Genomic DNA, 57,671 nt, shown 5'->3' with positions numbered 1-57,671 from the left:
TGTAAGACAACAAAATAAGATGAGACATAGCATCTGCATGATTTAATGACCAATACATTCCTCTATTTTTCATCCGATAACTGATTTTACGATGCTGACTTTCCATAATTCCTAAACTTGCTGTATCTAGGTTCCTCTGTTCAGGAGGTTGCGTATATTTAAAATTTCCAAGGATTCTATTCTTAAAAACCTTAAAAGTATCAATCTTCTTTTCGTTCTGATTAAGTAGGACGAGTGATTCTAGTGTATCAATAGCTGTGTTCAGTGTCTTCTTGCAATGGCTATCTATGGCTTTCATAAATTGCTCTAGTAGCTCTACAGAATACGGTTTGACCAACTTTTTTATTTCTTTGTTTAGATGGTATCGATCCCAAAAATGTTGATGATGCTTTATCCCTAGATCGTGTGATATTTCCTTAAATAAATGTGTAGTATATCCGTGACCCATATCTGAATTTGTCACAAGTAGAGTATCTGACGTAATTTTAAAATGATTATAAATATAATCTACTACTCTTTTTCTTGCTGTTCGATTACTGGATGACACAATTTCGACCTTATTTTTTAAAATTTTCCTCTTTCCGTACACCTCCGTTCCGGTATGGATGACAAAATGAGATAACTCTTTATTCTGTTGTTCCTTTTCACGTCCACTGACCTTTATCCAGACACCATCTCCTTCAAGATAAATAACAGGAGCCTCAATTTTTTTGACAGGTACTTCATCGCTATAGAATCGATAATCTTCTTTCTCATTTAACAACTGACTTGCTAGCTTTATTGCTTTTAACACCGTGTCTTTAGTGATATAAACCTGGTACATTAGTTCAATGACTTCCACTACTTTCCGATATGGTAACATTGTAGCTAGTTTAGTGATCTGATATAGCAATTCTTTGGAATAGGCAATACGTTTCTCTAGACCTAACTTCTCATCTACTGGAATTCTACATTTTCCATTCTTATACCAGCGCCTTCTTGAAAAAGTTACCTGGCCAAACGTAAAAGTAACGGTTCTCTCAGCATAGTTTACAAATTTGTACCCTCTAGCTCTCATTGTGGGTGCGATATAGTTGTCATAGTCACTTACAAATTTATGAAATTCTTGTAAATTTTTATCTTTAAATTTCTCTACAAATTCTCTTTCATCAATAATTTTTGTATCCAAAATAAAAACACTCCCAACTAAAATCATAATAAAAAAGTATAGAGATTTTAGTTCAGGAGTTCAAATATTTTTTGTCAGCAAAGATAAAAGCCTTCCCTTATTATTGGGAAGGTTTTTTGAACATAATTATAATTATAATTATATCGATAAACTTTCGATAAGTTTATCAAGGTAATCTGATGCAGATTTTGCGCCGGCTGCTTTAGCAATTTTATCTAATTTTTGGCGATTGCTTGGTTTCAAAGTAAACTGGAATTGCTTTTTGCGTTCAAAGCTTTCAAAGTTGGCTACATCTGAAATCTGCTCAGGTTGATGAGTTGCTTCGATAATCTGTGAAATCTCTTTTTCTTTTGGTGTGAATGCCATAACAATCTCCTTCTAATTATATTTATAATTGTATTTGTGTTTATAAATATAATTATATTGTATCATAAATTTTTGAAAAAGTCTGCTCCAGCTCAGTGAAAAACTTTTTGTGTTTTTGATAAAGCTCTGGATTTTCCTCCATATCTGCAATAGAGATTTTATCAATCGTGGAATGATTGAACAACTCTTTTGCTGGTACAATCCCTAGAAGGTTATCTGTTCCCTTTTCTTTTGCTTCAAGTCCCAAGGCTTCCAGTAATTCTCTTGATGAACCATAGTTTGGTCGGATCATATTTGCTAAGAAATATAACTCAGCAGTAATGTATGATTCTCTGGTACGATAGTCGATCACATCCTTTCTGAATGCTTCTAACCGAGTTGATAAATTGAATTTAGCATTATAACCAAACTCCGAAGGAGTCAAGGGACTAATAATAGCGTGACTGACCGCAACAGCATTTTTAGTAGCTGTCGCAAAATCTGGCCTACAATCAATCAAGATGTAGTCAAATTGCTCCAACTTCTTCTTTTCGTAGTTGTCCTCTAGCCAAAGATAAAGTAACATATTTTTCTTATCGCTGTTCTCAAGATCTCTTTCCACCGTGTCAAGCTGAACTGAACCAGGAATTAGACTAATATTTTCCTTGACTTGCTTAATATCCACATCGCCACCTTTAAAAGCATTAGCAATTGTATTCTTGCTCTCATAAATATTATAACACTGAGTCAAATTACACTGATGGTCTAAGTCTATAAAGAGAACCTTATGACCTTTCTTAGCCAACCATTCCCCATAATTAAAAGTTAAAGTCGTTTTCCCAACACCACCTTTTATAGCGGCAAATGTGATAATCTTCATTCTATTTCTCCATCCATTTTTCTATATTTCTATTATACCATTATAATTATATTTGTCAATATGTTTATAATTATATTTATAATTATTTTTTTACAATGAAGTTTCTCTATCCTTACGCTGCTCCACATTTTTCTCAATGTCTTGATGTAGCTTATAATCTTTTGTAATTGCTTCTACTCGTTGATACAAAGCCTGGCGTTCAAAGGTCGCCTCTTTAACAAGTTTATCAATCTCAGCTTTGCGAGTGCTAGGATCTACTCTCAAGTCTTTCATAATAGCAATAGCTAGTTTCACTTCCTGAGGATCGCTTGATTCCAATGCAAGAAATGCAGACTGAATTTTATTAAGTTCACCCAAGCGTTGATCTAGTTTATCAAGCAAGTTATCTACTTCTTCCAGTTCCTCTTCAAAACGATTTAACAATTCATCAAATTGCTGTCCTTCTGTCACTCCATGAGCAGATAGATAATTATATTCACGAACAAGCTGATCCAAACTGGAGATTTTCGGATTTTTCCGGACAATCATTTCTCCGTTATCATACGACAACTGAGAAGCGACTGTTTCTCCCTTCATATACCGATTCTTATCAGCGTGGTCAGGATTAACAAAATAGTAGAAGTCATTCTTTCTGATAAAAATTTCATAAGATCCATCTTCTGATTTTTCAATCTGATGAGCTGGAATAAGAATGGTTCCCTTATTTCTAATCCCAAATTCCATTTCAAGATAGATTCCATTTTTTGTTTCTTCCATCACCTGCCATTCTTCAACTGTGATTCTCATTTCAAAATCATCTTCTCGTTCTGCTACCATTTTTTCATATTCGGATTTAATTTCATCGACAGAAAAAGTCACCTCATTGGCAACCACTCTCTCAGAAATTTTCTCTAAAGAATAATTTCCTTTTTTTGACAATGTGCGATCCCTAACATTTCTTGTTTGTTCCTGGTCGGTTAAACGATATTTTATTTCCTTCCCTGAAGTATCAACTACAAGATTTAATGCTAGGGCCTTCGTTTTGAAATCTTCTAATGAGGTTGAATGTTTTAAAAGGAAATCTAAACGGGATTTGATCTCATAACGAAAAGAATTTTTTTTGCGATAGGCATGATAGGTTTTTCGATTAGTCCATAATCTTTCCTTAAGAATCTTAGCTCCAGCCAAATCCGCATACTTGTTTGAAATATTAAATAAACTTCTAGCAGTATTTTTCTGCCAACGAAATTTTTTCAATGTAACAGAATTAGTAGAATTGAAAATAATGTGATTGTGGATGTGCCCCTTATCCATGTGAGTTGCTATGACAAATTCATGTTGTCCACCAGTTAGTTCTAAAATTGTTTTACGACCAATCTCATGAATTTCTTGTGGAGTCAAATCATCTTCAGGAGAAAATGATTGAATGATGTGATGTGCTAAAACTCGATTCGGATTTTGAATATCATTTAATTCTTTTGTTCCTGCTCGTTGAGCCGCATTTTTTTTTGTCAAAAGAAATTCTTCTGTCGCTGTACTTGCATCTGTTATTCCATAAGTAGATACAAGTTGCTTGACTACTCGACCGTCTTTAACCACTGCTGGAAACTCTACTTCATCATTCTCCAGTAAACTTGTTTTTGAGGGATTCTCAATATAGCGCAAAGCATTTGTCAGACTTTTTAGGTCTGTCAGCTCGACCGTCTTTGCTTCGTCCTCAATATATTTTGTAGCTCTTCCTAAAGATGCCACTCCTTTTATCTGAAGAACTTTTGTTACAACCATCTCTCTTGTTCCTTTGTTTGATTTTCTTGTTTTTGGATAAACTGGCTGACTGTATCTTTCAAATGTTTTTGCAATTCAAGAATCTGACTCAATTCATTGAGGCTAGCTTGATCATCTTCGTTTACCTTTTTTGCGACCTGATTAATATTGACCCCTATCCGATTTATTTCCTTACGCAGTTCTCTCAATTCTTCAAAATTTAAGATTTTGACCTCGCCCATAATCAACATAATTCGGGCAAAGGCATTAAAATTTGTCATTCCAGATTCTGCAACTTTAGTTGAAATAAACCGTGCCTCTTCTTCCGTTAAACGAATTTTTTTCTGAATCATTCGTTTTCGTTTTTCTCCATTTTTCAAAAATCATCACCTCTGTTCTGCTATTTCTTGATTGAGGGGCTCAGCCCCCTTTTCTTCTGGCAAGATTAGCACTTGGGTACCCAAATGCTGTTTTTAAAAAGGTCAAAGATGGTCAGGGTATTATCCCTGACTATTCTTGACTTTTTAAATTTTTGGGGAAATCCCCAATCCCCTAATCCCTGCAAGCAGGAATTTAATTATTTCGAGGAGAAAAGTTTGATTAAACTTTTAACGTTTCCAACAGAAAATCCATCCCATCAATCAATTTTATTTTTAAAATTTCATCTCTAAGTTGCTCAAACCTTTCATCACTCATTTCTTCGATTTCTTTAAGTGCAATGGGATACATTTCTACTTCTTCTAGTTCATAGGTTGTTTTAATTCGCATATCTCTACGAAGAATGTAGAGACATTCTTTGCGTGAAATGTGCTGGTTAACTTCATTCACTTTTGGCGAATCTGTAGCCTCATCCTCAAAAAATATCTCCATTAAAAGATCAAAAGTTTCTTGGCTTAGATTTTCAATCATCTTCTGTTTCTCCTTTTTTGTTTTTCTTCCGACGGGTTAGTGCCTCCATTATTGAGGGCTGCTCAGAAACTTTTTTTCTTCCACCTGCTTTACAGCCTCCGCCTTTTGACTACCTAACTGCTCAGATTTTTCTTTTGCTTGTTGAAGTTTATCTGCAAATTTATCTTTCTTTACGCTTTTATTTTTCACCAGTTCTAACTTTGCATCCATCCGATCAATCAAACTTTTTGCTTCTTTCTGAACAATCTGCAGTTGTTCTACCATATCTTCAAAGCCATTTTTATCCTTCGCCCAGATAGCTAAATATCCAAAACTGTAACTACTAGTATCAAAACCAAAATGATTAGCTACGACATAGGCTACACTTTCAGCTTGTAATTCTTGCTTACGATATTGGTCGTCCCCATATTGTGCATTAGTTCCTCTGTGTAAATCTGAGTGAGCCATTTCATGAAAAATTGTTTTTAGAATATGTTCTTGTCCCTTTAATCCTTTTGAAATGACTATTCGATTTTCATTTGGAGAGTAATAACCATTTGCGCCCTCTCTTTTAATTTCTTCAAAATTGATAGAAACCTGATTATCCATCGAAACTGCTTTGGCTGCTCGATATAAATCTTCATAATCTTTGACAGAACCAGTCAATTCATTAATTGCTTTTGGTAATTCTTTTCCTTCTGTTTGAGAAACATCAAAGACATTCCCTAACTTGAATCGAGTAACTGTGACTTCCTTCTCTTCCATTTCATTCTCAGATGGAGAAAAACTCAACTCATTTTGATTAGCAGAAATTTTAGTTTTCACTTGATACGGAACCCAAATTTTCAGAGCCTTAGAACCCTTTTTGACTGTTCTTTCAAAATCCGTTTTCCATTTATTAAAACTTGCAACTTGGGAAACATTAGGATTCTGCATCTTCAGCAAATGAATATTGTTGAGTGAGTAGTTGTGAAACTTACTCATCGTATCCAAGAATGATCTAAACTGTTCTGAGTCCAAATAGTTCTTCATTCCCTCTTTCAAGTGTTCAGCTAAAGCTTTTGTATCTTTATTTGCGACCAGCTGGGAAATGGTTTGTTCTGAACTTTTAGTAGCAACTGCTTCGGTAATAATAGCCCCTGCAGCCACTTCAACATCTGCCCTTCTTTCTCGATCTTCCTGCTTTTTATGAAGGTTAGAAGCAGCATTGTAAGGATCTGTTCCTTGCAACATCTCATCGGAGTTGGAAATACCATCACCATCCAAATCACGATCCCTCTCATCTTTTCGGTTATACTGATAAATTTTTTCGTATGGATTATCTAGTGTATTTTGCGAATTATTGAGTTGTGTTTTTTCAAATTCATCTCGAACGTTGACAATGGTTTGTTCAACTTTTTCCGATAATTCTTTAATTTCATTTTGCCATTGTTCTACAAGAGCTACTTGTTCTTGAGGCGAATCTCTAACTCCCAACTTTTCAAACCAAGCAGATAAATTTTCGACCTCAACACTATCCATTCCATCAAAAGAGATAAATCCAAGACGACTATCATTACTACTATCTGTAAATCCAATTGGGCTATTTTCCAAATCTCCATAAGGGAGTCGGGATAAAAGTTGATCGGCATAAGGAGTATCTTCCAAAGCGTAACTGAACTGAGAAATATCTAGTTCACTCACCAATCTCTCCAGATGATATTGATTGAATAATGCCCCATCTATCTTCATTAGCTCTGGATGCTCTCTCATTTCTCGTGTACTAAGTCTTTCTTTATGAGCGATTGGGTTAATCTCCTCACCAATATTGTAACGGATGCTATCCTGAATAAGTTCACCATCAGGAGCATAGATACTAAACTGAATCTTAGTTGGAGAGATGTAGCCTTCTGGGTGACCACCAGTCACTTGTTTTAGCCCTTCCTGATGAATTGGATAGAGCTCCTGATTGGCCTTATATAACTCCCTAGCGAAATCTTGATAAGATATCAGCTCTGTCTCTTTAAACGGCAATTTCGGCCCATCTGGGCGTTCCTCAGACCATTGAAGACGAACATGGTAGTCATCTTTATAAATATGATCTTGTTGCCATTCTTTATAGAAGTCTGAATCTACATCCAGGAGATTATCTTCCCCAGCAGCTGCAACAATCTGATCAAATTTATCATTGTGCTTCTTCGCATAGTCAAGATATTGATTCCACGCTTGATGAAATTCCTTTGGAGTTTTCGAGATATCACCTGGCACACCTAAATTATAGACAGTATCTAAGACTTGAGTAAACGTAGCTGAATCAAGAATGGGTTTATTCAGTGTGTTCTCTGGAGTTGTTTGTTCAATTTCTTTAGTTATATCAGGCTTGATTTCTTCAAACAAGCCATCTTTCAAAATTGTTTGCAACTCATTGCCTCTATCCTTGACATAATTCTCATTGATAGATAACTGTTCAATATGACCATCACGTTCACGGAAAACACCAAGAATAACTTTTTCCTTCGTTTTCTCTACATCAACTCTTAGATCTCTCTTGATTTTCATGAGAGATGCAGGGACACGTTCTTCTCCTATATCTTTGAAAAGAAGCAAGAAATCCTCGTCTTTACTCTTAATAGCTTCTGAAAAGTTAAGTCGTTGTGCAATTCTTACTTCATCTAAGTTATCCAAAACAAACGATTTAGGATCAAGAATATCCTCTAACATAGGAATAACTTGTAATTTTTCTTTTAGACTATTACTAACCAGTATTTGATTATAGTCTCCCCTTCCCTCAGCAAAGTCGACTACAAAATCTCCAGCATTTTTACCTGGAACAACTGGCCTGATTCCTGTTAAGTGTAAAAAGTTTTCTCGTTTAAAATTGACATCTAGCAAACTCACCTCTCCATTATTGGAATAGAAATAATAGATTTTACTGTTAGCTAATTCCTCTAAATACCATTGAGATGATTTCTGAATAGAACCAGCGTACTGATTCATTCTTTTCAAATCATCAGGTGTGACTGGGTGGTATTTCGATTGTCTTCGTTGCACTTCCTCAAAATTTGTGCTAAAATGTAAGTAACGATAGGGTGATGTCGGGTGACTGGTAACAGTTTGCTCAAAGGTTGCTGATGATTCAGCTTCAGGTTCGGCACTGCCCACAGCATCAGGCTGTGAATAGCCCTCTCCACCACTGGCCCTATCATTCAATTGCCCTTGAGTTTTCTCAAGGGTTTTTTCTGTGTTCTGAATTTGTTTTTTTGGTTCCCTATCATCTCCAAGAGGATTGGAAGGTTTTTCAAAGATTACTGTTTTATCTGCATCAATGACCATCTGTCTTTTAGGTTCTACTGAGAAGCTAATATTGTTCCAATTTTTCTTCAGCCATTCCGCATCTTCTGGAGATAAATTGCTAGTATCTATGTTCAATTCAGAACTCTGATCATCTTCTAGAACTACTTCATCTTGCTTTTTTTGTTTGGACAGTAACTTGTTTACCACCTCTTTTTCCTCCTCCGTTTTAGGGAGATATTGAGATGATTGTTCAAATTTTCCTTCTTCTGTCAGTTCTAGAGCTACAAAACGTAGCCCTTTTACAAAGTAGATATTTGGATGTTTAGCCCATTGTTTGGCCTCTCCAGAATCAATTATATCTTGTGTTTCCGGTTGAATAAGGACTCTATCAGCTTGTTTATGACTGTTTACTAAATCATCTTCATGATCACTACTATTCCCATACAATTCTGACATAGTATTTTCTCTTCCTCTCTCTTGATTAATAATTGTTTGATATTCTTGACGGACTTCTTCCCTTGTCAATTGCCTATCTGACACAAAAGCTTTTACATTATCTGCAGTTAGCTCTTGCGCTTTTGTAAGAGCTATTTCCTTCTCAAAAAAGCCCTGGTAATGCCAGGACTTTTCATCTGCTGTGTAAACGTGCGCCAGCTCCGTAGGAGTTTCATTCCCCCTCTTCAGGAAATCATTCCAATCTTCCTTTTCCTGGTTAAGCTGAACGATAGGCGGAATCGCAATCTGTACTGGAATCCCCTTATCCTGCAATCGAGTGATAAAATTATGACCAGCTGCATCATTATCTACAGCCAAGGTAATCATATCTTGATTCTGACCATCTTTAAAATAATTCGTTGTTCTAGCGACAGTTTCAAGGGCTTTTCCAGCATTTTGATCCACTTGATAGGATTTACCGTTCATCTCGGCATATAATTCCATAAATCTTCGACTAATGATACCATCTTTGATCCCATCCATAGCTACTAAGCGGACATCCTGAAGCCTATCTTTATGAAGCTCATAGTAGCTCATGAGATCGATTGGAGCTTCCGCAAATACCAAACGTTTAGGGATACCAATATCAATTGAAAATCCTAGTTGTCCGTCTGAATTTCTCATAATTTGTTTTAAGCGACCACGTTCTGGATAGTGCACTCGATTCTCTACTATCCCTTGGAGACTAGCGCCAGCTAAAAAGCCCGTGTTGTCTTTATATTTAAAGACAATCACAGGCTCAAAATAGTCTCCTTTTTTTCGGGTTGCCTCAGCCATACTCCCCTGGCTAATAAAGAAATTAATCGTATCATCTGAAAGGCCTCTCTGTGCCTTTAAATAGCTTCTAGAGGCGCTAAAATCCTTATTCTCATATCTTTCCAAATTATAGTGAAATGGCTCTTTTAGAGCCATCTGAGCTTCTGAATTAACTTGTTTAAATTCTCCAGTTTCTAAAAAATGCATCGCCTCCTTGTAAGAAACACCTCGTATAGTTTGAACTAACTGAATGACATCTCCAAATTCAGTTCTTGAATTCCAGTGAAATTCATTTTTTCTTGCATCGATTACAAATGAATCGTGCTCTGTCCAGGTATAACTATAGCTTCCTGTACGCTTTAACTCTATGCCTAGTTGGTCTGCAACAGAAATAATAGATAATCTTTTGGCTTCTTCTTTGCTTAATGCCATCTGCTACCTCCCTACAATGAAAATTCTGGCCCTTCTTTTTCTGCTACTATATCTTGTGTCTGTTCTTTCTCAAGTTCTTCTGCTTTTACAAAACGATTTAAATCAGGAAAATGGAGTTGGGCTTGTTTTAGCTTATCATGAACTAACAAGTTCTCATCAATATGATAGACTGCTTCCTGATGGCCATTAAATCCTTTCTCTAGATCAATATCATCAAATCGGATAACAGCCAACTCTGTCAAACTTCCCTTATACCAAGCTCCAATCTCACTTTCAAGATAAAACTGAACGGATTCTCTATCTTCCGTCTTTGTATCCCGTAAATAAGCTAGTTCCCAGCTTTCACCCTGAGAATATCCAGTGACTTCTTGAACGATTAACTCCTGATTATTCTTGCCTAAAATCTGGTTAATATCTCCTAAACGTGATACTAGAATTTCCTGAGCTAGTGAGACGGCTTCTGTACGATAGTTGAAAAACTCATATTGTTCTCTATCTTCTACATAGTTCCTAACGAAATCTGAATAATGAGGGAAACGCTCCTGAAAACTAGGTGAAATCATCCCATAAATATAAGCTTGTTTTAATGTTTCAAACTGAGCTATTTGATAATATGAGGGATCAAGCTTGCCCTCTTGATTCAACAGTTCCTTTATATTTTCTGGAAGGTGAATTGGTTCTGAATCTGGCCAAGTTTTCTTAGAATAGTTGATTACTTCTTCATAGAGAATCATATCAATCTCTGGATTCTCCATTTCAAGCAAAGTATCTACAATTTGTGCTGATTCTGAAAGATTGGAACGATAATCGGAAATCAAGCCATCTTTACGAACCTCCCACTCCTCAACCTGAGCATTTTCTGGAGTTCGTAGTAACAATACCTCCTCAGCTTCCAGATCAACTCCAATGACCTGATCGCCATTCGGTAGCTGATCCATCTCCAATTCCTGGATTTTAGCATCTAATTGATCATTAACCTGAAGCAAGTCTTGTTTCAAGTGAAATAATTCTTCTGCATTGGCCTTTAATTCCTCAAAGTACTCTCTGGAGATCTTCACTGGTCGAACCAATAAATCTTTCTCTCGTTGCTCTCGAGGATATGAAAATAAATAGGGAGCAACTTCTTTGAAATCTTGATAATTCATCCATTTTATGGATTCTGTAACAATCATATTTTGGACATCAACGACATCTGTATGAGGTGTAATCCAGCCGGCTAAAGCCAATTCTTTTACTGCTTCAGATAGGGGGTAAGAAGGGATATGTTCTAAAATCCCCTCAAAATATCCAATCCCTCGTGCAGTCTCCTCCTCAACTTCACGCTTCATTCGTTTAAATTGTTTTTGTGGTAGTGTATTCATTCTTTATCCTTTCATTTTTGATGTAATATGTTTTAATGTTATAATAGTTGGTAGATAAACTCTAGAAGAGAGAACTTGATATTAGAAATAAGAGGTAAAATATGTCATATACATACCCCGAGGCATACAGCATTGAATTAGGATACAATATTGAACCAATGGTTGCTTACAATTTATCTTTAGATAAAATATTGAAAAACAAGCATAATTTCCAATGTGACAAAAATTGCCCATTTGGACTTACACTAATAAACTTTGGTAAGTCTCCTTATACAAAGGAACCACATTTCCGAACCAGTAACTTTGACCAAGTACATTCGGTCGACTGCCCCATAGTACAAAAACGATATGAGAAAAGGGCTCAAGAAACGACAATAGAAGAAAGTTATACATTTGAACGGGACAAAAATGAAGTTAAAGTAGATATTAATTTGGTTACAGCTACATTTACAGAAATAACTAATTCATTAAAAACAGAAGAGCAAGCCTCAACTGAAATAAAAACTAAAAAATCTACTACTTCTAATCACATAGGGAAAAAGTCCTTCAATAGTCATGTAAAATCTCTAAGTCGTCTGGTTCAACTTTATAAAGAGTTCAAATCCGGAGAAAAATATACCTTTTTGGATTCTTCAGGAAACAAATTAAATCTTGACTTGTACTTTCAAAATTTAGATAATAACTCACTCATCAACGAGCATGAAACAAAAGTTTACTATTCAAAAGCTACGGTACGATACTTCAAAGCTGCTAAAGAAAAAGATTCTTATTTTTTAATTAGAATCAAACAAGAATGTCAAATCGACAACTTAAGAATATCTCCAACATTCATAATTAATGAGAGCCAAGCTAATCAACAAGGAGTCAAACAAAGACTAGAAACTTTAAAAAAGGCTGCCAACAATTCAAAAGAACTCACTATTTATTATCTTGGGCCATTTAAAAAATACAAAAACAGTTATATAAATGCTTCCATTCCACATGAAAAAATACTAAGACACATTGTGCTATCTAGTTCTTAGTTTCTAAATACCCAAGTTCATCTGTAGAAAAACCAACAATCTTATAGAAACCTATGGCTCCAAAAGTTTCTAATAAATGAGTTTCTACTACCCTTTTAGCTGTATTAAAATCACGAAAAAAACCTGCATGAGCAAAATTTTCATGCCAGGTTATTTTTTCGCCTTCCTGATGCAGCCACACATACTGATCCCAATTTATAGCAATTAAAACACAATAAGAGTCATAAAATTCCATTAGATTTCCTTTCTTTCCTAACTCACTCTAAGAGGAACATCCTCAACTTCCTTAATCCCAATATGAATAACATTTTCTTCCCCAACCTGGTCTTTCCACTCATCAATATCACTCAGATAGCGCTTATATCGATACCAATTGTCATCGTTTGGGCCATTGCTTAGGAGATAGGCTCTTGGATGCGTATCCAGGTTAAATTTTTGATCTCGAAAAACATTTTGTTTGGATAAAAAGAGTAGGGCTTCTGTTGTTCCAATCGTGGCCACCTCATGCGGTGTCAACAGTTCTCGACCAATTTTGGAGTTCTGCTTAGAACTGCTGGCATTTCTTCCTCTGCTCTCACTATAATTCTGATCATTCAAAGTTTGCTTCCCTGATCGCTCAGATAGGTACTTAAGCGTGTCTAAGTCATTAGAACCTAAATAAAGAATAGCACCACAGTTATTAATAATCGTCTTCGTATTTTCTTTACCGTATAATACTTCGATCTGACTTTGAGATTGCACCATCATCTTGATAGAAATCTCTCGAGAACGAATAACAGAGATTATTGGTGGTAAATTAGGAATCTTCCCAATCTGCCCAAACTCATCTGCCCACACCTGTAGATGCAATAAGTCTTCTCTGGTCTTTGTTGGATGCTCACCTAATATAACTGCATCTGCGGTTTTTATTAGTACATCAAAAATGGTACTAAAAAGAAGGGCAGATAAGAACTGGTAAGCCGGATCCACTTCTGGAATATGAATAAAAACTGCTGTTTTCTCAATATTCCATTTTTCAATTTCCAGCGTATCTTTTTCAATAATCTTCCTCAGCTGTTCATGATCAAATACTGAGAATGTAGTCGCAAAAATAGCGTAGACAGAAGCACGTGTCTGTCCATCAAAGTTTTTATTGAATAGATCCCACTGCCTGCAGGCATAATTCCCTGGGCTCCTTCTCTCCAGATCTTCAAACATCAATTCAACAGGACTCTCCGCTTCTGGATGATTTCTTCTCAATTCTCGAATCATATCTGTAACCTGCCCTAAATTAGGCAGATAGTGATCGATCTGACCATCAAAATAAAGATAGCCAATTAGAGAACGCATCAAGAGTTTATTGGCTGCAGGCCAAAAAGGATCTCCCTCATGGCCGTTTTTATTAAGAGATTCCGTGATCGCTTCAGCTACCCGGTCTATATCCATTTCGTTATGAATATATTTAAAAACGTTGAAGCCATCTGAATTCAAAAATGTAATCAGATCAAAAATCTTCATCTTGTAACCTTTTTCTACAAGTGATTTCCCTGTCTCATGAATCAAAATCCCTTTAGTATCTGTGGTCACAAAACTAGAGTTTCCTTGTAAAATATTTGGTTTTACAGCACTACGTGTCTTTGAATCTCCTGTACCACCATACACCAAAATATTTTTATTAATCTGATTTTCAAAGCTCAATCGGTTATTAAATAGTCCCATCTGGCTATTTTGAGTGAAAATCATATTCTTTTCAGGATCTTCATCTCGGAATCTCATCAACTCTTCTTTCGTTGCAAAGCGAGCTGATCCATGTTCCTCTCCATACCTGTACGTACCTGTATCCGTTACTCTCAAATACAGCAAAAAAGCAATCAGAAATCCACTCATACCAATCAATAACGAAGTTGGTGTGAATTGAAAATCAAACCAGGATTTATCGCCCAGATGGTCGCTCATCCAGTTAAGCTTTCCAAGTCCAAATACATCTGTTACTGAATCGGTATCTGGTGCTAATAGCCACAGTTTAAAGAGCCAATGAAAGAGATAAAATAGGCCTAATCCTAACAACAAATATGGTCTAAGTTTCCGTTTCTTCTTTTCTGTAATCATTTCATTTTCCCTCCAATCTGTGGTTCGATATTTTCCGGAAGAACAAACTCCTTGGTATGAATGTTTACCTGGAGGGAATTGATTTTCTCTTGTTCAACAGCTTTGAAATGTCGAAATTTCTCCTCAAAAGAAGTCGTTTGCCCATGTTTAAGGTTTCGCTCATTGAATCCTTTAGGATCTCTTGTGATGCCTTCTAGGACATCCTTAAAGGCTTGTTCGACAACACCTTTATCTTTTGCATTGAAAGCAAGGGTTGTCTTTCCATCTGGATGAGTATAAAAAGAAAAGCCAATCCCGTATTGGCCTAGTTCTTTTCGAACTGCCTCGAGATTGACTTCATTATGTAGTAATTGCTGGACTTCTTTAGCATCTGCTGTTGCCATGAATTTATTCCAGTCTGTATCACCAGTAAAGACTACATTCTCTCCTCTGGCTTGATACATTTCAACTGCTTTAGAGCTCACCAGGAAGAGTCCTTTTAAGATTACTTCTCCTGTCACAAGAGTTGCCCGTCCTAACTGGGCTACAACTTGTTCTTGTTCCATTTTAGCTCACCTCTTCAATTTTGAAATAAAGATCTTTCAATTGAGTAGCTTGAGAGTCTTTCGCAAGAATCTGTTGTTGCAACTCATCGATCCTATTTTGGCACTGAGCAATTTCCGCATTTGCTTCCTTGATAAAATCTTCGTTAGATTTGATTTTATTTTTAATAGATTGCTTATAAGTAACCGTCTGAGCCTCAAAGCTATCAATAACCTCTGAAGGCATATTTACTGCAGCTGCATGAGAAAGAGAGAAGGAAGATTCAGCCTTTTGATTAGGAAGCGTTTTATTCTCTTTCTGACTAAATGTAGCAACAACTGGTGCTACTTCTTCTGTAGCTGCATCCTGTGTATTTTCATCTTGTGAAGGTTCTACTCGTTCTTCTTCATTTTCATCTAATCTACTGAAATGATCTGTAGTCCATTCACTAGAAGAATAGGTAATTTTATCTTCCAAAGGCACTTCCTCTCTAACCTCATCTTTAGGCTTCTGAGAAACTAGCTCAGCAATTCTTTGACGAGCCATATTCGCCTCTTTCTTTACCGTTAGATCTTCTAGTTCAGGATCTGGTTCTGGTTGGAACTCGGGTTGTGGTTGGGGTTCTGGTATGCCTTGTGAGGACTTTTTTTCTTTATGTTTTGCTAAAAAATGAAGAAAACCTTTCTTTTTCTTCCCAACACTCGTACCAAAATTTTCCAGCAACTGATCAATGATTCCAACAAAAGGTATTTCAAGACTTTCTTCTTGTAGGATTTCACCTTCAGAATTGAGAGAATAAAGTCGATAGATTCCATTTATTTTATTACTCTTCATTCGCTCATTGATGATTTCTAGCCTTGATAACAACTCATCTCGGTACTCAAAAGTTTCCTCTTGATTAGTCAGTTGATTGATAATTTTATACATGGTTCACTCCTTGGTTACTTGATTGTGATGGAAGAATGAGTTCCTTCATTTCCTGGTAGGATAAGCCACTTTCTTCTGATAGTGCCACAAAAAGCTGCGCTTCAAAATCTTTTTCTTGATTTATGTAATTCTTGATTTTTTCATCTGCTGCTTCTTTTTGTTGTTGCGCTTTTTTCTTATCTTTCCTAACTCTCTCAAGCTTAGCTTCAAGTTGTTCTATTTTTTTATTCATTCAATTCTCCTTATTGGTTACTACTGGTTGCGGTTGTTTGTTCAGAGGATGTAGGTGTTGTGGTTGATGTAGAGGATACTGGAGTCGAGCTTGAACTGCTAGTATCTGAATAGGTACCTATACTTTGCCCCTTTGCTTCAGTCAAGACGATAGGCTCAATTTTATTGACCAATAGTTTACCTGATTGTTCTACATAGGTCAATCGAATGGTAGCCTTAGTGATGCCAGTAAGCCCCTTAGAATCTCGATTATCTTTTTCTGCTAAGGTTGTGCTAGAATATTGAATCTGAGCCAACGCAACTTTATGTGTTTTATCAATGTAGATAGAGCCTGATTCATAAGATTGGTCAACCACATACCCCTTATAGGTCTGGTTAACTGGCTTTTGTTCTTCTTGAATGGTTTCCTGATACATAGAATCAGTCATAAAAGGCTTATAGCGTGGACGATTCTCTTCTAAATCCTTTTTGGTATAGTAAGCAATTAGAAAGTCCTCGACTTGCTGTTCAGTAAGAGATAGTTGTTCCTGTTGTTTCTCTTCTGGTTTTTGCTTCGCCTCTTCCTGAACTTGACTATTCTGTCTCAAATTCTGTTGTACTTGAGCAATAGAATAGCCCAGGATAATACATAAAACGACAGCGACTCCGATAAGTAGTCCCTTTACCATTTTGATTAACTTTTGATTATACATTCTTTTCCTTTCTTATTTAGGGGTAACAAAATAGATGCCTGATTGTGGTGTCAAGGTTCGCCAAGTCGTTAGGTATAAACCAGCAAAGTTCATTTCTGACATTAAGAAGCTACCATCACTATTGACATACTCACAGAATCCAACGTGACCATAGATTGGTGATGCTCCAGCTACACCATTCATGAATACAACTGCAGAACCTGGTTTAGGGGTTGTTGAAATTTCATATCCTTGAGCTTGACCACTATCAACCCATTGATTGGCATTTCCTAAATACGGATAAATTCCTGTTCCAATCTGAGCAAAACGGTTATAGACATACCAAGTACAATTTCCTAGTGCATAGGCATTACCTGGATAACCTTGACCCTCTAGAATTGCTTGATCGGTAGGGAGTCCATACGGAAGTTTGTCTTTATACTCTGCTGGAACCTGTTGGCTCGAAACTCCTGTCGAACCTCCTCCTTTATTTTTTAAGAAATTTAGCCATTGACGAGCTGCAGTTTGTCGCTCTAGAAGCTTATTACCTGGTACTCCCAACCAAGAATTCAAGAAGTCCTCCGCAAGAGCTTCTACGGAACCTGTTGAGGTTACAATTCTTTTAAAAGCTTCTCGTCTAAGTGGATCATCTGCTTCTAATAGGAATTTAGTTTGAACTTCCGCAGACCAAATATCTCCATTCATATCTTTTGCAAAATTCCACAATGCAAGAGCACGGGGGCCAGTAAATTGACCAATCCCAATCCCGATATAGTGTAAACCATTTACCATGTATCCTCCTTTATTTAAACGTAGATTCGGATACATAGCCTGGAAAGCATCCCAGTTACCAACTAGATTTTCTGCAGTTGGCTCTTTAGCAACTTTATCAAACTGATTATTGGTTAGATAGTCTGTTTCATAGCGTTTAAAAGTGATGGAACTCTCAATATCATATCCTCCCAAAACGGCTGCAATTCCTTCATCAGTTGCCTCCGGTATATTCTTTTTAATCGCATCTGCGAAAGCTCTCGCACGTTTTCCTTTCTCTCCAGATGTTTCAATGCTGCTAACGACAGACGTTGCTTGTGTATACTCTACACGCTGGAAGTAAAAACCGACATTGACATAAGTCCAACTCTTCTCAACATTACCATCTTTATCTTTCTTATTTGAACGATCAGGTTCTAGTTTTTGATAATAGACCGTTTGATTTCCTTCAGATGCGACCTTTCCAATGATATCTCCAGATTTAACATGATCTCCTGTTTTGTAACGAATCGTATCTACGTTCTTATACAGAAACTTGGAATTCTCATCACTGATTTCTAAATCATTACCATTTACTTCAACTTTCCCATCTAGAACTGCTAATAGAGTTTGCCCACCTGTGGCTTGCAAAACAGAACCATTAAAGATTTCCGTCTTAGTTTTATAACCAAAACGCTCAATAATCTGAAGAGGAGCTTCTGATTCAGGTTGATCTTCTGTATAAAATGGATTATCTAGCTCTTGTAGCAACATATATTTTCCGCTATCTCGAGCAATTTCTAAGAGTTCTTTATACTCTTCTAACTCATCCTCACTCAACTTGTAAAGGTCATTTTTAGTATAAAGATCTTCCATTGTTTTAAGATTATCTTTATCCCCATTCAAATTCTTCCATAAGGTATCTAAGTATAGTTTCCCACGAGTATTTTGAGAAAAATACTTGTTCCCATCTATACGAAGTTTATCTGAAATATCATCATACTTATAATTCAAGTACAAAAGCGGATCATCAATTTTTGTCCAATAATCTACCTTATCATTAGATTTTTCACGATCCAATTTTGAAAGATACAACCAGGTATCATTCATATCAAACTCATCTTGACGGGTAATTCCTGAACTACCAATACCAAGTATTGCCAGAAACAAAAGCAGACCAAAAGCAATCAGATAAGCCTTAAAACCAAACGGATTTTTGATAATAGCTTTAATCGGTTTAGATCCAAAACGATAGACCTTTCTAGCCTTCTTAGCAGCCTTCCCTGTCTTAGATGCAGCTAAGCGTTTTCTATAAGCCTGTATCTGTCGAGATAACTTCCCTTCCCAAGAAAATTCTCTTGGGGTTCGAGTGAAGCCTCTCCCTTTAGCCTTATTGTAGAATCTATTTCCTAGACCATAGCTTGATTTAACTACTCCTTGGCCAAGCTTACCGCTATACTTCCCAATCGTTTTAATACGTTTTCCTTGAATCTGTATATCTTGATACTGATTCTTAGTTCGTGCTATATCTGAAAGGGTATCATCCTGATGAGCTGTAGAACTAGCCTGTTGATTAGCAACTCGTTCTACAGATTGTTTGGCCGCACGAAGAAACTTCTTCTTCCGTGATCCACCGTTAGCCTCTTGAGCGACTTTAAAAGTTCTTTTAGAAGTTTTTTTCTCCAGTTTCGCCTTATCTAATTCCTGCTTAAGGAAGGCTTGTTTTTTATTGTTCTTATCCAATTCCTGCTTAAGAAAAGCCTGCTTCTTGATTTCTTCTGGACGAAGGGCCTTCCCTTCTTTCCGAAGCTCTCTTCCCTGTTTCTGGATATTCTTATACTCTTTTTGGATTTTTTTGACTTTGGCTCTTGAAGCTCTAAATTGTTTATGACTATTCTTAACGATGCGATTCGTAGAACGTGATTGTGACTTTAGTTCTTTCATTCGCATAGCACTATCTTGTTGAACAGTACGGTAATTCTTCCGGACTGTTTCCAGCTTCTGATCTATCTTATGACCGATTGTTTTTGGTCTGCCTTTCTCCTGATCCATAATGAGACTCCTAAGCGTCTGTTGCGACTAAGTTATATAACTTAGTATTCTTAGGTATTGGATTTTCAAATGGCACTACAACTGGCCCTGCTACGATTAAGCCGGTACCTTTAGCTTTAGGTCGAGCCAAGTAGCGAATCTGTTTGTCAGTCAAGTTAACAATCTCTTTTAAGATAGCCAAATCCTGGGGTTTTTGTTTAAGTAAAATCATGAACTCGCTGTTTGAGAGCAATTTTCGACCTTCTTCAACAGCAGCTAGAGTTTCTACGTTCTGGGTAATTCCTGTTGGAATCGCACCGTATTTCCGAATACGTGAATATAACGTAGTAAAGAAGTCTGCTTGAGCCTTATTTTTAAATAGAATCTGCATCTCATCAAAGTAAACCCATGTAGTACATTTTCCTTGATTCTCTACAATTTGATTCCAGATATAATCCTGAATAACCATCAAAGCGAACGGCTTCAATTTGTGCGACAACTTTTTCAAGTTAAAGATAACAAAGCGATGATTAAGATCCACGTTTGTATTGTGAGCAAAAATATCTTGAGAACCTTTTGTATAGGTTTCTACCGCCAAAGCTAAATCTTGAGCTTCTGGCTCTGGTTGTTCCATCAATACCTGGTGCCACTCTTTTAACGTAGGAGTAAAATCCTCTGTCAAATAGCGCTCATAAGTCACACCTGTTACCCGGTCAATAATCCCAATCTGTGCATCTGTCACCTCAGATAGAATCGATTCAAATAATCCCATCAACAAGTTTGCCTTATCTCCAATCGGATCGTCATCCTCATCGTCCAAACGATCTAGATCCGGTAGATCTAAGAGATTGATATGTGTTTTAGATCCAATCGAAATATCCACCATCTGAGCACCAAAAGCACGGCCAATATCAGAATATTCATCTTCGGGATCCACAATGATTACTCGATCTTCTGGATATTTCAGCAAAGTTGGAATAACCTCTCCACCCTTAATCGTAGTAGATTTACCAGATCCAGAGGAACCGAGCACAACACCTGAACCCGTATTCAGATCACGCTTTCGATCCAGTGTAATGATATTATTCGATAACTGATTTTGTCCATAGTAGCGAGCAAGTGAGCTGTCAGACTTCAAATCCACGTTAGTAAAAGGGACTTGTGTAGCTATATTAGCTGTAGTCATCTTTCTCATGAAATTCTTCTTCACATTTACGAAGCACTCACCGATAGGTAGAATCGTATTTAAAGCCTCTTCCTGGTAATAATAGAGGTCTTCAAATTCTACCCCTAGCTTCCGTCCAGCACGCTTAATCTTCTGCTCATTACGTTGTAGTTCTTCCTGGCTATCTGCCTTAAAATACACTGCAATTAAGCCAGAAAAGATTTTCTGATCATACTCAGTAATCTCATCTCGCCACTTCTTGGTAGCTTCTGAGATTTCTTGGTCACGACCAGCAACCACCGCATCATCGAAGATTCCAGATTGAGCAGCCTTACGTTTAGAACGTAGCTTCCCAATTTCAGCATCTGTTTCTGCATCGTCAATCTTCTCTAAGATTTCAACATTCTCATAGGGTTCTGCATGGATAGTAATGGCTAGTTCAAATCCCAGTGTCGTTAAATCACGAATGAGACGATCAGACATCCAGTTAGGATATCGGTGGGCATAGAGTACCTTGGCCCAACTATCATCGATAATCATCCGTTTTTCTTGAAACTCAATTCGGTTCGGAGCGATAAATGATTTCGTTGATAACCCAGATAGAGCAATTTCTCGATAATCAAAATTGACATACGGGTTTCCTCGTAATAGTTCTGAGAAGACCTTCAGACGATCCAGACCATTCATTTCCTTAAATGTAATATCGGATTCCTGAAATTGTGTTCCCAGGGAAACTCCAATATCTTGTAGTAACAACTGAGCCTGTTTTCGATCATCAGCGTTCGTTGAAATGGTCACATACTTATGTACCTCGAAGTTGTTAGCGTGTGTCGTAAATCGCTCCTTGATCATCTCATTTAGCTCTTCACGATAGTCATCGTAGCCATCGTTTGTTTCTTCAAACAAGATATTCTGTAAGGAGTTATCCGATACTCTACGGTTAATTACTAAGAGTTGATAGTTACTGCCCTCATCCAGTGAATTAAGAGCATCCATTGTTGTATCGATGATGCTCTCTTTTTCATCTTGTTGAGCAGTTGAGTAAGAAGCATCCCCCAGCATGAAACTACGAGAATACTTCTCACGTGCAATGTGCATTAATCCATCTTCATGGAGCAGCGTATAATTGATGGTATTTTGTGTCGTAGGTTTCATCTGACGACGCAAGCGCTCAATTCTTTTCTTTTCTGCGTTTTCTAGTTTTTCTCTTTTGCTTTTGAATAAACTCATCTTTCGTATAAATTCCTACCTTTCCAAACTCTGTCTCATAGCTTCTTTGTTGGATTCGGAAAAAGAAATTGATTTTTTCTTTAATCCGCATTCGCTTAGTCATACCCGTACCGTACATTGCCCCAGGAACTACAAATATAGCATCCCAAAGATAAATGTACCAATCAGGTAAACCAAAGAAATAAATAGTAATTGTCCCTGAGACAGCTATTACTAAACACACATATAGAACAATCATTCTAGTAGTTAAGCCAAATAGAATAGGCTTGTCCTCAGTTTCAAATTCTCTTAAAAATTCTGATCCAATTTTTTTCAATTATTTTCCTTTCATATAAAATAAGATCGATCAATTCTAATTATTCTAGACATGGATTACACTCCTAAAAGTTGCTTAGCTTTTCGACTAGATCCAACCATTACAAAGATATAGATAACCCCCTTAGCAATTGAAGCAAAGGCTGTTCCCCATGAATCACTGGAACCAGTCGTAACCTTAAGGATATCTGCTGCAATAATCGAATCATAAACAACAGAAACAATAATTAGGATGACACCAATAAGGGCAGAGGCCGCAAAGTATTTCAAGAAATTAATCGTAACAGATCGTAACGAGTCCATCATAAAGAACGCTACTAACAATGGAGCTATAGCTTTAAGCATATACAAATCCAGGTAACGTAGGAAAACAATAATCCCTAAAATTATGTTAGCCACTCCACTTACAGCTTTTCCGACTAAGGTAATGATAGTTTTTTCAATCATTCCTTTTCCACCAGAAATATTAGAATCAATGGTTGTTTTAACGGTAGGTGTTACATGAGCAATCACTTTCACAACAATATTAAGTAATTCCAGAATGGCATCACAAATCTGAGATGAAGCAGAGATCATAATGAAAGCAAATAAATATTTCATTAAAGCCTCTAACCAAATCTTCTGTGTTAATGCACCTCCCCTTGACTTGACCATTTGTGACCACGATGCCATTTCAAACCAGAAAAAAAGACCTAAAAGGATATACCCAATAGGTCTAACGGCATCAGCCATCATATTTACAGCTTGATTTGTAGCAGAGCTATAACTAGAAAGAGAGCTTGTTAGCTCTCTAATATCTAAATTCATAGGCTACTCCTAAAATTTTAGTTGGGATAGCGAAGCGACGACTGCTGCGGCAATTCCTGCAGAAGCCACGGCTAGAAATGCACCATTAATCATAGAATCAGAACCATCATCCTGTCTTTGCTTATCTTTATTCTTTCTTCCTTGGATATAGTCAACTGAACCATTCCAGATCCAAATAAGACCTGTAATTGTTCCAACTACGCCTAGACCAGTAATAATTTTTGTAATGATTTCCATTTTGTTTTACCTCTTTCAATTTCATTTTTTTATAACAAAAGGCACTGCAGAGATTTCTACAGTGCCAAACACAATACTATTTTTATAATTCTTCAAATTCTTCACGATAAATCGTCCGAACAGTAGCTACTAGAATACTGAGGCCAATAATAATTGGAACTTCAAAATTCGGATATGGGAAAAATAACCCTCCTCCTTTTGGTGCATCAACCACTTGACCAGCAGTAATAAGTGAATCATGGGACATTCCTAAAATATGCGGTGTATACCATCCAAAAATATTATCAATTATGTTTTCGCTTGGGAAATTGAATAGATGATGAATGATTGCCATTCCCCCAATCAATACGATTGTTATACATATTTTAGCTATAACCCACAGAATAAACATACCAATAGTGGATTTTACAACATTAATACACCAAAGAACGATATAAAAGGGAGCTGTAAAAATTCTAATGATAGCTACCCAAAACCAGGAAAAATCATTCCCAAATTTCATAATCCTACTCCTCCACGATTTACCGTTATTATACCATAAAAACAGCTTATTTCAAAGGTTCCTAGAGTATTCTAAGCCTCTTTTTTCTTGCGCTTGCTGTAGAGCAGGCCTGTAGCAACACTTCCCATTGCTAGAGCAGCCAATAGTAAATCTGCAGAATCCTTCTCCCCTGTTGAAGGTAAGCTTCGTTCTGGTTGAGTTACTGGTTGTTGCGGATGTTCTTCAGGAGTTTTTGGCTCTGGTTTTGGTTCCGGTTTTGGCTCTGGCTTTGGTTCTGGTTTTGGTTCTTCATTTTTCGGTTGTTCTGGTTTTGGTTCTTCTGGAGTATGAGTCACAACCGTATTGGAAACAACTTCCACACCATTAACCGTATGATAGTAAGTATTTTCTACTGTTCCTGACTGAATACGTGTCATTTGTAGATATACTTCTGCTTGAAACTCTGATGTCTCTAAAATTGACTTCAAGAAAGTATCATCAAAGCTAATATCTACTTTACCTTTAGCCTTGTCTACTACTTGACTTGTGAACTTAGTTAATTCATCACCAGCTTTGAATTTTTGGCCATCACTTGTTTCAAAATCTACAGCCGCAAACACTTGATAAACACTCTGATAATCATCATGTGTTTCATCGTAGTCATCGCTAAATTTATACTCAAACAACTGTTCTGAGCGATCTTTTGGAATCAAGGAACCAACTAGTTTATAATTAAATGTTTGATTCATCTTGACCTCTTTTCCATCTAAACTTTCCTTGCTTAAATGGTCGATCACTACATCTTTCTTCGGTTCAATCTTTGGAACATTATTGACTACTGTTTCAGTTACATAGGCCATACCAAAATCAATTTGGTAGGCTGTATTTTCATACTTACCACCTGTTTGACCCAATTCCTTCTTAACAGTCATTGGATTAGTAATCGTCAAAACTTCACCAGTTTGAACGTAGGTCTTGTAGAATTCCTCTGGATTCTCTGCCTCAAATACTTGAATCGCTCCTTTCGGAGTGAAATTGCTAGACTTCAAAGCTTCTTGTACACCTGATGGAGCTTTTTCTAGACTTTCATAAAGAGCCATTTTCAAACCTTTAACCACTTGACCTTTAGAATCAGTTACTTGAACACCATCTTGATTGATCGTAACAGCTCCTTCTGGATAATCATCAACGATGTAGAAGCCTTTACCAATACGATCTTTATCTACTTCAATACCCTTGTATTGGCTATAATCTGCAGTTACCTTGTAGTAGTTTACAGATCCTGCCAAGACTTGTTTCCCATCGATGTCGACACCCGCCTTGTTCAGATTCTTCTTGGTTGGTTTAACAGTAGGAACATTATTGACAACTGTATCAGTTTGATATCCGTTACCGAAATCAACTTGGTAAGCCGTATTCTCAAATGATTTTCCTGTATTTCGCAGTTCTTCCTTAGTTACCATTGGATCAATAATTGTAACGGATTTTCCTGTTTTGATATATTGGTTAAAATAGGCTTCTGGATCATCCACTAAAAATACTTGGAAAGCTCCCTTAGGCTTAATTTCAGAACTATCTAGAAAGGCTTTAACCTTATCATTATCAACAGATTCAATAGAATCGTACTGATACACTGAAATACCAGAAACTTCTTTTCCTTCACTATCAATATAACGAATATCTGATTGATTAATAGTCACTGCTTCTTCTGGATAATCATCAATTGCACCAAAGCCTTTTAGAATAGCATTTGGATCTGCCTTTATTCCCTTATACTGATCATAATCCAAGGTTATATGATAGTAATTTGTTGAACCAGCTAGAACTGTTTTTCCATCAATAATAACACCATCCTTATTATGATTGTGTTTGAGAGGCTTGATTAAGTTGTTATTTGGATTGTCTGGATCATTCGGTTTACCAGGTGTTGAAACCTGAACAATATTTGAATAACTTTCATACTTATTGTTGATCTTTAATTGGAAGTTATTCTTATAAGTTGCACCATCATTCGTTACTTTACCAACTAAAATTGGAGCTGGAACTAGCACTTCTTTACTTAAATCTTGATTAAGCTTAGATTTCAAACTTTCTAAGCCTTTCACGCGAACAACATGGCTCGATTCGTCATAAGTTAATTCAAAATCTGAGCTAGCCTTCTTTGAAGCTTCTACATCTAGTACAAAACCTGAAGGCAATGCATCTACAATTTCAAAGTCTGTAATAGCTTCACGATTAGCTGGAAGAGGCTTAGTTGTTAATTCCCACTGAACTGTTGAAAGCTTAGGTACATAGCTTTTATCGATAGATTCTCCTGCAGAATTCTTTACAAACTTTTCTAGGTTAGGTACTGCCTGTAAACGAGCATATCTAACTCTAACAGTTGGAGCTGGCAACGAAGACGGGAGCTCTTTTTCCTTTGGCTCCTCAGGTTTTGGTGGTAGTGCTTCCTCTACTTTCCCTTTTGGGGAACTTGGTAGAGGAGTTTCCTTCTCGTATGTTACGGCAGCAGGTTTTGGTAATAGAGAAATCTTTTTCAACTCTGTTCCTTCTCCCAGAATAGTAAAAACAACACTCTGATTATTTCCACTTGCATTCACCTGATCCCATTCGTATGGTGTTCTTCCCTCTGTTGAGCCCGGAGAAGAAGTATGGAGGTAGGTCATACTAGAGCCATATCCTACTGAAGCAAAAGATCCTCTTGGAATATCTGACGAAGCATCAACTGCATCTTCTACTCCTTTCATAACTCGACCATCAAAATTAAGCCCAGAATCTCTTGAATTAATGACTACCCCTCGACCAGATGAACCATAACTAAGATTTGAACCTTGTCCCCAATCTACATCTGTAATAACTGTTCCGATTAAGAGAGAAATCGGAGTTGATGTTCCCTCTACATAAAAATCATAAGTCAACCCCAGACGGGTATGATTGTTATATTTTACATAAAAACTGCCACCATCTCCACTCTTAAGGTAGATATTTGGATCTGTTACAGGAATACCATTTCGCACCTCACCTTGGTAATCGCCTAAATCAGAAACCCTAACTTTTGCCATAATTTTTCTACCATCTGTGAGTGTGCCGATATTATGAATATAAAATGTAGCTCCAACAGTAGGATTTTGGATCACATCAAACTCTCCTGCACCATCTTTAGTAACTCGAGTTCCAGTATCTCCTGTTACATAAGTATCTGCATGATATCCTAAAAATCCTTCCATATTTTCTACCCTGAGATCATCATCTGGTACTACTGTAAAGTCATTATAATATGCCAAGCTACCACGACCAGATGGGTTAAAGCCTCCATAGACTTTAAAACCTGTATCAGAACCGAATAAAGGTTTGCTTGATTGAATTGCCTCTTTCTCAGCTTTAACAGTTGCTAGCTTATTTTTATACTCTGTCAAAGAAGTTTCATAAGCTTCTTTCTTAGCTGTGTTTCGTTTTCGGATTTCTGCATTTTCTTTACTGATACGATCAATTTCTGCCTGATTAGCCTGCTGATTTTTTTCATTCTCTTCACGTATTTTCGAATTATTCTGATTGATACGCTCAACTTCAGATTGATAAGAAGCTAAATCCTTTTGATATTGATCTTTCTTTGCAGCATTTTCTTCTTGTATTTTCTTACGTTCCGCTTGATTCTGTTTTTTATCTTCGAGATATTTTTTAGTAGTTTCCGCAATACTATCCGCTTGTGTTCGATAATCGCTTTCAACTTCCTTTTGCTTTTGATCCAACTCAGAAGCCGAACTCGCTGTACCTTTATCTACTACAGAATCAAATTCTACATTCACCCCAGCTTCCTGTGCCTTTTTAACAGTTTCATCTAAACCTGAATGTGAAATAGAAACTTCTAATGAACCTGTTTTTTCTTCACTCTTTCCTTGGTTATCTGTAGAAATACTACTTGGATTCGTCTGTGCATAGGGAGCATTTGTGGCTGGATTTTCAGTTCGTTCATCTGCTCTAACCGGACTAGTCATCAAGCCCAAGGCAGCTAGACCAAGAATTACTCCACACGTTCCCCATCGTCTTGTTTTTCGGATTGAACCGATTGCTTGTGTCTCGTTATTAAATTTCATTCATTCTCCTTTTTTATTATCCATTCAATACATCCTTTACAGCACTAGTTTTAGGAAGTTTTTTAGGTTCTTCCTTCTTTGGTTCAGCAACTTTTTCTTCCGTTTTCTTTGGCTCAGCCGGTTTCTCTTTTTCTTTATAAACAAACTTAAGTGTTTGTTTATCCGCAGAAACCTTCCCTTCCAACTCTTCCGGAACTGCCTTCAAAACATAAGTTGTATCTTTAACTGTAATTTCTGTTTCAACATCACGATCAAATTTCCAGTCTTTACCTACAAGCTCTCCAGCTTTGGAAATAACTTCAGAATTCATGATTTCCTCGCCCTTTTCGTTGACAAAGATAGCTTTAACTTCCTCGCCTTTTTCATGTGCCAAGTAAGTCAGCAAAAGGTCATTTTCAGCAAACTTCCCTTTCTCTTCGCCTTCTTTAAGGGTAACTTCAAATCCATCAACAGTCGGAGCTTTGATATCATAATCATCCCCAGAGAATCCCTTAGCTACAAGAATATCCTGATCAATCTGCTCATTCGTTAAAGCATTCAGAACCTTGACTGTTAAAGAATAAACCTTTTTATCTGCTGGTTTCTTTTCATACAGATAATGTAGTTTAACAGTATCCTTAGTAACTTTTCCAGAAGATTCTTTAGGCTCACCAGTCAATACATAGGTTTCACCATCAACGGTCAATTCCTTCTTAACTTCAGTTGCCTTCCATTCACTACCAATCTCCTTACCAGCTTCGATAATTGTGATATCGCTTTGCCCAGGAATTTCTTTTCCGTCCGCTGTTCGGAAATCAGCAGTAACAGCTCCACCTTCGTTTTTGATAGAATCAGATTTCTTAGCCACTTCTTTTCCATCTAGTGACACTGTACCTGTTGCAGTACCTTCTCCAGTAAAGCTATAAACGATTGAGTAATCACCATCAGGTAGTTTTTCTGAAAAATCAACCTTCCCATCTTTGACCGGTAATTCTTTATTGACTTTACCACCTTTTAACAAAGCCTTAGTGATTTTTATTCCATCTCCACCGATGGCAACTTGAGCTGTTTGATCTGCGCCCTTAGAGGTTTGTACTTTAATAGTTGCAGTTTCCATGAACTGTTTAACCACTTCAGCATCTACAATTGACTTGTCTTTACCAGTCATATCGTAGATATTAGGATGACCCAATTCTTTCATTTGCTCAATTGAACGCATAGAGTTAGTGTCGTTGTCTGTAACCTGATTACGGTTTACAACTGACATAAAGGTCTTAGCCCGTCGTTTTGCCCACTCTGCGAAAGATTTGTCCATTTCTTCTGGTTTACCTTTATCCATCCAACCATCAGTGTATTGGATAACTGAGACTGTATCAGAAGATTTAGTGATTTTCTCTACAATTTCTTCAAAAGGAACAACCACATCTACAGATTCATCAATGTAACGATGTGCACCCATTGCATTTGCCAAGCCTTGGAAGTATTGACCATAGTTTTGGTAAGTAGGATCTTTTTCTGATGGTGCGTTAATTTTCAACAAGTTATCAATAATTTCAAGTGCTTCTTGTTTTGTTAGAAGAGCTGAAGAAATTCCTTTAGTGTCGTTCATAACCTTTTTAGTACTGGCATGATACGAACTTTGTCCGTAATTGTCAGGATATAATTGGATGATATGACGACTATCTGGGTTCTTATTGGCTTCGATAATCTTCTTACTCAAACGAAGTGAATCTTTTACTTTACCGGCATACGAACTAGAGTAGTCATATACATGGACAGTCGTAAGAGGAGCAATTTCATTTGTTGTGCTCGTATTTGTAGGAGCTTTTGTCTTAAACTGAAGCTCATTAGATCCTGCTTTATCTTCACCAGTTACTACTGTATTTTCAGTAGTTTTTTGTTCTGGAGAAAAATCAGGTTGTTTAGGATCAACTGGTTCTGGATTAGGATTTTTAACCTTAGGCGCATCTTTCTTGACCTTTTCAATTTCAATTTTGGTCTTTTCCAAATCCTTGAATTTGTCGGATTTATTATTGCTAACCTTTTTTTCGTCACCCCCAGAGGATTCTGTATCCTTCTGCTCTGTTTTTTCAGTCGTAGCTGATTTTACTGAAGATTCACTTTTGGATTCATCTGCTTGAGCTATTGCCGAACCGACAAGCCCAACTGCAACGAGTCCTAGTGCTACAGAACATAGACGTTTTCCATATTTTCTATAGCTAAATGTTTTTTTCATAGTATCGCCTTTCTAAATGTTCATTGGAATATTTTCTAACGGATATAATTGATGGATCTCTTGCTCTAAAATATACAATTATCATTTTTCCTCCAACCAAAAAGTCACCAAGAAACCTTGATGACTTTAATAAATTTAATTTTCCTTAGATTCTCGTTTGATTTTCAACAGACTTAAAAGTGAAACAGTTACCATTCCCAATAACCAGAGACTAGAAGATTTTTCTCCCGTCTTAGGTAATTCGTATGTTGCAACTGGTGCTTGATAAACTGGATCTTTGACTTTTGCCACTTGTTCATGTACATACTTCGCAGTCTTACCATTTTGAAGAACTGGAGTAGATTGGGTTCCTTCTTGTTCAATACTTGCTTTTTGAACAGTCAACTCTTTTTGATGCTCAATTTCTTGTTGTGTTTCTAGATAATCACGATAAGCCGACAACAACTCTTTATGAGCCTCTAATACCTTTCTTTGTTCTGCCTTTGCAATTTCTAGTTTTTCTAGTGCTAACTCAAGAACGGATTTCTTTTCTTTCAAAACTTCTTGAGCAGCTTCAAGATTAACTTTTGCCTTTTCTAAGAGTTGTGGGGCATTCTTCAAAACTTCCACTCGCTCTTTTGATGCTTTCAAGGATTCAGTTGATTCTGAAAGTAAAGCTTGACGATTGAGAACAAGTTCTTTAATTCGAGTAAGTTCACCTTGTTTAGCTAATAATGCCTCTTTCTCAGCAGTCAAAGCTTCATTCAGTGATTTCCATTCAGTTTGTTTTTCAGCTAGTTTATCTTTAGCTAACGCAAGTACTTCACGTTTATTTTGTACGTCCGCATTCAACTGTTCCAAAGCCTCTTGCGCTTGTTTATTTTCTAAACTAGCTTTTTTAAGGTTTGCTTCCGCCCTCTTTAACTTAGCTTCTGCTTCAGGAGTTTTTAAAGCAATATTCTGAATATCATTACGATTAGTCACTGCATTTTGCGTAGTAACTTCTGCTTGAGTATATTCTGTCTGTGCTTGTTCTTTTCTAGCTTGTGCATCCTTATGATTCGTTTTCGCAGTCTCATAAGTATCCTGAGCCTGTGCCACAGAATTTCTAGCTACTTGAATTCTTTCCTGAAGACTAGCTAGATTATTCTTAGTATCAACTTTAACATTTTGATGGAAACCATTTTTCAGCAAATCAATTGTTTTAGAATCTGTTCCAACATAGTGCATCGCAATCAAACTAAGATCTGTCTTTCGGGTTGCTACACCGATATACTGTAGCGTGACTGACTTACGATCAAGTCCTGCAAAGTTTAAAGCATGACCCCAATCAGCGTGCTTATCATAAAACAGCATCATAACCATGTTGTTGTATGCCTGTTGTTTCAGATCAGCTAATGTGACTACATCATCTGCATTTTGAAAGCCTATATTTTCAGCAAGCAGACCTTGATTCCCTTGATTCAAACCAACTTCTTTCGCAACTGTATTCAAAGCATCTAGATCATGGCCGTACTGATTAGTAGATAGTTGGCTTGCTTTCTGTGCCACTTTCTGCATATCTCGATTCACTAAGACTGGAAGATCATCTGTTCCCATCAATCGACGGAAATCATTAATCAAATGTGCATTGAAAATGGCAAGTTCATCTTGAACTTCAGCAGATAAATGATTGACATCAGCAATTACAGTCTTTTTATCTGCTTCACTCTGCTTAAATGGAGAAGTTGGATTGCCGTAATAAGTCTCACCACCATCTGGAGAACTAAATCCAGCAGCAGTCATTCCTTTCTTGGCAATTTCTTGTAACTTATTTGAATTTTCTTCAGTGGGGTTATTGAAGTAAGCCTTTAAAGCTTCTACATAGCCAGCAGGATAAGTGATAGAGGTCGTTGTCAAACTATCCAGGATACTTTGAGCCTTAGATAGATTCTCTTTAGCTACTCGATACTGATTTTCAGCATTAACAGCGTGAGTGGTTGCTTGAGCTAGTTCCTCCGCTTTCACTAATCTAGTTGCTTCTGTAGTCGTTACTTCTTCTTCTGCCTGTTTCAGTTTAGAAGCACGTTGATCATCTGCTTCTTTAGCAAGTTCCAACTCTTGTCGAGCTTGTGATTCAGCTTTTTCGCTCATTTCCAGGTTTCGCTCAGCAGCTTCAGCATTAGCAACAATGCCTGCAACTCCAGTTCCGTCTAAAATAGCTTGTTTTTCAGCTACAATTTGTTCGGAATCTGTAACTTCTTCTGTTTTGTCAGCAAGTTTTTTTGTAGCTTTTTTGACACTTGCTTCCTGATCAGTAACATTCTTTTCAGCTAGCTTTTGTTGTTCTTCAGCAGAGGACAGTTCTTCTTGAGCCTTCTTCTCAGCATCCTGTTTTTCAGCTACAATTTGTTCTGCATTCTGGATATTTTTAGGAGTAGCTTCCTGGACAAGTTTCTCCGCTTGAGTAACAGCTTCTGTAGCTTTTTCAACAACTCTCTCTGCATCGTTTACCTCGTTTTGATTAGAGTTTACAATCTCCTCCTGGTTTTGTACGACTGAGTTTGCCTGTTCCACATTTCCTTGGGAGATAGCAACATCAGTTTCTGTAACTGTTTTTTTAGTTACTGACTTCTGTTGGCCCCCTGAAATTGGCTCTGTAGGCTTTAATTCTTCAGCGGAAGCTTGAGTCGTTGCTCCAATCGCTGCTGTTGCGACTGCACTTGCCAATAAAACTTTCTTAACTTCTTTCATCATTTCCATTTGATTTCTCCTTTTTGATATTACTTAAAACAATGCTTATTTGAATAGTCTTTTAGTTCTCGTGAGATTTTATCAGACAATTTATTTGGGATAAAAGTCATATATACTAGAATCCCAGAGGCTAAAAGAATAACTGTAAATATTATCTGTATAATACTCATTTCTTCACCTTTTCATAACATCACCTATCTGCTTTCAGCAACAAAGAAACAGTTCCTTGCTCCTCAAAACAGATAGATGAGGACTCTATCTGTTAAATTTTACCGCTAGGTCGGTGATAACCTTTACCAGTTAGCTGTAAGATTGATTTATTTCCTTGTTTAATTCGTCTAGCAACTAAAATATCTCCACGTTTAATGGTGCGTATATCTCTATAGATTTTAGAGTATTCTGCAATCATTTCAACCGTTTGAAGTTTTCCTGCCACATATCCTTTTTTGGGAATAAGACCATACTTACTAGTTAATTTCATTTCTTCACCACTTGCAAGCCGTGCGGTTGCATCACCTTGCAAACCTAGTCGTCTTAAATCAGTGAGTGTAACCTCACTAGTTGATTTTATTTGATTCATGTTGTCCTCCTTTTTGAATCAAAGGCTGATTTACAGCCATGCCGAGTTGATGCCGTACATCTCTACTGTGTTTTTTACGCACGATTTATAGTTTAGAAATCGCAAACTCTTTCGTCTTACGGGACAAGTCAACCGTGACTTTACATAATGCAGTCGGCACTAGATATACTTTCTAGATACACACCGCCCCTATTCTTCTTTTTATGCCTAGACTGCGCTAATCGGGACAGTGGGGATATTCAATTTTCAAAGGTCATGAGTAGTTTTATGACTTGCTCAGGTCAGATATCACATATAAAAATTACTTTCTGAATAATTTTTTTAATGATTTTCAATACACTTTCGAGCGTTACTATTGTAAATCGCAAGTAACCCATTAAAAACATATTCAGCAATTACTTCTGATGAACGGGCAAATCGCATATTTTCTAAAGCATACTGATAGCGTTCTTCAAATGGCATCATGATATAGGCTGCCATCGTATCTGAGTAATTTTCTTCTAAAAGTTGAGAATAAACTAAATCATAAATATAATCCTTATCATACTTGCTAGCTTTATCAACTTTTCTGGAAAGTCTGTCTTGTTTATTATTTTGGGAATTTCTAGGGAACCTCTCCTCGTCCTCCTCATAAATAACTAATTCAGTGTCTTTATTATTAGTCTCACTATATTCAGTATCGTTAGAGTCTAAATTTGACACCAGGCCCGTATAAATCTGACACCCCCTGGTGTTTTTTTGACACCCCCCTGGTCTAAATCTGACACCCCCCTAGTATCAGATTTGGAATCACCTGATTTATCAACCATTCTAGCAACTGTGTCATCTTGCAAGAGACCAAGGTAAATTCGGTTAGCTAGATTTCCTGATTTACTTGTAGATTGTTGAACCTCATGAATTAATCCATACTCTGTTAGTTGCTTCTTAATTCTTAATAGGGTAGATTTCGAGCAACTTAGTATCTTCATCAAATTAGAGTTGGAATAAACCAGATAAATATTTCCATTCTCATCAATCCAATTATTCTTGAAAGAAAGATCTAGTCTATCTTTAAGCATGGCATAAGCGACTTTTGCATCTAACCTCATATCCTCATAAATAGGATTTTCAAACAAAACCTTTGGTAAGGCATAAAAGCGATCAGATGTCTGATAATGGCTAGCACTAATAAACTGAATTTGTTTCATAAATTACACCTCTTTCAGTCTAAAGTCACCATTCATGGTAAATCCTATCAACCCAAAGGCCTCAAGTTCTCCTATACTTGCTATTATTTCTTTTCGTGTTGAACCTGTTTCCTTCATCAAAAACTGGATTATCATCTCTCTTGAAATTCTCTCCTTACTTTTTCGTCTCATAATTTTTCCTCCCAAAATACAAAAAAGAACTAACGGATTTTCCGTTAGTTCAATATTTTCTATTTATCTCAAAACACTAGACACTTACATAGCAAAATTCCTAAAAAAATCGCTACTAAACCACCTAAGTAGGTTAAGAGAAAATATCTGTAAAAGATCTTCTTATCCGTTAAGAGTTTTTGGAGTTCATCATTTAAGGTTGAAAAAGTGGTTAGACCTCCACAGAAGCCTGTAGCAAGGATAGCATAGAGCTCTTTATCTTCTACATAATTGTAAAATAAACCAATTAAAAAACAACCTAAAAGATTTGCTAGAAGTGTTCCTAATGGTAAAACTCTCTTTTGATTGAGGGTAGAAAGGAAATAACGAACAAGCGCTCCAACGCCACAAGCAAGTACTAAATACATGATTACCATTTCTTCCTCCCTAAACAATAAGCCAATAAAAGTCCACCACCAATGCTCAGAACTAGATAGATTACTAGACTTAGGTAAGAACCTGTATCCAGCAATTTCACGCCATCTAACATGAGGCTTGAAAAAGTCGTTAAACCTCCACAAAAGCCAGTTCCAAGCGCTAAAATGACACCTTTACTGCTACCCTTATAAACTAGATAACCTTTTACAAGATAGACTAAGCAGAAAATTCCTAGATAGTTGACAAGAAGCGTCCCCCAAGGAAAATCTGGGCTAGCTGGCAACCATCTCGAAATCTGATATCGGACCAGTCCTCCTAGCATGGCAGCTAGAAAGATTCCTAGTGGGTAAAATTGTTCTTTTTTCATTTGATGTTTTTATCCTGATAATCGCGTGAACGTTTGAGAATGTCTGAAAAAGTCGCGACAATTGTCTCTTCGTATTTTTTATTGCTGACACGACTTCTGACTTTTTCAAAGATAGCTTCTTCTCTTTTGGTGTCCAAAATCGGTTTTCCTGAAGTCTTTTTATAAGCAACTACGCCTTCCACAAGATGCATTCTTTCTTCCAAGAGCTTCACGATTTGATCATCAATTTGATCGATTTCTTGTCTAATAATATCTAAATCCATAGAGTCTCCTTTTTATTTGGATGATTTTAGCAAAAATCTTCTAGATGAAATGGTACATTTTTAGGAACAACTAACAAAAACTGCACTGACAACTTTCATCAGTGCAACTTCATGCTTATCCTACTTTAGCAGCCAATTCTTCTGCGAATTGTTCCAAGCGTTCGATATCTTCTTCTTCTGCAGAGAGATCCACTTTGACGCACTCAGATCCCTTTTCAGCTCCTGTTGCCACAAATACACGATCAAAGTCATCAACAGCTTTACAGAACTCATCGTAGAAAGTATCGCCTGATCCTACCACACCGTAGATCTTGCCACTCAAATTAAGATCTGCTAGGTCTTCGTAGAAGTCCATCATCTCATCTGGTAACTCTCCATCACCATATGTGTAGGTTGCAACGATTGCTATATCTGCTTCAAGAAAGTCAGATGCGTCAACAGTTGTACACTCATCAACATCTACCTCTAAGCCCAATTCACGCAATTTATCTGCTACAATATCTGCAATTTCTTCGGTATTACCGGTCATACTGGCAAATACAATTTTTGCTAATGCCATATCGTCCTCCTCAATTTATCTTCCTCCATTATATCACATCTTTTTCATTTTAAAAATAAAAACTCTTGTGCTACAATGAAATAAGAAAGAATTGAGGTTACTTATGGAAATTTGCCATCAAATTTTAGAAAAAATTAAAGCATACGATACCATTGTCATTCACCGTCACATGAAACCCGATCCTGATGCCTTAGGAAGTCAGGTTGGACTCAAAGCACTTCTGGAACATCATTTCCCAGAAAAAAAAATCAAGGTAGTCGGTTATGATGAACCGACCCTAACATGGCTTACAAAGATGGATCAGGTAGAAGACAAAGATTATCAAGGAGCACTTGCTATCATTTGTGATACAGCAAATACTGCTCGTATCGATGATAAACGTTATATCAATGCTGAAACCATTATTAAAATTGACCATCATCCAAATGATGAAGTATACGGAGATCTTGTTTGGGTAGATACCAACTCAAGCAGTGCCAGTGAGATGATTGCTCTCTTTGCTGAAGCAACTAATCTTGAATTATCTGACTATGCAGCTAAAATGCTATGCGCTGGAATTATTGGCGATACCGGCCGTTTCCTTTATCCGTCTACTTCTGCTCGTACCCTTCGAATTGCTAGTAAACTAAGAGAACATAACTTTGACTATGCTGAATTAGCACGTAAAATGGACACCATGAGCTTTAAAATTGCTAAACTTCAAGGTTATGTCTATGATCACTTAGAAGTTGATGAAAACGGTGTTGCGCGTGTCATTCTGACTCAAAAAATTCTAAAAACATATCAAGTAACAGACGCAGAAACAGCAGCCATTGTTGGTGCTCCAGGACGTATTGATACTGTTAACCTTTGGGGAATATTTGTGGAACAAGCAGATGGCCACTATCGCGTTCGACTTCGCAGTAAATTCGTTCCAATCAATAGTGTTGCAAAAGAACATGATGGTGGAGGTCACCCACTTGCAAGTGGTGCTAACTCCTATAGCCTAGAGGAAAATGAAGTCATCTACCAAAAATTAAAAAACTTACTGAAAAAATAGATAAAAAGCTTGCCAAACTTAGCATAATCTGTTAGACTAGTATGGTAACAATCTATGGCTCGCAAAGAGACCATGGCAGAAAGGAAATATTGCAAAATGAAAAAAGATATCCATCCAGAATATCGCCCAGTTGTCTTCATGGACACAACTACTGGTTACCAATTCCTTAGCGGTTCAACAAAACGCTCTAACGAAACTGTTGAGTTCGAAGGCGAAACTTACCCATTGATCCGTGTGGAAATTTCATCAGACTCACACCCATTCTACACTGGACGTCAAAAGTTCACTCAAGCAGATGGACGCGTGGATCGTTTCAACAAAAAATACGGTCTCAAATAATCATAAAAAGAACAGTTCTAGCTGTTCTTTTTTGTTTCTTCAAATCAGGAGTCAACGACTACTGCTGTTCCACTACAAGTGACCATTAGCATACCATTTTCAGAACCTAAGGTTTCATAGTCCATTTTTATACCTATAATAGCATTTGCTCCACGTTCACTTGCACGCTCCATCATTTCTGCTATAGCTTCTTCTCTTGCTTGAGTCAACTCGCCTTCATAACTACTAGCTCGTCCTCCAAAAACATTACGAAAGCCAGCAGCCATATCTTTGAACATATTAACTCCAGCAACTACTTCACCAAAGACAATTCCTTTGTAGGCTAGGATTTTTTTCCCTTCAATTCCCGTTGTTGAAATAATCATCTTCCTTTCCTCCTAACTTCTTTTATATAATTGTAAACCCTTTCACTAACTCTGTCAAGAAATACTATAAGGGGCTCAATACTTGAAAGGAAACTCTTCTCACCATCCTTGTTTGCTATCCATTTAGTGCCAATTGTATGGATGGTGGCCTAAATCTTTTCTTTGCAAGCCTAACTTGAGATAGGCTTATCGGCTTCACCGTTCTTGCCAATAGTAGATCTTAGAATCTATGACTGGTTTAGAAGATACTGTTCTCTCTTGCCCCAAAAATACAAAAAAAGCCTATCGACCAAGCTAAAAAGCTTGATACAATAGACTTTTTCTAAATTCATTATTTAACAGCGTCTTTAAGAGCTTTACCAGCTTTGAATGCTGGAACTTTTGAAGCTGCGATAGTGATTTCTTTACCAGTTTGTGGGTTGCGACCTTTACGTGCTGCACGCTCACGAACTTCGAAATTACCAAAACCAATCAATTGAACTTTTTCACCAGCTGCAAGGTAATCAGCTACTGCTGCAAATACAGCATCAACTGCTGCTGCTGAGTCTTTCTTTGTCAATTCTGTAGCTTCTGCTACTTTAGCGATCAAATCTTGTTTGTTTGCCATGTTAATAATTCCTCCAAATATTTTCTAATTAACAATTACAATCATATCCTAAATTCTCTTGTAGGTCAAGTCAAAAACGCTATTTCTTGCTATTTTCTTTATTTTTTTAGGACTCATATCTGACTAAAATAGCCCAAGCATTTTCACCTGTATGGGTCTGAATAATAGAACCTGTTTCAAGTACAGAGATTGGTTTTTCAACGAATGGTTGTAGGATTTCTTTCATCTCTTCTGCCCAGTCCCGAGTTCCAGAATAGGAAATACCAATCTCAGAAACAGAACGCTCTGACAGTTTTAAAACTAGTTCATCCAACCATTTCTTAAAGGTTTTTGCTCCACGTCCTTTAACGATTGGTTGCAATTCATCATCTTTCATCTGCATGACTACGCGGATATTTAATAGAGAGCTTAAAAGACCTGTCACTCGGCCAATACGACCACCTTTAACAAGGTTTTCCAAGGTAGAAACACCAATATAGAGCTCTGTGTTCTTCTTTACTTCTTCAACATGAGCCACAATTGTTTCTATGTCTTGTCCTTCTTGAGCTAACTTAGCTGCTTCAACCACTTGAAATTTTAGGGCTTGATCTGTAAAAGAACTATCCAATACGGTCACATTAGCCGTTGATAAACTTGCACCTTGACGAGCTGCTTCGACAGTTCCTGATAAGGCATGAGACATATGAATGGCTAAAATTTGACTACCGTCTTTACTTAACTCATCAAAAATCTCAGCAAAGAGTCCAACTGGAGGTTGACTTGTTTTAGGCAGATTTTTACTCTCTTTCATCAAGCGAAGAAATTCCCCTTCTTCAAGATCAGCATCCGAATAAAGAACACTATCAATCATTACAGAGAGCGGAACGACGGTAATATTTAATTCTTTTACCACTTCTGGTTCAATGGTAACAGAAGAATCTGTTACGATTTTTACTTGTGTCATAATTCAAATCTTTCTATATTTCACTTTTTGAGTGAGTTTTTCAATTTAACTATAACAATTATATCAAAAAAAAGCTAAAAATTCATACTGTATTTATTCATTTTTATGATGGAATTTATAGATTTTTAAATCTTTCATTTTATCAAAATAGTCGCCTACTAAGACGACTACTGTTCATTTATCATAAACGTTCATACAAATCTTGCATTTGTATGTCATCAGGAACCAACTTGAGATAGTGTTGAATCTGTTCTTTTGCTTCTTCAAACCTTCCAAGTTCGCGTAATAGATGAATGTATTGCTCTAAAAACTCAGGATTTTCCTTGAGTTCTGGAACCAATGCCTGATAAGATTCATAGGCAGCATCCAAATCTTCAGTTTCTTGGTAACTCCGTGCAATCATCCACTTAGTCAAGAGATTTTCTGGCTCATATACTTCTAAGGCTAGAATATCCTCATACCTTTCTTGCTCCTGATACATGGTTGCTAGTCGCAAGAGGATTTCTTCTTGGTCTTCCGCATCTTCTTGGGCTTGAAGAAGATAAGCCTCCGCCTGTTCAGGTTGATGCAATTCGTAAGATAATTGTGAAGCAAGGAGTAGTAAACGTGTCTCGAATGGATTTTTTTCCAAACCTTGTTGAGCTATCAGTAAGGCTTGCTCAGTCTGGTGTTCCTTATGTAGAGCCTGACTATAACCATATTCATACCCTTCAAAATCTGGAGAAATAGTATCCAGCTGTTTAAAATATAAAACTGCCTTTTGATATTCCTCTTGATCAAAGTAAAGACTTGCTAATTCAAATGCAGTCTGATCTTCATACTCTAACTCTAAAGCTTTTTCTAAAAACTCTATGGCTGATTCAAACTTTCCAAGTCGAGCATAGGCAGTTCCAATTCGTTGATAGGTCGAAATCCCTGTCTGCTCATATATTTCACGATTATCCAGTTGAGCATAGCCCTTAATCGCTTCTAAATCATTTCCAAGTTCACTATCTAACTCTGCTAACCCAAAAATCAATAAAGGATCATCAGAGTATTTAAGGGCTTCTAAGAGCTTCTCACGAGCTACATCCGTCAATCCTTCCATTTGATAGAAATCAGCCTTTAAAACAAGCGCAGATACATAAGAATCGCTATTGGGTTGAATTTCTTCTAGATAGCCAAACGCTTCTTCAATTTGTCCGTCTTCGCTTGCGATACTAGCTAGATTGAGATTTACTTCTGGAAATATTGGAGCTAGTTTTTCATAGATTTGACGAGCTTGTGGATAAAAACCAATACCTTCTAGATAATAAGCCAGTTCCAGAAGAAGATCATCAGTGTCTTCTACCAATGCTTTTTGAAAATAGTGATCAGCTCTTGTTAAATCTTGCTGATCCAAAGCTTCAAGCATTTTTTGACTATTGCTCACCTTCAACCTCCTCTTCTAACTCATACAGACCACTGACCTTTTTATACCATTCAAAAATCGCTGAAATAACAACTTTTGCTGAAGCATAAACAGGAATTCCTAATAGGACTCCCCAAACACCAAACATAGATCCAGACGTCAACAAAACAAATAGAATCGTGATCGGATGAATGTTGAGTTGACTACCTAAGATCAATGGAGATACAAAACGACCTTCAATTGTCTGCTCTACGATAAAAACGATAATAACTTTCAAGAGCATAACTGGTCCAGCAATTAAACCTAAGACCAGAGCTGGTAGCATGGCAAGGAAACTTCCAAGATAAGGGATAAGATTTAAAACCCCAGCAGTAATTCCAAGAGTCACTGCATATCTCAAACCAATAATCTTAAAGAAAATGATAAACATAATCGCTACGATAACAGCAACAGTAATTTGTCCTCTAACATAGTTAGAAAGTTGTTGGTTCACATCCGTTAGAACCTTACCTACTGGTTCTCTCAATCTATTAGGTAAGAATTGAGTGATATGATCTCTCAAACCTTTTCCATCTCTAAGGAGATAAAAGAGCATAAAGGGCATGATAATCAAAGCAACAATGACTTGTGACGTTCCACTAATAAGAGCACTCACCCAATTCACAGCTTTTGATGAAATATTACTTGCCCAAGCAGTTGCTTGTGTTGAGAATTGAGCCAGAACCTGTTCTAGTTGAGGTCTAAAGTCATCTGGTAACCGCTTAGTTACAAGATCATCAATAACTCTGTCAGCATCTTCGAGATAATTTGGTACATTTTGCGCAAAAATAACTACTTGACGTTGAAGATTTGGAATCGCAACAGCCAGACCAATAATCAAGAGTATGGCAATAATGACAAAAATAATACTAATGGCTAAGACACGATTTATCTTATACTTCTCCATCAAATCCACCAGTGGATTTAAGAGATAAAAAAGTAATCCTGATAAAATAACAGGCAACATAACCACTGATAAAAAATCAACGACAGGGATAAATAAAAAACTAATCTTACTTAAAATAAAAATATTCAAACCTAGTAACAAGGCTACCAAAAAAACTGTAACAGCCTTATTATCTAAAAACCATTTAAAAAACCAAGATAAATTAAAATGTTTCTCTTTTTGTTCCATATCTACTTCCTTTCCTTTGTCCTTTCATTATACCATTTTTATAGGGAATAAACTGTTTTTAAAGTGTTGAGGTGACGATTGAGAACTTTAACAAAGCGACCTTGCTTTTTACTAATTTTATACTTAGATGTTTCATACTTTTTTCACTATTTTCTTCAGGCCTCCCAATTTATGATATAATAGAAACATCTTTATTTAGAGGTATAGCTATGATTGAAACAATTTATTTCGGAACTTACACACGTCGTTTATCCCAAGGGATTTATCAAGCTGATTTTGATACAGAAACTGGGCAACTATCCAATCTTAAACTATTTGCTGCTGAGCCAAGTCCTACCTATCTTGCATTTGATCAAGAAAATCACCTCTACACTGTCGGTAGCAAAGATGGACAAGGTGGAATTGCTGCCTATCAAACAGATGGTACTTTGCTAAATCATGTTGTGACAGAAGGTGCTCCTCACTGCTATGTGGCTGTTGACGAGAAACGTAGCCTAGTATATGGTGCTAACTATCACAAGGGACAAGTTTTGGTCTATAAACGTAAAGAAGATGGTAGTCTAGAATTGGCTGATACAGTTCAGCATAGCGGTCATGGTCCTCATGAAAATCAAGCTTCTCCACATGTACACTTTACAGATTTAACACCAGATCAGTATTTAGTCACTTGCGACTTAGGTACTGATGAGGTTACTACTTATGATGTCAATCCAGAAGGAAAACTAAATAAGCTAACTACCTACAATTGTAGTCCTGGTGCTGGTGCACGTCACCTTGTTTTTCACAACCACTACAAGATTGCTTATCTCATCTGTGAACTCAATAGTACAATTGAAGTTTTGATTTATGATGGTGTTGGTGCATTTGAAAAAATGCAAGTTATTTCTACACTCCCTGAAGGATTTAATGACTTTAATGGAACTGCTGCAATTCGTCTCTCAGAAGATGGAAAATATCTTTACGCATCAAACCGTGGTCACGATTCTATTGTAGTCTACACAATTCTAGCTGATGGCAGTTTAGAATTGTTGGAATTCGTTCCTACAAACGGAAAAACTCCTCGAGATTTTATTCTCTCACCAGACCAAGAATTTCTCATCGCCGTTCACCAGGATTCTGATAATGCAACAGTATTTAAACGCAATCCAGAAACTGGTCGTCTTGCAGAACTTTCCAATGACTTTCACGTACCTGAAGCGGTTTGCGTCACTTTTTAAACATAGAAAAATGGAGGTGGGACAGAAATCGATAGGCAAAGTCTCGATTTCGTAGTCCCAGCCCCGCGAGAATGATTAGGAGCTTTTTGGAGTCTAAAAGACGAATAAAAAGTCAATCAGCTACCACGTCAAAGTTTGATTGCTAATAAAAAGTGAGGTCGGGATCTTTTTGTCCCAACCTCATTTTTTTATAGTTTATTTCCGACATTGATTCGGTTAATAGCACGTTGTAATGCAATCTTAGCACGACGCTCTTGGTCAATCAAGTGTTTGTCTTGTGCTTCTTCAATTTCACGTTCTGCACGAAGTTTGGCACGTTCTGCACGGCTAATATCGATATCACGAGCACGCTCAGCTGAGTCTGCAATGATAGTAATCACATCATTTGCAATCTCGATGATTCCTCCATTTACTGCTATCCAGTTGACATGAGAATCATCATCAATACGTTTGACTTTAACTTCATCAACTGCTAATACCGCAATCATATTTTGATGTCGTGGCAAGATCCCCATCTCACCATCCAGAGTTCGAACTGATACAAAGCTGGCATGGTGATCATAGACGAGGCCATCTGGTGTCACGATCTGGACAGTTAACTGAGCCATAGATCACCTCTTAAAATCCCATTTTTTCAGCCTTAGCAATAACATCTTCGATTGAACCTACTCCACGGAAGGCATCTTCTGGGAGATGATCGTATTTTCCATCAAGAATTTCCTTAAATCCACGAACTGTTTCCGCTACTGGAACATAAGAACCTGGTTGACCAGTAAATTGTTCCGCAACGTTGAAGTTTTGTGAAAGGAAGAACTGAATACGACGGGCACGAGCAACCAAAGTTTTTTCTTCATCAGAAAGTTCATCCATACCAAGGATCGCAATGATATCTTGCAACTCATGGTAACGTTGAAGGACACGTTTAACTTCAGCAGCTACTGCATAATGCTCTTCTCCAACGATTTCAGGCGCTAAAGCACGAGAGCTCGAAGCAAGTGGATCAACGGCTGGGTAGATACCCAATTGAACCAATTTACGTTCCAAGTTGGTTGTAGAATCCAAGTGAGCGAAGGCTGTTGCTGGCGCTGGGTCAGTATAGTCATCCGCTGGCACGTAGATAGCCTGGATAGAGGTTACAGAACCTTTCTTAGTTGAAGTGATACGTTCTTGCAATTGACCCATTTCTGTTGCGAGGGTTGGTTGGTAACCAACGGCTGATGGCATACGACCCAAAAGGGCAGATACTTCTGAACCAGCCTGAGTGAAACGGAAAATATTGTCAATGAAGAGAAGAACGTCTTGACCTTCTACATCACGGAAGTATTCAGCAATTGTCAAACCAGTAAGGGCAACACGCATACGTGCTCCTGGTGGCTCATTCATCTGACCAAATACCATGGCTGTTTTTTCGATAACGCCTGATTCTTTCATTTCCCAGTAAAGGTCATTCCCTTCACGAGTACGTTCCCCAACACCAGTAAATACTGAGATCCCACCGTGTTCTTGGGCAATGTTGTGAATCAATTCTTGGATCAATACGGTCTTACCAACTCCGGCACCACCGAAGAGTCCGACCTTACCACCTTTAAGGTAAGGGGCAAGAAGGTCGATAACCTTGATCCCAGTTTCTAGAATTTCTGAAGAGGTAGACAATTCATCAAAAGTAGGTGCTTTTTTATGAATTGGCTGACGCTCTGCATCTTCTCCAAAAGGAGCTTCCAAGTCAATAGTGTCTCCCAAAACATTGAAGACACGTCCCAAGGTTTCTTTACCTACTGGTACAGAGATTGGACGACCTGTGTCCAATACTTCCATTCCACGAGTCAAACCATCTGTTGATTCCATGGCGATGGTACGAATCATACCATCCCCCAACTCTAAGGCTACTTCAAGGACGATTTTTGTTTTCTTTTCGTCATTTTTGTAGACGACAAGTGCATTGTTAATCTCAGGTAGTTTTTCTCCAGCTGCAAACAAAACGTCTACAACGGGTCCGATAACCTGAGCAATTTTACCTGAACTCATCTCCTTCTCCTATTCTATATAAGATACTGTCGGTTCCTAGCTCAACTAGGTCCTAATACTCTTCGAAAATCAAATTCAAACCACGTCAGCGTCGCCTTACCGTACTCAAGTACAGCCTGCGGCTAGCTTCCTAGTTTGCTCTTTGATTTTCATTGAGTATAAGTTCATTTTCATACGAGCTGGACTAGACCCTATTCTAAGGCACTAGCTCCTGCCACAATTTCTGTGATTTCTTGTGTAATCGCCGCCTGTCTGGCACGGTTATACTGAATTGTCAAATCATTAATCACTTTTTTGGCATTATCAGTCGCTGTTTGCATGGCTGTCATACCAGCAGCATTTTCAGCTGTCTTAGCATCAATAATAGCACCATAAATCATACTTTCTGCAAACTGTGGCAGCAATTGATCCAAGATTTCTTCACGACTTGTTTCAAGCTCGAATGTCAAGCTATAGTTATCATCTGCTTCATTTGGATCCAAGTCCACGATTGGAAGCATCTGTTCTACACGCATTTGACTTGTCAATGTATTCACGTGGTGGTTGTAGCAAACGTAGAGCTCATCAAAAAGTTCATTTTGATACATTTCAATCGTTTTAGAGATAATCTTACGAACTTCGTCAAAGCTCGGTTGACTCGCAAGTCCACGCAATTCATAGATTGGTTGAATACCGCGTGATTTGAAGAAATCTGCTCCCATACCACCAATACAGATAACCTCAAAGTCATCACCTGAAGGATGATATTCTTGCTGGATTTCCATGACTGCTTTCAAGATGGAAGAATTATATCCTCCAACAAGACCACGGTCAGATGTAATGACGATATAGCCTGTTTTCTTGACCGGGCGGCTAATCAACATTGGATTTGTTGATCCGCCAGCACCATCTCCGTGAAGGATATCTGTAACCAACTTACGCACTTTTTGTGCATAAACTTGGAAGTTACGAGCTGCTTCTTCAGAACGACCTAACTTAGCTGCAGAAACCATCTGCATCGCGTTAGTGATTTGACTAGTATTTTTTGTTGAGGCGATTTTTGTTTTAATATCATTTAGAGATACTGCCATCTGACACCTCTATTCTTATTGGAAGCTTGATTGATTGAGAAACTCAGTAATCGCAGCATCCAAGACTGCTTCATCTGGCAAGTCTTTTGTTTCACGAATGGTTTCCAAAATCTCAGGATGCTGAGCATCAAAGAACATATGGAACTCTTCTTCGAAACGAACGATATCGTCTACAGGAATTGTATCCAAGAAACCATGTGTCAAAGCATAGAGAATAGTAACTTGTTTCTCAACAGGTAATGGTTTGTGAACAGGTTGTTTCAATACTTCTACAGTACGACGACCACGATTCAATTTAGCCTGAGTAGCTGCATCCAAGTCAGAACCAAATTTAGTGAAGGCTTCCAGCTCACGGTATGAAGCGAGGTCAATACGGAGTGTACCAGCAACTTTCTTCATAGCTTTAATCTGTGCAGAACCACCAACACGAGACACAGAAGAACCTGCATCAATAGCCGGACGGATACCAGCATTAAAGAGACTATCGCTTAAGAAGATTTGTCCATCTGTAATAGAGATTACGTTTGTAGCGATATAGGCTGAGATATCTCCTGCTTGTGTTTCGATAAATGGAAGAGCTGTGATAGATCCACCACCAAGTTCATCAGAAACTTTAGCAGAACGTTCAAGCAGACGACTGTGAAGGTAGAAGACATCCCCTGGGAAGGCTTCACGACCTGGTGGACGACGGAGCAAGAGAGAAAGTTCACGATAAGCTACCGCTTGTTTAGATAAGTCATCATAAACGATCAAGACATGTTTACCTTGGTACATAAATTCTTCGGCCATAGCAACTCCTGCATAAGGTGCAAGGAAAAGCAATGGTGAAGGTTGTGAAGCTGAAGCTGTCACAACGATTGTGTAATCCAAAGCTCCGTACTGGCGAAGTGTTTCTACTTGTGTACGAACTGTTGATTCTTTTTGACCAATCGCTACATATATACAAATCATATCTTGACCTTTTTGGTTCAAGATAGCATCAATAGCGATGGTTGTTTTCCCTGTTTGACGGTCACCGATAATCAACTCACGTTGACCACGTCCGATTGGAACAAGGGCATCAATAGCTTTCAAACCAGTTTGCAATGGTTCTGATACTGATTTACGTTGCATTACCCCAGGTGCTGGTGCTTCAACTGGACGAGTCTTGTTTGTGTCGATTGGACCAAGCCCATCTACTGGGCGACCAAGTGGATCCACGACACGTCCAATCAAGCTATCACCAACTGGAACTTCCATGATTTTCCCAGTACGACGAATGGTGTCGCCTTCGCGGATATCTGTAAAGTCTCCAAGGATGATAATACCAACATCTGTTGATTCTAAGTTTTGCGCCATACCATAAGAGCCGTTTTCAAAAATCAACAACTCTCCACTCATGGCATTTTCAAGGCCATGAGCACGCGCAATTCCGTCACCAATGTAGGTTACAACACCAGTTTCAGTCACATCAAAATTGGGTTTGAAATTTTCAATTTGTTGCTTAATTAAAGCGCTGATTTCTTGTGCGTTAATTGCCAAAAGAACACCACTTTCTATTTCAAATTTTCCTTAACAACTTTAAGTTGTTGTTTAATACTAACATCAATTGTCTTGTGATTGGCGATAATAACAAAACCACCGATTAAACTATCGTCGATTTCTTCTTTAATGCTACGCACTTTTAAAGACATCTTTTTCTCTACAATAGGAAGTAGACGTTCTTTCTGTTCATCAGTTAGAGGATGAGCAGACATAATCGTTACTTCAAAACGATTCGTTTCTCTCTCAAGACGGTTTAAACAATCTACAATCACATCATAAAAAAGATTTGATCGATGATTATACAACAGAACTTGAATGAAGTTTTGTAATAATGGCGATGCAGAATCTTGGAAATAACTGACTGTTTTTTCCTTGTCAGACTCATCAACATCTACCTGAGCCAAAAAAGAAGGCAAGTCTATTTCTTCAGCGACTTGCTTAATCTGGGTCAAGTCTGAGAAGATAGAATCTTCTTCTCCTTTTTCAATCACCAATTGGACAAAAGGCATGCTGTATTTTTCAATTACCTTTACAGTCTTTTTGTCCATTAAGCTTCTCCTAGCTGATCGATATACTGATCAATGAGTTCTTTATGGGCATGACCGTCAAGGTTTTGTGAGATGATTTTTCCAGCTAAACTAACTGTCAAATCTGCTACCTCACCTTTAACGCTTTGTAAAGCCTCAGCTTTGTTTTGCGCAATTTCTTGGTTGGCTTTTTCTTTTAAGCGGCCTGCTTCAAGTTTAGCTTCGGCTAAAATATCGGCTCTACTTTTCTCTGCAGTTTCCTTTGCATTCTCGATAATCGTTTTAGCTTCGGTACGGCTACCCGCTAACTCAGCTTCACGTTTGTTAGCCAGTTCCTCAGCCTTTTTACGGGCTTCCTCGGCACCATCAATATCTGAAGAAATCTTTTCAGCACGTTCATCCAAGATGCTGGAAATATTTCCCCAAGCATATTTTTTCACTAAAAAGATCAATAAAAGGAAGGAACCAGCGATAAGAATAAAGTCACCGATAATGGTACTAATAGTTAAATCCATCTTCTAATCCTCCTCTACTTACTCTTCCCCTTCATTTATTTTTTTACCAATGTACATAGATGACAACATGGTAAATACATAAGCCTGGATACATGAAATGAAAATTGAGAAGGCTGTCCATAACATGTTTGCGATAAAGGCAAAAGGATACCAATACAAAGCATTTTGTGACAAGGCTAATAGCAATCCAGCTAAGACCTCACCGGCAAAAATATTTCCGTAGATCCGAATCGCCAAGGAAGCAAAATTGGTGAACTCTTCTAAAATGTTCATCGGAGTCATGAAGCCAGGTGTAACAAATGCTCTCAAATATTCTTTAACACCTCTACGACGAACTCCTTCTACATGGGCGATCAAAGTGATCAATAATGAGAGGGATAAATCGTATCCAAGGTTGGCTGTTGGGGAAGTCCACAAGTTATAACCGTTTGTTGTTTGTACTTTTGCCATTAAGCCGATATTATTGGCAACTAAGATAAACAGAAATAGAGAAAACAGAAACAAGGAATAATCCTTGATGTATGATTCTCCAATGTTTGGTTTGGTAAAACCAATCACAAAGTCATAAATCATCTCAAGAGCATTTTGTTTACCCTTTGGACGGATGGTCATTTTACGACTTGCCCAGTAGACAAAGGCAAAAACCATCAAAACAGTTACAAGAGACATAGCAAGCAGGGTCAAATCAAAGGATATTGGTCCAATATTAACGGTTGGATTCAAACTTTCTTCCATGGTTTGACACCTCCATTTCTAAATAGAGTTGTCTATTTAATGACAAATGACATCGCCAAGGTTACAAAGAATGTTCCTTCGATAAAGGCAATCCCCATGATCATCAAACTACGCAATTGTGGGATGATATCTGGTTGGCGTGCTGCAGACTTGAACAAACCGTTCATCAAAAATCCTTCTGCAAGAGATACACCCATACAGGCAAGACATAGACCGAAAAATGTTAAATTCATGACGAATTCTCCTTTTTTAATTAATTTTACTTCCCTAGTTTAGTCCTAAAATTTGCTTTTGTCAACTTTTTACTAGCATTGAAAGCGTTTCTAATCATTTATTTCTATTTTTACTATTTTCAAGACAATTATATAGAAATTTTTAATGTCATTTCATATTTTTTCCTTATCTTTCCTATTTTTCTGAAAAGAAAAAATCCATGTTTCAAAACCTGGATTTACCTTTTCTTATTTGAAATAATATGAATGATGGCTCTGGCAAGCTGGATTAAATTGAGCTTCACAGTATGGACAAGTGCCCGTCTCTGTATACTCCTCATACGTCAGTGTCTGCTTACAGGAGCCACATAAGATGGGCTTATCCAGAGTCAGAGTTAAAGGATAAGGAGAAAATGTGTGCTTTTCTATTGCATTATGACACTGATAACAGGCGTAGTATTTCTTACAGTCATAGCACTGAAGGGCTACGATATCTTTGTCGCTATGGTAATGTACACATCTGCTATCATCATCAACTAGTAATCCCTGAGCTTGAAGCATTGATTTTTCCTTATCTAGGCACGAACTGTGACGCTTGTTCCATCTTCTTTGTAAAGATTAATCAGACCCTCTTTCAGAGCACGGACCATATCACCAGCTTGTACTGGTTGGGGAACCTTGATAGTCAAAAGTTCCATTGGATTTGGTGCACGGTCAATCTTGTTACCTTTGGCATCGTGAAGGTCTTCGATATAAGTTTCAAAATGACGGAAGCCAGGTCCGTAGAACTCAACTTGGTCACCTTCATTGATAACATTACGTTGACGAATAGTTGCAGTTTGTGTTGCCTCATCATAAGCTACTACTTCAGCAACAAACTTGTATTCTGGAATCTTACGACGAGCACCGAAAAGCTGCTCATTTTCAGATGGAGTGCCATAGTAGAATCCCGTAGCCAACTCACGTTGGGCTACCTTCCACATTTCATCAATCAAGTCTTGCTTAATCGCCTCAAACTTTTCAGGGCTTTCAAGGTAAGCATCAACGGCAGCCTTGTAGCAGTTTGTCACTGTTGAAACATAGTGAATGGACTTCATACGGCCTTCAATCTTCAGACTGTCCACACCATTTTCAATCATATCTGGGATATGATCAATCATAGACATATCAACAGCTGACATGGAGAATTCTTCAGGAATTTCTCCCTTGAGGCTCTTACGTTCTTTACCGAATGGCATGTCGTAAAGATCGTATTTCCAACGACAAGATTGTGAACATCCACCACGGTTGGCATCACGCATACTCATGTGGTTAGAAAGGGTACAACGACCAGAGTAGGAGATACACATCGCTCCGTGGACAAAGGCCTCAATCTCCACGTCTGTACGTTTACGAATTTCTGCCAATTCTTCCATGGAAACCTCACGCGCCAATACGACACGAGTCAAGCCAAGTTCTTTCCAGAACTCAAGAGTTTCATAGTTGGTCGCACTAGCTTGGGTTGAAAGGTGGATTTCAAGTCCTGGGGCTTCTGTTGCTGCAATCATAATCAAGGCAGGATCAGAAACGATAACCGCTGCAATACCAATATCACGTAACTTACGGAACCATTCTCCGGCACCTTCTTCATTTCCTTCGTGCATAACCATATTAGCTGCTACATACACTTTAGCGCCATACTTAGCCGCAAACTGAACTCCTTCTTCCATCTGTTCGAAAGTGAAGTTACCCGCACGGCTACGAAGACCATAAGCCTGACCACCGATGAATACTGCATCTGCTCCGTATTGAACTGCTACTTTTAGTTTTTCTAAAGTTCCTGCAGGTGATAGAACCTCAGGACGTTTCAAAGTTTTTGTCATTTTTTCTCCTATTTGCAATATAAAAGTTTGACACCAATCTTAACTATTTTATAGTAAACAGGGTTCAAAATCAAGCCTTGAATGAATGTTTAGACAATTTTAATTTTCAGTTTTAATGGAAGACGTTATTGAATAGTTTCATAATTCCAAGTAGTCCATCCCTTAAAACGAATGGCACCTTGCTGGTTGGTATGGTGAACCTTACTAGTCTTATCTCCCTTTTCTAGCACACTAGCTCGTTCTTGAGTTTTAAAGTTTTTCTTCTGATCTGCTGAAATGATAGTGATTTTTGGATTTAGCATATTGAAACTCTCCAGATCTGATTGACCTTTTGAAGCCGTTTGGCCAGTTATGACAACATCTACTTCTAGATTTGGATATTGCTTAGATAACTCCTTTTCCTTGATATTATTAGCGAAAAGAAAGGTTTGATTTAAGAGTTTTCCATAGAGAATAAAGTCATCCGAATTCTCTCCAGATTTATCTCTGCTTAGATAGCTCACCTCTAATCTACTGCCAAAGATAGATAAGTCTTCTACCTTCTTAATGGATCCTACCTTGACCTTACTAGTCTTCAACTTTTCTATAAAATCCTTTTGCTCTAAAATACCCTCTGGCAATAACACTTCATCTATTTCAAAAGTCTTAGTTAGCTCTCGTAGGTTTCCGAGTTGCTGAGCATCACTAGTAGTTAAAACCAGCTGGTCAATCTTAGACACACCTCGACTTTTCAGATAGGGAATCAAGTTGCGCTGGGCAGTGCTTGATAAAACTTTCTCCTGCCAGACCTCTTTCTTTTCACTCGCTTTCTCCCTTCCAACATCAATCAGGATAGTCTTTCCAGTCATATCCCTCAAAAAAGTACTCCTTCCCTGATTCATAGCTAAAACTGTGATTTCATTTTCCAGTGGGTGCTTGGTTACTAAAAAGAGAGAAGCAATCAACAAAGCTAATAAAGTGAGTCTTTTCAAGTTTTTTCTAAAGTCATAGAGTAATGCCAATCCAATTAAGAGTGCCAGTAAAATCCAAAGACTCGGTTGACCAAAGACAATCGGACGACTTGATAGTTGTGAAACAAAGCGTATGATACTTTCTAACCATTCAAAGAGAAAGTTAAACTGGGTAATAGGATATATCCATGACAAACAAAACAGAATCGATAAAAGTGGCAATAAAACCATGTCAAATAAGAAAGAAAAGACAAAAGTTAGGACAATAGACCAAGGTTGAAATTCAGAAAAATAGAAACATAAAATCGGCAGGATTCCCAAGGAAATAATGAAGCTCTCTCTAGCAACAGCTTTTATACCTTGACCTTCTTTACTAGTCATGGTTAGTATGAAGGCATAGGCGCAGGAAAGAACTCCTCCCGCAGTTAGGAAAAAGTTTGGCATGACTATAAACAAAAGGAGGACTGTCATAGCGAAGTTATCCAAGCCCTTAAAACCATGCTGGGCCAGGATCTTTTGTAGAAGGCTTCTAATCACTGATGCTGAAAATCCTGTCAAGCCTGCATAAAACAAAGAAAATGGATAAGCTAGCCATTTGAATTTCTCTTGTGTCAAACCTAAACGTAAAAGTGACTTCCTAAATGCATCCATAAAGAATCCAACCTGCATTCCAGATAAGGCAAAGAGGTGAATAATTCCTAAACTGGAGTAGAGTTCATTCATTTCCTCAAAGTCTGTGTCCAAGTGCCCTAATAATAGACCTGTCATATAATTGCGCATGGGGTCTGGAAAGTTTCTTTTTATCCAGACAACTGCTTTTCTTCGCAGGCTTGATAGATTTTCCCCTATATCCCAGCTAGATATTTTCCTTGATTCAACAATTTCAGATATGGTCAAGGTCTGATAAATTCCCTGAGTTTTGAGATAGTTTCGATAATCAAATCCAGCAAAATTACTTGCCCCTTGAGGACTAGCTAATTTTCCTTTCACTACCATTTCGTGCAACTCAGATAACTCTTGAAATTTTTCCTTTTCAGCTTCTGACTGGAGTTTATAATATGCTTGAAAGAGTCTACCGTCAGCCTTACCACGAAAGGATAGACTGTCGCCATTCACCTTGATGGTGTCAGGCAATATTCGAACAGTTTCGACAGAAGAAAGCAAGTATTGACTAGCTGCTTCTTGCTGCCATTTTTGAAGTAAAAACCAACTCCCAAATAGTCCACAAATCAGAAGCACCTTTAGTACAACTTTCCAAGGATGTTGGATAAAAAGACAAAATACCAAAAATACAAACCCCAAGAGTGATAGAAAACTAGCTGAAAAGATTGTATAGTAAAGCCAGAGTAAAAGAAAACTGAGATAGATTTTTGGGATAGGAAAGCGACTAATCCACTGTGACATATTCTTTTAGCTTTTCTATTGTTTTGGCACCAATGCCAGAGACCTTCTTGAGCTCATCTACTGACTTGAACTTACCATTAGACTCACGGTGGTCGATGATGTCCTGAGCACGTTTGGCTCCTAATCCCTTAACCTGTTTTAGCTCCTCCAAACTAGCTTTATTGAGATTAACCTTCTTGCTTTCCTTGCTTCCAGTCGCATTTGAATGGGCCTCTTGACTAGTAGTTTCTTCCTTGGTCGGAACATAGACCAGCGCTTCATCACTAATTCTCTGGGCGAGATTAATAGACTTATTATCAGCATTATCTGTTAATCCACCCGCTTTTTGAACAGCATCATTAATCCGACTTCCAACTGGCAAATCATAGATTCCAGGTGATTTGACGGCACCTTTGACATCGACAGTGATTAGATCTTGCTCCACCACTTCTTCCTTCTGATTTTTATCTTCCGTTTCATCCGTCGAATCCTTTGGAACAGTTGTAACTTCTGTTTGCAAGTTTGTTTCCTTGGCAGGTGTTTGACTCGCTGGATTAAGTAGGAAAAATCCACCCAAGACCAAACCCAAACTAGCACAGATAACAATGATTTTGTATTCTTTGATTTTCTCAATAAGTTCTTCCATATTTTCTCCTCTCTTAGCTTATTCGTAAGAGAAAGAAAAAACAGCTGAAAAATCTTTTCAACTGCTTACTTATTTGCAAAATAGTCTTCCTTGGTCAAGATATAATGAACTCTTGTCACGATACGACCTTTTTCATGCTGGTCCATACTAGCATATGGTTCTTCGTGGGAGAAGCGCATGCCTGATTTCTCCATGACCTTGCCTGATGCAGGATTATCCTTATCATGAAGAGCCGTCAACTTATTCATTCCGATTTCTTCAAATGCCAGTTTAATAACAGCACGATTGGCTTCTGTTGTCAAACCTTGATTCCAATATTTTTGATGGATAATGTAACCAATGGATGCCTTCTTAAGAACGATATCCATCTTGTGCAAGTCAATAGTTCCGATAAACTCTCCTGTATTTTTAAGTTCTATTCCCCATCTACCCAAGGGACTGGCCAAGTAAAACTGGGCAATATTATTCTTAGTTTCCTCTAAACTTTGATTAGTTTGAAAAGTGTAGCGCGTATTTTCTTTGTTTGAAGCATACTCAAACATAGCTTCTGCATCGTCAAGTGTTACTGGTCTTAGAACCAAACGTTCAGTTTCAATAATTGGATGCTTAGCTAGTTTGATAAATAGTGATTCCATCATTTCACCTCCCAAAATAGGTTGCTAAAAGAATAACATAAAAGAAATAGGTTTACAAGTTTTTCTTGCAATTTAAAACGGTTTCATATACAATAAAATCATCACAAAAATTCAGAAGAATTATGTGATGCAACAATTGAAACAGCTTAATAGAAAGTGAGTTATCCTATGTTAATTGGAATTCCAAAGGAAATTAAAAATAATGAAAATCGTGTTGCTTTGACACCTGCTGGTGTACAGAGTCTTGTTGGTCGTGGTCACCGTGTCCTCATCGAAACAAATGCTGGACTTGGCTCTGGTTTTTCTGATGCAGACTATGAAAAACAAGGAGCAGAAATTGTCGCAACTCCTGCTGAAGCATGGGCTGCAGAGTTAGTTGTTAAAGTCAAGGAACCCCTTGCTAGTGAGTACCAGTTCTTGCGTGAGGACTTACTTCTCTTTACCTACTTGCACATGGCAGCAGCTCCAGAATTGGCGGATGCTATGCTTGCAGCTAAAACAACTGGTGTTGCTTATGAGACTGTCCGTGATACTCAAGGACAACTCCCTCTATTGGTTCCAATGAGTGAGGTTGCTGGTCGTATGGCAGTCCAAATCGGTGCACACTTCTTGACTAAACAAGCTGGTGGTTCAGGAGTTCTACTCGGTGGTGTTCCTGGTGTTCCAAAAGGAAAAGTAACCATTATCGGTGGTGGTGTCGTTGGAACACATGCAGCTCGTATCGCTCTTGGTTTAGGAGCTCAAGTAACTATTCTTGATATCAGCGCTAAACGCCTCTCTGTACTTGAAGATGTCTTTGGCCACCAAATCCAAACACTCATGTCTAACCCATTTAATATCGAAGCAAGTGTGCGTGAAGCAGACGTTGTTATAGGTGCAGTTTTGATTCCTGGTGCCAAAGCTCCAAAATTGGTGACAGATGAAATGGTACAACAAATGCGTCCTGGTTCTATCATCGTAGACGTTGCTGTAGACCAAGGTGGTGTTATTGCAACAGCTGACCGTGTGACAACCCATGATGAGCCTGTCTATGAAAAACACGGTGTTCTTCACTATGCCGTTGCTAACATTCCTGGAGCAGTTGCTCGCACATCTACGATCGCCCTTACAAATGTTACTCTTCCATATATCGAAGCCTTGGCAGGAAAAGGATTTAAGAAAGCTATTTCTGATGATGCTGGTTTACGTGAAGGAGTTACAACTTATCAAGGTATCCTCACTAGCCAACCAGTTGCTGAAGGTTTAGAACGTGACTTCACACCTATCAGTGAACTTGTCTAATAAGAAATTCAAAAAAAATTAAGAGCAGTTTTTCAACTGCTCTTTTTCTTTATTCTGTTTCTTCTTGATTTTCTTCAGCTTTGACAGGTCGAGGTTCATAGGCTCTAATAATCTGAGCGACTACTGGATGGCGAACCACATCCTTAGCTGAGAAATGTACAAAGTCAATCTGATGAATATTCTTGAGTTTTTCCTGGGCATCAATCAAACCTGACTTTACATTACGCGGCAGGTCAATCTGGCTAATATCCCCATTGACAATCATTTTTGAATTAAATCCAAGACGTGTCAAGAACATCTTCATCTGCATGATGGTTGTATTTTGCGCTTCATCCAAGATAACGAAGGCATCATCCAAGGTACGTCCACGCATATAGGCCAAAGGTGCAATCTCAATAATTTCTCTCTCCATGAGACGAGTTGTTTGGTCTTTCCCTAAGATCTGATATAAAGCATCATAAACTGGACGAAGATAAGGATCAACCTTTTCCTTGAGATCTCCTGGAAGAAATCCTAAGCTCTCCCCTGCTTCTACCGCAGGACGTGTCAAAATGATACGCTTGACTTGCCCACGCTTGAGAGCTGTTACGGCTAAGGTCACTGCTAGGAAGGTTTTACCTGTCCCTGCCGGCCCAATACCAAAGGTGACGTCGTGGTTCTTAACACTGTCAACATAAAGTTTTTGTCCCAGCGTCTTCACACGAATGGGCTTACCAGTATTATCTTTGATAATTTCTTCTTCATAGAGGGCGACAAACTTATCGATTTCATTATTCTTAACCATGGTAATAGCTGTCACTACATCCGGAGTTCCAACGGTCATTCCACGATTGACCAAGACCATCAAGG

General features: G+C 37.8%; 53 protein-coding genes and 1 pseudogene (2 of these 54 cut by a window edge). 5 read left to right on the top strand and 49 right to left on the bottom strand.

What is annotated here, in order from left to right; all coding sequences use genetic code 11:
- The 8 genes from AB2B50_RS02205 to AB2B50_RS02170 all read right to left on the bottom strand — a co-directional run.
- A protein-coding gene (locus tag AB2B50_RS02205; protein ID WP_320692102.1) for an ISLre2 family transposase crosses the window boundary here: on the bottom strand, positions 1–1,168 show its 5' portion. Its footprint begins 200 nt before the window's first position; the window shows 1,168 of its 1,368 coding nt (coding positions 1–1,168); its start codon is at positions 1,166–1,168; the stop codon falls past the left edge of the window.
- 138 nt (positions 1,169–1,306) lie between these two features.
- Positions 1,307–1,534 carry a hypothetical protein gene (locus tag AB2B50_RS02200; protein ID WP_061418962.1) on the bottom strand — a complete coding sequence of 76 codons (228 nt, stop codon included), beginning with the start codon at positions 1,532–1,534 and terminating at the stop codon, positions 1,307–1,309.
- Between the two features lie 52 nt (positions 1,535–1,586).
- Complete coding sequence (locus tag AB2B50_RS02195) at positions 1,587–2,393, bottom strand: ParA family protein (RefSeq protein WP_320692103.1); 807 nt, start codon at positions 2,391–2,393, stop codon at positions 1,587–1,589.
- Positions 2,394–2,483: 90 nt separating this feature from the next.
- Positions 2,484–4,157, bottom strand: coding sequence for a helical hairpin domain-containing protein (locus AB2B50_RS02190; RefSeq protein WP_320692104.1), 1,674 nt, complete (start codon positions 4,155–4,157; stop codon positions 2,484–2,486).
- Positions 4,148–4,489, bottom strand: coding sequence for a plasmid mobilization protein (locus AB2B50_RS02185; protein ID WP_414168006.1), 342 nt, complete (start codon positions 4,487–4,489; stop codon positions 4,148–4,150). The genes AB2B50_RS02190 and AB2B50_RS02185 overlap by 10 nt, the downstream gene beginning before the upstream one ends.
- Positions 4,490–4,736: 247 nt before the next feature.
- Complete coding sequence (locus AB2B50_RS02180; RefSeq protein WP_320692105.1) at positions 4,737–5,045, bottom strand: hypothetical protein; 309 nt, start codon at positions 5,043–5,045, stop codon at positions 4,737–4,739.
- A gap of 48 nt (positions 5,046–5,093) precedes the next feature.
- Positions 5,094–9,980, bottom strand: a complete 4,887-nt coding sequence (locus AB2B50_RS02175; protein WP_320692106.1) for a PBECR4 domain-containing protein — start codon at positions 9,978–9,980, stop codon at positions 5,094–5,096.
- Positions 9,981–9,991: 11 nt separating this feature from the next.
- The gene (locus tag AB2B50_RS02170; RefSeq protein ID WP_320692107.1) at positions 9,992–11,341 is read right to left on the bottom strand and encodes a hypothetical protein; all 1,350 of its coding nucleotides are present in this window, start codon (positions 11,339–11,341) and stop codon (positions 9,992–9,994) included.
- Positions 11,342–11,442: 101 nt separating this feature from the next.
- Here AB2B50_RS02170 and AB2B50_RS02165 point away from each other — a divergent pair, with 101 nt between their 5' ends.
- The gene (locus AB2B50_RS02165) at positions 11,443–12,363 is read left to right on the top strand and encodes a hypothetical protein (RefSeq protein ID WP_320692108.1); all 921 of its coding nucleotides are present in this window, start codon (positions 11,443–11,445) and stop codon (positions 12,361–12,363) included.
- Here the strand turns inward: AB2B50_RS02165 and AB2B50_RS02160 are convergent.
- From AB2B50_RS02160 to AB2B50_RS02055, 22 genes and pseudogenes are all read right to left on the bottom strand, one after another.
- Entirely contained in the window at positions 12,353–12,598 is a 246-nt protein-coding gene (locus AB2B50_RS02160) for a hypothetical protein (RefSeq protein ID WP_320692109.1), read from the bottom strand. The two genes, AB2B50_RS02165 and AB2B50_RS02160, sit on opposite strands and share 11 nt — an antisense overlap.
- A gap of 17 nt (positions 12,599–12,615) precedes the next feature.
- Positions 12,616–14,451 carry a VirD4-like conjugal transfer protein, CD1115 family gene (locus AB2B50_RS02155; RefSeq protein WP_320692110.1) on the bottom strand — a complete coding sequence of 612 codons (1,836 nt, stop codon included), beginning with the start codon at positions 14,449–14,451 and terminating at the stop codon, positions 12,616–12,618.
- Positions 14,448–14,996, bottom strand: coding sequence for a DUF3801 domain-containing protein (locus AB2B50_RS02150; RefSeq protein ID WP_320692111.1), 549 nt, complete (start codon positions 14,994–14,996; stop codon positions 14,448–14,450). Before AB2B50_RS02150 ends, AB2B50_RS02155 begins: the two co-directional genes overlap by 4 nt.
- A gap of 1 nt (position 14,997) precedes the next feature.
- Positions 14,998–15,900 (bottom strand): hypothetical protein, encoded by a 903-nt coding sequence (locus AB2B50_RS02145; RefSeq protein WP_320692112.1) that lies wholly within the window; start codon positions 15,898–15,900, stop codon positions 14,998–15,000.
- Positions 15,893–16,132: a hypothetical protein gene (locus AB2B50_RS02140; RefSeq protein WP_061087881.1), complete on the bottom strand. Its 240-nt coding sequence runs from the start codon at positions 16,130–16,132 to the stop codon at positions 15,893–15,895. Before AB2B50_RS02140 ends, AB2B50_RS02145 begins: the two co-directional genes overlap by 8 nt.
- Positions 16,133–16,142: 10 nt before the next feature.
- A complete protein-coding gene (locus AB2B50_RS02135) occupies positions 16,143–16,799 on the bottom strand; it encodes a hypothetical protein (protein WP_320692113.1) in 657 nt (218 codons plus the stop codon).
- Between the two features lie 36 nt (positions 16,800–16,835).
- Positions 16,836–19,604, bottom strand: a complete 2,769-nt coding sequence (locus AB2B50_RS02130; protein ID WP_320692114.1) for a phage tail tip lysozyme — start codon at positions 19,602–19,604, stop codon at positions 16,836–16,838.
- 10 nt (positions 19,605–19,614) lie between these two features.
- Entirely contained in the window at positions 19,615–21,978 is a 2,364-nt protein-coding gene (locus tag AB2B50_RS02125; RefSeq protein ID WP_320692115.1) for a VirB4-like conjugal transfer ATPase, CD1110 family, read from the bottom strand.
- The gene (locus AB2B50_RS02120; protein WP_115281683.1) at positions 21,920–22,294 is read right to left on the bottom strand and encodes a hypothetical protein; all 375 of its coding nucleotides are present in this window, start codon (positions 22,292–22,294) and stop codon (positions 21,920–21,922) included. The genes AB2B50_RS02125 and AB2B50_RS02120 overlap by 59 nt, the downstream gene beginning before the upstream one ends.
- A 56-nt stretch (positions 22,295–22,350) precedes the next feature.
- Positions 22,351–23,100: a conjugal transfer protein TrbL gene (locus AB2B50_RS02115; protein WP_320692116.1), complete on the bottom strand. Its 750-nt coding sequence runs from the start codon at positions 23,098–23,100 to the stop codon at positions 22,351–22,353.
- Between the two features lie 9 nt (positions 23,101–23,109).
- On the bottom strand, positions 23,110–23,337 hold the full coding sequence (locus AB2B50_RS02110; RefSeq protein ID WP_049503652.1) for a hypothetical protein: 228 nt from the start codon (positions 23,335–23,337) through the stop codon (positions 23,110–23,112).
- Positions 23,338–23,419: 82 nt separating this feature from the next.
- Positions 23,420–23,839, bottom strand: a complete 420-nt coding sequence (locus AB2B50_RS02105) for a hypothetical protein (RefSeq protein ID WP_115281681.1) — start codon at positions 23,837–23,839, stop codon at positions 23,420–23,422.
- A gap of 71 nt (positions 23,840–23,910) precedes the next feature.
- On the bottom strand, positions 23,911–27,912 hold the full coding sequence (locus tag AB2B50_RS02100) for an SspB-related isopeptide-forming adhesin (protein ID WP_320692117.1): 4,002 nt from the start codon (positions 27,910–27,912) through the stop codon (positions 23,911–23,913).
- A 16-nt stretch (positions 27,913–27,928) separates the two neighbouring features.
- Positions 27,929–30,127, bottom strand: a complete 2,199-nt coding sequence (locus tag AB2B50_RS02095; protein ID WP_320692118.1) for a MucBP domain-containing protein — start codon at positions 30,125–30,127, stop codon at positions 27,929–27,931.
- Between the two features lie 135 nt (positions 30,128–30,262).
- Positions 30,263–32,848, bottom strand: coding sequence for an SEC10/PgrA surface exclusion domain-containing protein (locus AB2B50_RS02090; protein ID WP_320693286.1), 2,586 nt, complete (start codon positions 32,846–32,848; stop codon positions 30,263–30,265).
- 253 nt (positions 32,849–33,101) lie between these two features.
- Positions 33,102–33,419, bottom strand: a complete 318-nt coding sequence (locus AB2B50_RS02085) for a hypothetical protein (RefSeq protein WP_084946241.1) — start codon at positions 33,417–33,419, stop codon at positions 33,102–33,104.
- 321 nt (positions 33,420–33,740) lie between these two features.
- A pseudogene (locus AB2B50_RS02080) lies at positions 33,741–34,606 on the bottom strand (replication initiator protein A).
- A 3-nt stretch (positions 34,607–34,609) separates the two neighbouring features.
- On the bottom strand, positions 34,610–34,777 hold the full coding sequence (locus AB2B50_RS02075) for a hypothetical protein (protein WP_049509457.1): 168 nt from the start codon (positions 34,775–34,777) through the stop codon (positions 34,610–34,612).
- 68 nt (positions 34,778–34,845) lie between these two features.
- Entirely contained in the window at positions 34,846–35,193 is a 348-nt protein-coding gene (gene crcB / locus AB2B50_RS02070) for a fluoride efflux transporter CrcB (protein WP_320692121.1), read from the bottom strand.
- Entirely contained in the window at positions 35,187–35,561 is a 375-nt protein-coding gene (gene crcB / locus AB2B50_RS02065) for a fluoride efflux transporter CrcB (protein WP_320692122.1), read from the bottom strand. Before crcB (AB2B50_RS02065) ends, crcB (AB2B50_RS02070) begins: the two co-directional genes overlap by 7 nt.
- Positions 35,558–35,824 (bottom strand): chorismate mutase, encoded by a 267-nt coding sequence (locus tag AB2B50_RS02060; RefSeq protein ID WP_320692123.1) that lies wholly within the window; start codon positions 35,822–35,824, stop codon positions 35,558–35,560. Before AB2B50_RS02060 ends, crcB (AB2B50_RS02065) begins: the two co-directional genes overlap by 4 nt.
- Positions 35,825–35,939: 115 nt before the next feature.
- Positions 35,940–36,383, bottom strand: a complete 444-nt coding sequence (locus AB2B50_RS02055; protein ID WP_001162134.1) for a flavodoxin — start codon at positions 36,381–36,383, stop codon at positions 35,940–35,942.
- A gap of 103 nt (positions 36,384–36,486) precedes the next feature.
- Here AB2B50_RS02055 and AB2B50_RS02050 point away from each other — a divergent pair, with 103 nt between their 5' ends.
- Both AB2B50_RS02050 and AB2B50_RS02045 read left to right on the top strand, forming a co-directional pair.
- Complete coding sequence (locus tag AB2B50_RS02050; protein ID WP_061863180.1) at positions 36,487–37,422, top strand: DHH family phosphoesterase; 936 nt, start codon at positions 36,487–36,489, stop codon at positions 37,420–37,422.
- Positions 37,423–37,518: 96 nt separating this feature from the next.
- Entirely contained in the window at positions 37,519–37,761 is a 243-nt protein-coding gene (locus AB2B50_RS02045) for a type B 50S ribosomal protein L31 (protein WP_000710764.1), read from the top strand.
- Positions 37,762–37,805: 44 nt separating this feature from the next.
- On the opposite strand, the gene AB2B50_RS02040 is transcribed toward AB2B50_RS02045, so the two are convergent.
- The 5 genes from AB2B50_RS02040 to AB2B50_RS02020 all read right to left on the bottom strand — a co-directional run bounded on the left by AB2B50_RS02040 (position 37,806) and on the right by AB2B50_RS02020 (position 42,240).
- Positions 37,806–38,126: a heavy metal-binding domain-containing protein gene (locus AB2B50_RS02040; protein WP_061863181.1), complete on the bottom strand. Its 321-nt coding sequence runs from the start codon at positions 38,124–38,126 to the stop codon at positions 37,806–37,808.
- Positions 38,127–38,457: 331 nt separating this feature from the next.
- Positions 38,458–38,733 (bottom strand): HU family DNA-binding protein, encoded by a 276-nt coding sequence (locus tag AB2B50_RS02035; protein ID WP_001284633.1) that lies wholly within the window; start codon positions 38,731–38,733, stop codon positions 38,458–38,460.
- Positions 38,734–38,839: 106 nt separating this feature from the next.
- Complete coding sequence (locus AB2B50_RS02030; protein ID WP_320692124.1) at positions 38,840–39,676, bottom strand: DegV family protein; 837 nt, start codon at positions 39,674–39,676, stop codon at positions 38,840–38,842.
- A gap of 181 nt (positions 39,677–39,857) precedes the next feature.
- Complete coding sequence (locus AB2B50_RS02025) at positions 39,858–41,087, bottom strand: tetratricopeptide repeat protein (RefSeq protein WP_320692125.1); 1,230 nt, start codon at positions 41,085–41,087, stop codon at positions 39,858–39,860.
- The gene (locus AB2B50_RS02020; protein ID WP_320692126.1) at positions 41,077–42,240 is read right to left on the bottom strand and encodes an AI-2E family transporter; all 1,164 of its coding nucleotides are present in this window, start codon (positions 42,238–42,240) and stop codon (positions 41,077–41,079) included. Before AB2B50_RS02020 ends, AB2B50_RS02025 begins: the two co-directional genes overlap by 11 nt.
- Before the next feature lie 209 nt (positions 42,241–42,449).
- On the opposite strand from AB2B50_RS02020, the gene AB2B50_RS02015 reads away from it, so the two are divergent.
- A complete protein-coding gene (locus tag AB2B50_RS02015) occupies positions 42,450–43,457 on the top strand; it encodes a lactonase family protein (protein ID WP_320692127.1) in 1,008 nt (335 codons plus the stop codon).
- A gap of 188 nt (positions 43,458–43,645) precedes the next feature.
- On the opposite strand, the gene AB2B50_RS02010 is transcribed toward AB2B50_RS02015, so the two are convergent.
- The 13 genes from AB2B50_RS02010 to AB2B50_RS01950 all read right to left on the bottom strand — a co-directional run bounded on the left by AB2B50_RS02010 (position 43,646) and on the right by AB2B50_RS01950 (position 55,541).
- Positions 43,646–44,065: a F0F1 ATP synthase subunit epsilon gene (locus AB2B50_RS02010; protein ID WP_049503620.1), complete on the bottom strand. Its 420-nt coding sequence runs from the start codon at positions 44,063–44,065 to the stop codon at positions 43,646–43,648.
- A gap of 10 nt (positions 44,066–44,075) precedes the next feature.
- Complete coding sequence (atpD, locus tag AB2B50_RS02005; RefSeq protein ID WP_254725727.1) at positions 44,076–45,482, bottom strand: F0F1 ATP synthase subunit beta; 1,407 nt, start codon at positions 45,480–45,482, stop codon at positions 44,076–44,078.
- 191 nt (positions 45,483–45,673) lie between these two features.
- On the bottom strand, positions 45,674–46,552 hold the full coding sequence (locus tag AB2B50_RS02000; protein ID WP_070461030.1) for a F0F1 ATP synthase subunit gamma: 879 nt from the start codon (positions 46,550–46,552) through the stop codon (positions 45,674–45,676).
- Between the two features lie 15 nt (positions 46,553–46,567).
- Positions 46,568–48,073 carry a F0F1 ATP synthase subunit alpha gene (gene atpA, locus AB2B50_RS01995; RefSeq protein ID WP_016465716.1) on the bottom strand — a complete coding sequence of 502 codons (1,506 nt, stop codon included), beginning with the start codon at positions 48,071–48,073 and terminating at the stop codon, positions 46,568–46,570.
- Between the two features lie 14 nt (positions 48,074–48,087).
- A complete protein-coding gene (locus AB2B50_RS01990; RefSeq protein WP_320692128.1) occupies positions 48,088–48,624 on the bottom strand; it encodes a F0F1 ATP synthase subunit delta in 537 nt (178 codons plus the stop codon).
- Positions 48,624–49,118, bottom strand: coding sequence for a F0F1 ATP synthase subunit B (gene atpF, locus AB2B50_RS01985; protein WP_070461027.1), 495 nt, complete (start codon positions 49,116–49,118; stop codon positions 48,624–48,626). The genes AB2B50_RS01990 and atpF overlap by 1 nt, the downstream gene beginning before the upstream one ends.
- Positions 49,119–49,136: 18 nt before the next feature.
- Positions 49,137–49,853 (bottom strand): F0F1 ATP synthase subunit A, encoded by a 717-nt coding sequence (atpB, locus tag AB2B50_RS01980; protein ID WP_060955849.1) that lies wholly within the window; start codon positions 49,851–49,853, stop codon positions 49,137–49,139.
- A 32-nt stretch (positions 49,854–49,885) separates the two neighbouring features.
- Complete coding sequence (locus AB2B50_RS01975) at positions 49,886–50,086, bottom strand: F0F1 ATP synthase subunit C (protein WP_001054551.1); 201 nt, start codon at positions 50,084–50,086, stop codon at positions 49,886–49,888.
- Between the two features lie 228 nt (positions 50,087–50,314).
- Complete coding sequence (locus tag AB2B50_RS01970; RefSeq protein WP_320692129.1) at positions 50,315–50,626, bottom strand: CHY zinc finger protein; 312 nt, start codon at positions 50,624–50,626, stop codon at positions 50,315–50,317.
- Positions 50,627–50,640: 14 nt separating this feature from the next.
- The gene (locus AB2B50_RS01965) at positions 50,641–51,927 is read right to left on the bottom strand and encodes a peptidase U32 family protein (RefSeq protein ID WP_320692130.1); all 1,287 of its coding nucleotides are present in this window, start codon (positions 51,925–51,927) and stop codon (positions 50,641–50,643) included.
- A gap of 125 nt (positions 51,928–52,052) precedes the next feature.
- Entirely contained in the window at positions 52,053–54,281 is a 2,229-nt protein-coding gene (locus AB2B50_RS01960; protein ID WP_320692131.1) for a ComEC/Rec2 family competence protein, read from the bottom strand.
- Entirely contained in the window at positions 54,265–54,906 is a 642-nt protein-coding gene (locus AB2B50_RS01955; protein ID WP_320692132.1) for a helix-hairpin-helix domain-containing protein, read from the bottom strand. The genes AB2B50_RS01960 and AB2B50_RS01955 overlap by 17 nt, the downstream gene beginning before the upstream one ends.
- A 65-nt stretch (positions 54,907–54,971) precedes the next feature.
- Positions 54,972–55,541, bottom strand: a complete 570-nt coding sequence (locus tag AB2B50_RS01950) for a GNAT family N-acetyltransferase (RefSeq protein WP_320692304.1) — start codon at positions 55,539–55,541, stop codon at positions 54,972–54,974.
- A 168-nt stretch (positions 55,542–55,709) separates the two neighbouring features.
- Between AB2B50_RS01950 and ald the strand changes: the two genes are divergently transcribed.
- Complete coding sequence (gene ald / locus AB2B50_RS01945; protein ID WP_320692133.1) at positions 55,710–56,822, top strand: alanine dehydrogenase; 1,113 nt, start codon at positions 55,710–55,712, stop codon at positions 56,820–56,822.
- A gap of 49 nt (positions 56,823–56,871) precedes the next feature.
- Here the strand turns inward: ald and AB2B50_RS01940 are convergent, their stop codons facing one another.
- A protein-coding gene (locus tag AB2B50_RS01940; protein WP_320692134.1) for a PhoH family protein crosses the window boundary here: on the bottom strand, positions 56,872–57,671 show its 3' portion. Its footprint extends 187 nt past the window's final position; the window shows 800 of its 987 coding nt (coding positions 188–987); its start codon lies beyond the right edge, outside the window; its stop codon occupies positions 56,872–56,874.

The sequence above is a fragment of the Streptococcus fermentans genome, assembly GCF_040888305.1.
GTDB classification, from domain to species: domain Bacteria; phylum Bacillota; class Bacilli; order Lactobacillales; family Streptococcaceae; genus Streptococcus; species Streptococcus fermentans.
The sequence above is the reverse complement of the archived record's forward strand: the minus strand, read 5'-3'. Positions and strand labels throughout refer to the sequence as shown.

Coding starts and splice junctions, on each gene's coding strand:
- AB2B50_RS02200 (WP_061418962.1), bottom strand. CDS start 1,534: ATGGCATTCACACCAAAAGAAAAAGAGATTTCACAGATTATCGAAGCA.
- AB2B50_RS02195 (WP_320692103.1), bottom strand. CDS start 2,393: ATGAAGATTATCACATTTGCCGCTATAAAAGGTGGTGTTGGGAAAACG.
- AB2B50_RS02190 (WP_320692104.1), bottom strand. CDS start 4,157: ATGGTTGTAACAAAAGTTCTTCAGATAAAAGGAGTGGCATCTTTAGGA.
- AB2B50_RS02185 (WP_414168006.1), bottom strand. CDS start 4,489: ATGATTCAGAAAAAAATTCGTTTAACGGAAGAAGAGGCACGGTTTATT.
- AB2B50_RS02180 (WP_320692105.1), bottom strand. CDS start 5,045: ATGATTGAAAATCTAAGCCAAGAAACTTTTGATCTTTTAATGGAGATA.
- AB2B50_RS02175 (WP_320692106.1), bottom strand. CDS start 9,980: ATGGCATTAAGCAAAGAAGAAGCCAAAAGATTATCTATTATTTCTGTT.
- AB2B50_RS02170 (WP_320692107.1), bottom strand. CDS start 11,341: ATGAATACACTACCACAAAAACAATTTAAACGAATGAAGCGTGAAGTT.
- AB2B50_RS02165 (WP_320692108.1), top strand. CDS start 11,443: ATGTCATATACATACCCCGAGGCATACAGCATTGAATTAGGATACAAT.
- AB2B50_RS02160 (WP_320692109.1), bottom strand. CDS start 12,598: ATGGAATTTTATGACTCTTATTGTGTTTTAATTGCTATAAATTGGGAT.
- AB2B50_RS02155 (WP_320692110.1), bottom strand. CDS start 14,451: ATGATTACAGAAAAGAAGAAACGGAAACTTAGACCATATTTGTTGTTA.
- AB2B50_RS02150 (WP_320692111.1), bottom strand. CDS start 14,996: ATGGAACAAGAACAAGTTGTAGCCCAGTTAGGACGGGCAACTCTTGTG.
- AB2B50_RS02145 (WP_320692112.1), bottom strand. CDS start 15,900: ATGTATAAAATTATCAATCAACTGACTAATCAAGAGGAAACTTTTGAG.
- AB2B50_RS02140 (WP_061087881.1), bottom strand. CDS start 16,132: ATGAATAAAAAAATAGAACAACTTGAAGCTAAGCTTGAGAGAGTTAGG.
- AB2B50_RS02135 (WP_320692113.1), bottom strand. CDS start 16,799: ATGGTAAAGGGACTACTTATCGGAGTCGCTGTCGTTTTATGTATTATC.
- AB2B50_RS02130 (WP_320692114.1), bottom strand. CDS start 19,604: ATGGATCAGGAGAAAGGCAGACCAAAAACAATCGGTCATAAGATAGAT.
- AB2B50_RS02125 (WP_320692115.1), bottom strand. CDS start 21,978: ATGAGTTTATTCAAAAGCAAAAGAGAAAAACTAGAAAACGCAGAAAAG.
- AB2B50_RS02115 (WP_320692116.1), bottom strand. CDS start 23,100: ATGAATTTAGATATTAGAGAGCTAACAAGCTCTCTTTCTAGTTATAGC.
- AB2B50_RS02110 (WP_049503652.1), bottom strand. CDS start 23,337: ATGGAAATCATTACAAAAATTATTACTGGTCTAGGCGTAGTTGGAACA.
- AB2B50_RS02105 (WP_115281681.1), bottom strand. CDS start 23,839: ATGAAATTTGGGAATGATTTTTCCTGGTTTTGGGTAGCTATCATTAGA.
- AB2B50_RS02100 (WP_320692117.1), bottom strand. CDS start 27,912: ATGAAATTTAATAACGAGACACAAGCAATCGGTTCAATCCGAAAAACA.
- AB2B50_RS02095 (WP_320692118.1), bottom strand. CDS start 30,127: ATGAAAAAAACATTTAGCTATAGAAAATATGGAAAACGTCTATGTTCT.
- AB2B50_RS02090 (WP_320693286.1), bottom strand. CDS start 32,848: ATGGAAATGATGAAAGAAGTTAAGAAAGTTTTATTGGCAAGTGCAGTC.
- AB2B50_RS02085 (WP_084946241.1), bottom strand. CDS start 33,419: ATGAATCAAATAAAATCAACTAGTGAGGTTACACTCACTGATTTAAGA.
- AB2B50_RS02075 (WP_049509457.1), bottom strand. CDS start 34,777: ATGAGACGAAAAAGTAAGGAGAGAATTTCAAGAGAGATGATAATCCAG.
- crcB (WP_320692121.1), bottom strand. CDS start 35,193: ATGGTAATCATGTATTTAGTACTTGCTTGTGGCGTTGGAGCGCTTGTT.
- crcB (WP_320692122.1), bottom strand. CDS start 35,561: ATGAAAAAAGAACAATTTTACCCACTAGGAATCTTTCTAGCTGCCATG.
- AB2B50_RS02060 (WP_320692123.1), bottom strand. CDS start 35,824: ATGGATTTAGATATTATTAGACAAGAAATCGATCAAATTGATGATCAA.
- AB2B50_RS02055 (WP_001162134.1), bottom strand. CDS start 36,383: ATGGCATTAGCAAAAATTGTATTTGCCAGTATGACCGGTAATACCGAA.
- AB2B50_RS02050 (WP_061863180.1), top strand. CDS start 36,487: ATGGAAATTTGCCATCAAATTTTAGAAAAAATTAAAGCATACGATACC.
- AB2B50_RS02045 (WP_000710764.1), top strand. CDS start 37,519: ATGAAAAAAGATATCCATCCAGAATATCGCCCAGTTGTCTTCATGGAC.
- AB2B50_RS02040 (WP_061863181.1), bottom strand. CDS start 38,126: ATGATTATTTCAACAACGGGAATTGAAGGGAAAAAAATCCTAGCCTAC.
- AB2B50_RS02035 (WP_001284633.1), bottom strand. CDS start 38,733: ATGGCAAACAAACAAGATTTGATCGCTAAAGTAGCAGAAGCTACAGAA.
- AB2B50_RS02030 (WP_320692124.1), bottom strand. CDS start 39,676: ATGACACAAGTAAAAATCGTAACAGATTCTTCTGTTACCATTGAACCA.
- AB2B50_RS02020 (WP_320692126.1), bottom strand. CDS start 42,240: ATGGAACAAAAAGAGAAACATTTTAATTTATCTTGGTTTTTTAAATGG.
- AB2B50_RS02015 (WP_320692127.1), top strand. CDS start 42,450: ATGATTGAAACAATTTATTTCGGAACTTACACACGTCGTTTATCCCAA.
- AB2B50_RS02010 (WP_049503620.1), bottom strand. CDS start 44,065: ATGGCTCAGTTAACTGTCCAGATCGTGACACCAGATGGCCTCGTCTAT.
- atpD (WP_254725727.1), bottom strand. CDS start 45,482: ATGAGTTCAGGTAAAATTGCTCAGGTTATCGGACCCGTTGTAGACGTT.
- AB2B50_RS02000 (WP_070461030.1), bottom strand. CDS start 46,552: ATGGCAGTATCTCTAAATGATATTAAAACAAAAATCGCCTCAACAAAA.
- AB2B50_RS01990 (WP_320692128.1), bottom strand. CDS start 48,624: ATGGACAAAAAGACTGTAAAGGTAATTGAAAAATACAGCATGCCTTTT.
- atpF (WP_070461027.1), bottom strand. CDS start 49,118: ATGGATTTAACTATTAGTACCATTATCGGTGACTTTATTCTTATCGCT.
- atpB (WP_060955849.1), bottom strand. CDS start 49,853: ATGGAAGAAAGTTTGAATCCAACCGTTAATATTGGACCAATATCCTTT.
- AB2B50_RS01975 (WP_001054551.1), bottom strand. CDS start 50,086: ATGAATTTAACATTTTTCGGTCTATGTCTTGCCTGTATGGGTGTATCT.
- AB2B50_RS01970 (WP_320692129.1), bottom strand. CDS start 50,626: ATGCTTCAAGCTCAGGGATTACTAGTTGATGATGATAGCAGATGTGTA.
- AB2B50_RS01965 (WP_320692130.1), bottom strand. CDS start 51,927: ATGACAAAAACTTTGAAACGTCCTGAGGTTCTATCACCTGCAGGAACT.
- AB2B50_RS01960 (WP_320692131.1), bottom strand. CDS start 54,281: ATGTCACAGTGGATTAGTCGCTTTCCTATCCCAAAAATCTATCTCAGT.
- AB2B50_RS01955 (WP_320692132.1), bottom strand. CDS start 54,906: ATGGAAGAACTTATTGAGAAAATCAAAGAATACAAAATCATTGTTATC.
- AB2B50_RS01950 (WP_320692304.1), bottom strand. CDS start 55,541: ATGGAATCACTATTTATCAAACTAGCTAAGCATCCAATTATTGAAACT.
- ald (WP_320692133.1), top strand. CDS start 55,710: ATGTTAATTGGAATTCCAAAGGAAATTAAAAATAATGAAAATCGTGTT.